The organism is Algoriphagus resistens (assembly GCF_001442615.1).
Taxonomy (GTDB): Bacteria; Bacteroidota; Bacteroidia; order Cytophagales; family Cyclobacteriaceae; genus Algoriphagus; species Algoriphagus resistens.
This window is the reverse complement of the sequence record NZ_LMXN01000003.1, coordinates 403700-461370: the sequence shown is the minus strand read 5'-3', so window position 1 is coordinate 461370 and position 57671 is coordinate 403700. Positions and strand designations below refer to the sequence as shown.

At 43.0% G+C, this 57671-nt stretch carries 40 protein-coding genes and 1 tRNA gene (1 of these 41 cut by a window edge); 20 read left to right on the top strand and 21 right to left on the bottom strand.

The window, feature by feature from the left end; translation table 11 throughout:
• Positions 1–218: 218 nt before the first annotated feature.
• Entirely contained in the window at positions 219–1151 is a 933-nt protein-coding gene (locus AS141_RS08225) for a cyclase family protein (protein ID WP_057937155.1), read from the top strand.
• A gap of 112 nt (positions 1152–1263) precedes the next feature.
• Here the strand turns inward: AS141_RS08225 and AS141_RS08220 are convergent, their stop codons facing one another.
• The 5 genes from AS141_RS08220 to AS141_RS08200 form a co-directional block, all read right to left on the bottom strand.
• Complete coding sequence (locus tag AS141_RS08220) at positions 1264–2673, bottom strand: efflux transporter outer membrane subunit (RefSeq protein WP_057937154.1); 1410 nt, start codon at positions 2671–2673, stop codon at positions 1264–1266.
• 9 nt (positions 2674–2682) lie between these two features.
• Positions 2683–5850: an efflux RND transporter permease subunit gene (locus tag AS141_RS08215; RefSeq protein ID WP_057937153.1), complete on the bottom strand. Its 3168-nt coding sequence runs from the start codon at positions 5848–5850 to the stop codon at positions 2683–2685.
• Between the two features lie 14 nt (positions 5851–5864).
• Positions 5865–6998: an efflux RND transporter periplasmic adaptor subunit gene (locus tag AS141_RS08210; RefSeq protein ID WP_198293511.1), complete on the bottom strand. Its 1134-nt coding sequence runs from the start codon at positions 6996–6998 to the stop codon at positions 5865–5867.
• Between the two features lie 246 nt (positions 6999–7244).
• Complete coding sequence (locus AS141_RS08205) at positions 7245–7832, bottom strand: TetR/AcrR family transcriptional regulator (RefSeq protein ID WP_057937151.1); 588 nt, start codon at positions 7830–7832, stop codon at positions 7245–7247.
• A gap of 118 nt (positions 7833–7950) precedes the next feature.
• A complete protein-coding gene (locus tag AS141_RS08200) occupies positions 7951–8865 on the bottom strand; it encodes a serine hydrolase (protein WP_057937150.1) in 915 nt (304 codons plus the stop codon).
• A gap of 156 nt (positions 8866–9021) precedes the next feature.
• Here AS141_RS08200 and AS141_RS08195 point away from each other — a divergent pair, with 156 nt between their 5' ends.
• Both AS141_RS08195 and AS141_RS08190 read left to right on the top strand, forming a co-directional pair.
• On the top strand, positions 9022–9699 hold the full coding sequence (locus AS141_RS08195; protein ID WP_057937149.1) for a response regulator transcription factor: 678 nt from the start codon (positions 9022–9024) through the stop codon (positions 9697–9699).
• A complete protein-coding gene (locus AS141_RS08190; RefSeq protein WP_057937148.1) occupies positions 9696–10961 on the top strand; it encodes a sensor histidine kinase in 1266 nt (421 codons plus the stop codon). Before AS141_RS08195 ends, AS141_RS08190 begins: the two co-directional genes overlap by 4 nt.
• A gap of 88 nt (positions 10962–11049) precedes the next feature.
• Here the strand turns inward: AS141_RS08190 and AS141_RS08185 are convergent, their stop codons facing one another.
• Positions 11050–12450: a sulfatase-like hydrolase/transferase gene (locus AS141_RS08185; RefSeq protein WP_057937147.1), complete on the bottom strand. Its 1401-nt coding sequence runs from the start codon at positions 12448–12450 to the stop codon at positions 11050–11052.
• Positions 12451–12970: 520 nt separating this feature from the next.
• Between AS141_RS08185 and AS141_RS08180 the strand changes: the two genes are divergently transcribed.
• From AS141_RS08180 to AS141_RS08150, 7 genes are all read left to right on the top strand, one after another.
• The gene (locus AS141_RS08180; RefSeq protein WP_057937146.1) at positions 12971–13417 is read left to right on the top strand and encodes a PepSY-like domain-containing protein; all 447 of its coding nucleotides are present in this window, start codon (positions 12971–12973) and stop codon (positions 13415–13417) included.
• Positions 13418–13465: 48 nt separating this feature from the next.
• Entirely contained in the window at positions 13466–14644 is a 1179-nt protein-coding gene (locus AS141_RS08175) for a porin (protein ID WP_057937145.1), read from the top strand.
• 221 nt (positions 14645–14865) lie between these two features.
• Positions 14866–16452: an ABC-F family ATP-binding cassette domain-containing protein gene (locus AS141_RS08170; RefSeq protein ID WP_057937144.1), complete on the top strand. Its 1587-nt coding sequence runs from the start codon at positions 14866–14868 to the stop codon at positions 16450–16452.
• A gap of 119 nt (positions 16453–16571) precedes the next feature.
• Positions 16572–17471 (top strand): sugar phosphate isomerase/epimerase family protein, encoded by a 900-nt coding sequence (locus AS141_RS08165; protein ID WP_082632226.1) that lies wholly within the window; start codon positions 16572–16574, stop codon positions 17469–17471.
• A gap of 51 nt (positions 17472–17522) precedes the next feature.
• A complete protein-coding gene (locus AS141_RS08160) occupies positions 17523–18101 on the top strand; it encodes a sugar O-acetyltransferase (RefSeq protein WP_057937143.1) in 579 nt (192 codons plus the stop codon).
• 86 nt (positions 18102–18187) lie between these two features.
• The gene (locus tag AS141_RS08155; protein ID WP_057937142.1) at positions 18188–19729 is read left to right on the top strand and encodes a M20/M25/M40 family metallo-hydrolase; all 1542 of its coding nucleotides are present in this window, start codon (positions 18188–18190) and stop codon (positions 19727–19729) included.
• A gap of 247 nt (positions 19730–19976) precedes the next feature.
• Positions 19977–21062 (top strand): serine hydrolase domain-containing protein, encoded by a 1086-nt coding sequence (locus tag AS141_RS08150; RefSeq protein ID WP_057937141.1) that lies wholly within the window; start codon positions 19977–19979, stop codon positions 21060–21062.
• A 19-nt stretch (positions 21063–21081) separates the two neighbouring features.
• Here the strand turns inward: AS141_RS08150 and AS141_RS08145 are convergent, their stop codons facing one another.
• Genes AS141_RS08145 through pnuC form a run of 3 tightly spaced genes read right to left on the bottom strand, consistent with a single transcriptional unit; the run spans position 21082 to position 23750 of the window.
• The gene (locus tag AS141_RS08145) at positions 21082–22608 is read right to left on the bottom strand and encodes an arylsulfatase (RefSeq protein WP_057937246.1); all 1527 of its coding nucleotides are present in this window, start codon (positions 22606–22608) and stop codon (positions 21082–21084) included.
• Between the two features lie 25 nt (positions 22609–22633).
• A complete protein-coding gene (locus AS141_RS08140; RefSeq protein WP_057937140.1) occupies positions 22634–23146 on the bottom strand; it encodes an AAA family ATPase in 513 nt (170 codons plus the stop codon).
• Entirely contained in the window at positions 23139–23750 is a 612-nt protein-coding gene (gene pnuC / locus AS141_RS08135) for a nicotinamide riboside transporter PnuC (RefSeq protein ID WP_057937139.1), read from the bottom strand. The genes AS141_RS08140 and pnuC overlap by 8 nt, the downstream gene beginning before the upstream one ends.
• Before the next feature lie 214 nt (positions 23751–23964).
• Here pnuC and uvrA point away from each other — a divergent pair, with 214 nt between their 5' ends.
• From uvrA to AS141_RS08120, 3 genes are all read left to right on the top strand, one after another.
• Complete coding sequence (gene uvrA, locus AS141_RS08130) at positions 23965–26781, top strand: excinuclease ABC subunit UvrA (RefSeq protein WP_057937138.1); 2817 nt, start codon at positions 23965–23967, stop codon at positions 26779–26781.
• Between the two features lie 166 nt (positions 26782–26947).
• Positions 26948–27478: a hypothetical protein gene (locus AS141_RS08125; protein WP_057937137.1), complete on the top strand. Its 531-nt coding sequence runs from the start codon at positions 26948–26950 to the stop codon at positions 27476–27478.
• 52 nt (positions 27479–27530) lie between these two features.
• Positions 27531–27605: transfer RNA gene (locus AS141_RS08120), tRNA-Val, on the top strand.
• A gap of 70 nt (positions 27606–27675) precedes the next feature.
• Here the strand turns inward: AS141_RS08120 and AS141_RS08115 are convergent.
• The 11 genes from AS141_RS08115 to AS141_RS08065 all read right to left on the bottom strand — a co-directional run bounded on the left by AS141_RS08115 (position 27676) and on the right by AS141_RS08065 (position 43305).
• Complete coding sequence (locus AS141_RS08115; protein ID WP_057937136.1) at positions 27676–28083, bottom strand: nuclear transport factor 2 family protein; 408 nt, start codon at positions 28081–28083, stop codon at positions 27676–27678.
• 60 nt (positions 28084–28143) lie between these two features.
• Positions 28144–28749 carry a Crp/Fnr family transcriptional regulator gene (locus tag AS141_RS08110; RefSeq protein WP_057937135.1) on the bottom strand — a complete coding sequence of 202 codons (606 nt, stop codon included), beginning with the start codon at positions 28747–28749 and terminating at the stop codon, positions 28144–28146.
• Between the two features lie 196 nt (positions 28750–28945).
• Entirely contained in the window at positions 28946–29806 is an 861-nt protein-coding gene (locus AS141_RS08105; protein WP_057937134.1) for a phosphoenolpyruvate hydrolase family protein, read from the bottom strand.
• Between the two features lie 164 nt (positions 29807–29970).
• The gene (locus AS141_RS08100) at positions 29971–31188 is read right to left on the bottom strand and encodes a Tm-1-like ATP-binding domain-containing protein (RefSeq protein WP_057937133.1); all 1218 of its coding nucleotides are present in this window, start codon (positions 31186–31188) and stop codon (positions 29971–29973) included.
• Between the two features lie 203 nt (positions 31189–31391).
• Complete coding sequence (locus AS141_RS08095; protein ID WP_057937132.1) at positions 31392–32351, bottom strand: glycoside hydrolase family 43 protein; 960 nt, start codon at positions 32349–32351, stop codon at positions 31392–31394.
• 127 nt (positions 32352–32478) lie between these two features.
• Positions 32479–33333, bottom strand: a complete 855-nt coding sequence (locus tag AS141_RS08090) for a sugar phosphate isomerase/epimerase family protein (RefSeq protein ID WP_057937131.1) — start codon at positions 33331–33333, stop codon at positions 32479–32481.
• 5 nt (positions 33334–33338) lie between these two features.
• Positions 33339–34454, bottom strand: a complete 1116-nt coding sequence (locus AS141_RS08085; RefSeq protein WP_057937130.1) for a Gfo/Idh/MocA family protein — start codon at positions 34452–34454, stop codon at positions 33339–33341.
• A 63-nt stretch (positions 34455–34517) separates the two neighbouring features.
• Positions 34518–35243: a ThuA domain-containing protein gene (locus AS141_RS08080; RefSeq protein WP_057937129.1), complete on the bottom strand. Its 726-nt coding sequence runs from the start codon at positions 35241–35243 to the stop codon at positions 34518–34520.
• Between the two features lie 88 nt (positions 35244–35331).
• A complete protein-coding gene (locus tag AS141_RS08075; protein ID WP_057937128.1) occupies positions 35332–35886 on the bottom strand; it encodes a plastocyanin/azurin family copper-binding protein in 555 nt (184 codons plus the stop codon).
• A gap of 7 nt (positions 35887–35893) precedes the next feature.
• Positions 35894–38968, bottom strand: a complete 3075-nt coding sequence (locus AS141_RS08070) for a PVC-type heme-binding CxxCH protein (RefSeq protein ID WP_057937245.1) — start codon at positions 38966–38968, stop codon at positions 35894–35896.
• A gap of 263 nt (positions 38969–39231) precedes the next feature.
• On the bottom strand, positions 39232–43305 hold the full coding sequence (locus AS141_RS08065) for a two-component regulator propeller domain-containing protein (protein WP_198293510.1): 4074 nt from the start codon (positions 43303–43305) through the stop codon (positions 39232–39234).
• A gap of 646 nt (positions 43306–43951) precedes the next feature.
• Between AS141_RS08065 and AS141_RS08060 the strand changes: the two genes are divergently transcribed.
• From AS141_RS08060 to AS141_RS08050, 3 genes are read left to right on the top strand one after another with little or no spacing between them, the layout of a single operon-like run.
• Entirely contained in the window at positions 43952–47104 is a 3153-nt protein-coding gene (locus AS141_RS08060) for a SusC/RagA family TonB-linked outer membrane protein (RefSeq protein ID WP_057937126.1), read from the top strand.
• A 16-nt stretch (positions 47105–47120) separates the two neighbouring features.
• Positions 47121–48989 carry a RagB/SusD family nutrient uptake outer membrane protein gene (locus tag AS141_RS08055; RefSeq protein ID WP_057937125.1) on the top strand — a complete coding sequence of 623 codons (1869 nt, stop codon included), beginning with the start codon at positions 47121–47123 and terminating at the stop codon, positions 48987–48989.
• A gap of 24 nt (positions 48990–49013) precedes the next feature.
• On the top strand, positions 49014–49712 hold the full coding sequence (locus tag AS141_RS08050; protein ID WP_057937124.1) for a DUF3823 domain-containing protein: 699 nt from the start codon (positions 49014–49016) through the stop codon (positions 49710–49712).
• A 269-nt stretch (positions 49713–49981) separates the two neighbouring features.
• On the opposite strand, the gene AS141_RS08045 is transcribed toward AS141_RS08050, so the two are convergent.
• Positions 49982–51124: an ATP-binding protein gene (locus AS141_RS08045; RefSeq protein WP_057937123.1), complete on the bottom strand. Its 1143-nt coding sequence runs from the start codon at positions 51122–51124 to the stop codon at positions 49982–49984.
• Between the two features lie 249 nt (positions 51125–51373).
• Between AS141_RS08045 and AS141_RS08040 the strand changes: the two genes are divergently transcribed.
• The 4 genes from AS141_RS08040 to AS141_RS08025 all read left to right on the top strand — a co-directional run.
• Positions 51374–53905, top strand: coding sequence for a M14 family metallopeptidase (locus tag AS141_RS08040; protein ID WP_057937122.1), 2532 nt, complete (start codon positions 51374–51376; stop codon positions 53903–53905).
• 208 nt (positions 53906–54113) lie between these two features.
• Entirely contained in the window at positions 54114–55772 is a 1659-nt protein-coding gene (locus AS141_RS08035) for a carboxylesterase family protein (RefSeq protein ID WP_057937121.1), read from the top strand.
• Between the two features lie 138 nt (positions 55773–55910).
• A complete protein-coding gene (locus tag AS141_RS08030; RefSeq protein WP_057937120.1) occupies positions 55911–57101 on the top strand; it encodes an ATP-binding protein in 1191 nt (396 codons plus the stop codon).
• A gap of 243 nt (positions 57102–57344) precedes the next feature.
• Positions 57345–57671: the start of a M14 family metallopeptidase gene (locus AS141_RS08025; RefSeq protein ID WP_157243412.1), read on the top strand. 1476 nt of this gene lie beyond the right edge of the window; 327 of the gene's 1803 nt are visible here — the first part of the coding sequence; its start codon is at positions 57345–57347; its stop codon lies beyond the right edge, outside the window.

Below are 57671 nucleotides of genomic sequence, written 5' to 3'. Positions count from 1 at the left end.
TGGTTGATCCGTAGCAGAGATTACCAACTGCGGATTTAACCCAATCCTAATTTATATCAGCAGATTACCGTTTTGATCAGTTGGGATCCTAATGATATCGCTCTGAGAAAAATCTCCGGATGGGTTATTCTTAGTAGCATGAAAAAAAAGAATTCATCCTGTATCTTTATGAACCGATTTTTTAATCAAAAGGAATTTGAAAGAGTAAAAAACTACGAATGGACAAAAGAGTAAAATTCGATTTTGAACTCTACTTTACCAACGGCGGCAGCATCAAAGGAGAGGACTTTCGGCTAGATATCGCCGGAGACGATATTTCGGACAAAGAACTTGCAGACTATATCATCAAAGATCTCAGACTGCTCATGGTGGGACAGGCTGTCATTCTGAACAAAGAGATCCTGATGGAACCCCACAAGCGGAAAGCCATCAATCAAAGCAAGGGGAGCGAACTGTTAATTGATCTAAGCCACACCATCGAAAATGGGCTGGTCACCTACAAAGGGCTTCCCGCGCCGCTCATCTGCGACTATCTGAGTAGGGTAGATTCGCAAAAAATCTATGATGAAGGAACAACGTTTCAAATCGGAAAAATAGAAATGGTAACCAACACGGGAACCTATATCGACTGTCCGTTTCACCGCTATGAAAACGGAAAGGACCTTTCTGAGGTCGGACTGGAAGCTTTTACTGACCTTGAGGCGGTGGTCATCCGGGTGCCGCATTCGCAAACCTTAGCAATAACCGAGGAGCACCTGGTAAACTATGAAATCCGAAACCGGGCAGTATTGATCCATACAGGATGGGATGTCCACTGGAATACGGAAAAGTATTATGAAAACCACCCATACCTCACTGAGGGAGCTGCCCACTATTTAAAAGACTGTGCGGTCAAATTGGTGGGCATTGATTCTCACAACATCGACTGCACGGCCGGAAAAACCAGACCCGTTCACTCTGTTCTTTTAGGCTCTGAAATCCTAATTGTGGAACATCTCTGCAACTTAAACCTGCTGCCTGACGATGGGTTTACATTCAGTGCCATCCCCCCAAAATTCAAGGGAGTGGGTACATTTCCCGTCAGAGCAATGGCCAGGTTAAATAACCCAGCTGATCAAGAAGATGGGATCGTTTATCACCAGCTTATCTGATCTCTCCAGGTTCAGCTTATAATTGGAGCTCTTCATATAAAAAACCCGGTTGGAATGGTAATTCATCACCATTTCCAACCGGATTTCTATTCAAATTATTCGCATCTGAGGATCAGCGCCAACCTCCGCCCAGCGCTCTATAAAGATCAATTGAAGCGTAAAGTTTATTACTTTTGACTTCCACGAGATCCAATTGGCTTTGTAGGAGGTTTCCCTGGGCAGTAATTACTTCTAGGTAATTTGCAACGCCATTTTCAAATAAAAGATCCGCATTGTCCACCGCATGCTCAAGAGCCTCCACACGTGAAGAAGCGACTTTCTGCTGTTCAGTGGTCTTTTCTATCCGCACCATGGCATCAGACACTTCCTTTACCGCAGTAAGTACCGTTTCCCTAAAGGTATAAATTTGCTGTTCCCTCTGTACCTTCTCCACTTCCAGATTGGTCTTCAGTCTTCGCCTGTTCAACACTGGTTGTGCCAGGCTTCCTCCCACCACACTAAACACCGATCCGGGTATATTAAACCAGTTGACAGCTTCAAAAGCATTGAGTCCAGTGGAGGCAGTGATCCGAAGTGCAGGATACATCATTGCTTTGGCAACACCTACTCTTCCATTGGCAGCTTGCAACCCCAGTTCAGCCGCTTTCACATCGGGGCGTTCACTTAGGAGATCTGCCGGAACTCCCGCATTAATTACTGTTGGGAGATTTTCCTGAAATACCCCCCTTACAATAGAATCAGGGGCCTCTCCTGTCAATATACTTAGCAGATTTTCTTCCACAGCTATTTCCCCCTCCAGAAAAGGAATCAATTGTTCCGCCTGTTTCATCTGCGCAGTGGCCTGATCTTTTGCAAGCGTGGTAACCAATGCGGAGGTAAACTGAAGATCAATAATTTCCTTAGTTCGCCTGCTGAGCTGTAAGTTTTGCTTTGCCACTTCCAATTGAGCGTCAAGTTTGAGAAGGTTATAGTAGCTTTTGGCTATCGCTGCCACAACTCCTGTCTGTAAAGCTTTGGTAGCCTCACTAGTCTGAAGGTATTCGGAAAGCGCAGTTTGACTTTGCCTCCGCAATTTCCCCCATATATCAGCCTCCCAGCTCAACATGCCTTGAAGCTGGAAATCTTCTAAACTACTCCTTTCCAAAAACGTTTCCGTACTGAGTCCATTCAGGGAATTTTCGGAAAAACGCGAAGAATTGGCTGTCAGCAAAACATCAAATTCAGGGACATTCCGCCACTTTGTTTGTTTAAAGGTTAACTGCGCCACCTCGATATTCTTGCGGGCAATTATGAGGTTGTTGTTTCTTTGCAGCCCTTGATCGATCAATGAAACAAGATTTGAATCGACAAAAAACTCATTCCAGAGCACGTTAGCATCTGTAGAATCGCCCGTCGTTGTTTCATACTCCCTAAATGTCTCGGGGAATACATCCGTGGGTGCGCCTATGTCTTCGGATGCCTTGCACGAGGCCAGCCATCCAATCAACAGGATTGTTGCTATTTTATAATTAAAAGATTTCATTTTGTCCGGTTAATGTGTTACAAGTACTTTTGATTCTTCTGGCTGAAGCTCAGTCGGTTTACTGATGCGCTCATGCAAATGCTGGAAGATGACAAACAATAATGGAATGATCATAAGCCCTAAAATGACTCCTGAAACCATCCCGCCAGCGGCTGCGATACTTATCGAATGATTGCCCAATGCGGACGGACCTTTAGCAAACATCATCGGAATTAGCCCGACAATAAAAGCTAGAGATGTCATCAAAATAGGACGTAGACGAAGCCTCGCCCCTTCCAGCGCCGCATCCATTAAGGTCCTACCTGCCCTTCTGCGCTGCACGGCAAATTCAACGATAAGAATCGAGTTTTTAGCCAACAGACCAATCAACATGACCAGGGCTACCTGTACATATATATTGTTTTCAATACCCGTAAGCCCTATTGCTAAGAAAACTCCCAAGACTCCCGTAGGAATAGAAAATATAACGGCCAGCGGAAGAATGTAACTTTCGTATTGGGCAGAAAGCAAGAAGTAAATGAACAGAAGCGAGAGGAGAAAGATGATCAGCGATTGTCCTCCTGAACCCATTTCTTCCTTGGTCATTCCTGTAAATTCTAATGCATAGCCATTTGGCAACTCTTTGCTAGCCAGCTCCTGGACCGCCTGGAGTGCATCACCGGAACTGAAGCCCGGTGCGGCAACGGCATTGATCCCAATAGAATTAAAGAGATTGTAGCGGGAGACCGTTTCCGGTCCATACACCCGCTCAAGCTTCGCCAGTGTATTTACCGGCACCTTGTCACCTTGGCTGTTTTTCACAAAGATCCCGTCCAGTGAAGATTCATCGACTCTATCCGATTTTTCGGCCTGGACCATCACACGATAGTATTTCCCAAACCTGTTGAAATCTGATGCCTGCATACTTCCAAAATATGCCTGAAGTGTCTGCAGCACCTCGCGGACACTTACCTGTAGCTGGGCAGCTTTCACCTCATCCACTTCAAGATTGTACTGCGGATAATCAGATTTAAATGAAGAAAAAGCAAAACCGATTTCCTCCCGGGCCATGAGCTTACCAATGAATGTGGAGCCTACATCGCTAAACTTTTGCAGTGCTCCTCCAGACCTATCCTGAAGCACTATCTCAAGTCCGTCAACATTACTGAATCCAGGTACAGTGGGAAATGTAAATACAAAGAAGTTTGCCCCCTTTATCTGGGAGAATTTCTGATTTACCTCCGCCATGATAGCATTGATATCACTGATTTCTCCCCGTTCTTCTACCGGTTTGAGAAGAATAAACAAGACTCCTGCAGAAGGACTCGCGGATTCAGTAAGAATATTAAAACCTGACATCACATTGAGTGATGCATGGAAGTCCATATCTCTAAGCACATCCTCTGCCTGCTTCATCACCTCAGTGGTACGCTCCAATGATGCACCGGCAGGCAAATCAAGTGATACCGCTATAAAACCCTGATCCTCGGAAGGAATAAAGCCTGAAGGTGTGGTCCTTATCATTACAACGGTGGTCACTACCACCAAGGCCAGCGCAGCTACGCCTACCCATCTATGGCGGATCAACAAACGGATCCCACCGACATAGTTATTGGTGAGTTTCTCAAAACCTGAATTGAAACCTGCGAAGAACTTCTCTCTAAAGGTTAATTTTTTGCTTCCTGGAATCCCGTGGTGTTTATCCTTAAGAAACAACGCAGCCAATGCCGGACTAAGCGTAAGTGCATTGATCGCTGAAATAATAATGGCGATGGCAAGAGTAAACGCAAATTGCTGGTAGAATACACCGGTGGAGCCTTCCATAAAGCCGACGGGAAGAAACACCGAAGCCATGACCAATGTGATGGAAATAATCGCACCTGTGATTTCACCCATCGCACTCCTTGTGGCCACCTTAGGAGAAAGATGTTCAAGTTCCATTTTGGAATGGACAGCCTCTACAACTACAATTGCATCATCCACTACAATACCAATCGCAAGCACCAGCGCAAACAACGTGAGCAGGTTGATAGAGAAACCGAAAAGCAACATGAAGAAAAATGTACCCAAAATCGCCACAGGCACAGCAATAGCTGGAATCAGTGTCGAACGAAAATCCTGAAGGAATATAAATACTACCAGAAAGACCAGCACAAATGCTTCAATCAATGTCGTTACTACTTGTGAAATTGACTGGTCAAGTGAATCTTTTGTATTGTAAAGAATCAGATATCCTACGCCCTGCGGAAAATCTTTCTCGGCCTTCTTCATCAACTCACTGATAGCAATCTGTATTTCGCTGGAATTAGACCCCGCAATCTGAAACGCAGCTATGTTAACGCCCTGCTTTTCATCAACCCGGGTGTAATTCGTATAGGAATAAGCACCGAACTCTATTCTGGCAACATCCTTCAGCCTAAGCACAGTCCCGTCCGGATTAGCCCTAACGACAAGGTTTTCATAATCTTCAGGCTTATTCAGCTTTCCTTTATATTTTACGACATACTCAAAAGCTACATCGCTGCTTTCCCCAAGTTTACCCGGTGCAGCTTCCAGACTCTTGTCTTGTATGGCTGCCGTGACTTCAGCCGGCGTTAGATTATAGGCAGCCATCTGGCTTGGATTCAGCCAAACTCTCATGGAGTAATCTTTATTCCCACCAAAAATCATTGATTGCCCAACACCCTTAATCCGTTTGATCTCCGGAATAATGTTGATCTGAGCATAGTTTGCTAGAAATGTTTGGTCATAGGTCTCTGGGTCCGTTGAAAACATAGATACTACCATCAACAAACTATTCTGTTGCTTGGACGTCGTAATTCCCGCCTGCACAACTTCGGCAGGCAACTGGCTGGTGGCCTGAGATACGCGGTTCTGCACATTCACTGCCGCCTGATCTGGGTCAGTTCCCAGTTCGAAATATACTTTAATGACCAGCGAACCGTCATTACTGGCCGTAGAACTAATATGACTCATGCCTTCGACGCCATTGATGGATTCCTCTAGTGAGGGTGCTACCGATCTCAGCAGTGTTTCTGCATTGGCACCGGGATACAGTGCTACAACCTGTACTGCAGGTGGGGCAATATCCGGGAATTGCTGAAGAGGTAATTTAAAAACCCCCAGTACTCCCAGAATTACCAATAGGATAGAGATGACAGAGGCCAAAACCGGCCTGTCTATAAATTTTTGAAACATCTGTTTAATTTGTTTTAAGGATTGGCAGGATTTATTTCTGGGTTTTCCGGAGAAATGACCGCACCGTCTTGAAGCGTTTCAAATCCCTTGTAGACGATTCTGTCTCCGGATTTCAGTCCACTGGAGACCAAATAATTATTTCCGGTGGTTCCACTGATTTGAATTGGTTGCCTAACAACACTGTTTTGTTCATCTACAGTAACCACAAAGACTTTATCCTGGATTTCAAAAGTCGATTGCTGAGGAACCAAAATGGCCTCGGCATGTGGATGAGTGATCACTATCCTCCCTGTATTTCCGGACCGGAGCAAACCTTTCTCGTTCGGGAAGGTGGCTCTAAAGGTGATTGTTCCTGTATTTTTGTTAAACTGTCCGTCCACCACATCTACTTTCCCCAACGCTGAATACTTACTCTGGTCTGCAAGTACTAAGGTGACGGGAGGAAGATTTTTGATTTTTTCCGCCAAAGTCTCTCCTTCATATTGAGCAGTAAACCCGATAAAATCAGTCTCTCCCAGAGCAAAATAGACATGCACTTCATGAACATCTGATAATGTAGTGAGCGGACTTTGGTCCGAAGGTCCGATCAGGGATCCCTGTTTCTTAGGCAATCTGCCGATATAGCCGCTAGTCGGAGCGTGAATTTTAGTGTAACTTAAATTGATCCTGGCGGACTCTACCTGTGCTTTTGCCTGCTCCAGATTGGAGAGGGCCATTTGTCGACTGGCTTCAAGCGTTTTCAGCTGAAAGTCTGAGACTACCTTTTTTTCCACTAATGGTGTGTATTTGGCCACTTCAAGTTCGCTATGAATTAGGGCCGCTTCTGCAGCATGTTGATTGGCAATTGCATGATTAAGCGCTTCACGGAAAGGAAGGTCATTAATTTCAAAAATGGTCTTTCCTTTCTCCACATATTCCCCTTCGTCCACTAATACCCGCTCGAGCGTTCCGCTAACCTGAGGCCGCAGTTCAATATCAACGGTACCTTCAATAGTGGCTGGATATTCCAAAGATGTCTCTGCAGATGACCTTTGAATGGAAAATACAGGTAATTGTGGTGGGCTGGTTGCAGCTTGATCGGTAGAATGCGCGGGGCTGCAAGCATATAATAATATAATCGCGCTCAGACTTAAGAATAAATTTCTCATAAGATTAGTTGGTTTAGTAAGTTGAAAATCAAATAGATTGCTGGGTATTTGTAAGTTAGTTGGAAGCATTTTAAACGTCATTAAATAATTTAACATTGTTAAGTCGATAGTCTGTTATTGACTCACACGGGATGAATCAAGTAGTTAATGGAGTTCGTTTTTGATTTGTGTGGAATAGCATGTACTATCCCAAGTTTCTAACAGTATTAAGAAAATTAACGCTGTTAGAAATTGATAAAAAATTTTTTAAATTGTTTTAATAATTCCTACAATAGCATCTTTTAAAATCTGTTTGTTCATCTCTTCAGTAAGTCCTTTCCCTACTAAGTTGATCGACAGCAGACCATGGATTACGGAAAAGAAACTGAAGTATTTCTGCTGACAGATACCGGTATCTCTGTCTTTCTCTGAAAGCAACTTGGTAATTACCGGACAAAATCGCCTAGAAGGCCATTGCGCTTCAGGCACCATTCCGATGCAACAAGTCATTTCTACACCAAACATCACCTGGTAAATTTCCCTGTTGCGAAGACCAAATTCCCAAAAAGCCATCCACATGGCTTCCAATTGTGCTTCTGGATTGTTATGTGCTTCTTGCGCCTCTGCTAATACTTCATCCAGATCCTTAAATCCGATCCGGGTCAATTCATTTAAAATCGCCTCTTTATTTGTAAAATACTCATAAATAATAGGGGCTGTGTATTCAATACGGTCAGCAATTTTTCGCATACTTAGACCAGTCCATCCTTCTTCTTTAACAATCTCAAATGCTGCCTTAAGAATGTTACTTCTGGTTTCTTCCTTTAGTCTCGATATGCGTTCCTTACTTCCCATCGCTTCACTGAATTAAATCACTTAACAGTGTTAGAAAAAATAGGTTCATAAGAATTTGATTTTTTTTAAAAAATTTTCCCCAACCTAAAATCTTACAAAATAACATGCTTCTTTAAAACTAACTTGCTGAATTAAGCACATACTCATAAACCGTCTTGGAGATTCTTGCCAGCTGCTCGGTAGCAGTATCATAATCTTCCAGGTTTTTTGACAAAATCACCAACACATAAGATCTTCCATCAGGTAAATAAACTATTCCTGCATCGTGATGTACACCTGAGATAGAACCAGTTTTGTGAGCGACAGAGACAGTTTCTGGAAGATAAAATGGAATAATGGTATTAAACTTTTGATCCGTTAAGGTGGAAATCATTTCTTCGCATGCTTTGTTTGTTCCTGCTTTATTCTCTGCAATAGCTTTCATGACTATCAATAGATCCTTAGCGTTAGTGGTATTGCTCATGCCCAATTCATAAGCTTTAGTGTCTTCTACTCCACGCAAAACTTCAATCTTGTCAGCCCCCAGTTCACGCATGGTGGCGGTGACATTTTTGGCATCGACCAGTTCAATCAGGACATTTGTAGCCAAATTGCTGCTCACCGTGATCATGCTGTACATCAGGTCTCTTAGCGATTGTCTCGTACCGATTTTACTGTAAATAACATCATCACTGTCATCGCCGATATCCATGCTGTACAAGCTACTGTCGACTATGCTCCTGAACTCATTTTTTAGCAAAATAGAGTCATTGAGATTAAATTTTCCTTGACTTTCCTGTTTGAAAAGCTCAATCATCACCGGTACTTTCATGGTGCTGGCCGCATGAAATTCTTGCTCGGCATTGATCATCAAACTATCCGATGGATCAGAGAGGTTAATATAGGCTACGGCCACATCGCCTTTGATGGAGTCTAGTTGGGATATAATGGTAGAATTTAATTGTTCTGCTTTGGAGACTTTTTCCTGACACGAAGAAAGAAGACCGATAGTCAGACAAGAGATGATTAGGGTAAACAGAAAAGTTGTTTTCATTCTTCTTGGGATATCTTTTGGATGAGGTAAATTCAAAAGCTACCTCAAGATAAAAATTTCTTTTAAAGCCCTTTTGATTTTAACGTTCAAATCTCAGGGATTAGGAAAAAGGTATATTCCCACTTCTTTCCAGATTTGTCCCCTATTTTTGGAATCATGAAAATTCTGTTGATAGAAGATGAACCTGAGCTGGCAGAAGTAATCCGCGATAGCCTTGAAAAAGAGCTTTATCTGGTAGAGCATGCCCCGGATTATGATTCGGCGATGGAAAAAGTTGCCTTGTATGAATATGACTGTATTTTACTGGACATAATGCTTCCGGGGGGAAGTGGGTTAGACATTCTCGAAGAACTTAAAAAAGAATCAATTGACGGAAATGTGATCATTATTTCTGCAAAGGATTCGCTTGATGATAAGCTGAAAGGATTGGGGTTGGGAGCAGATGATTACTTAACCAAACCCTTTCATATTGCAGAATTAAACGCCCGTATCAAGGCAGTTTTCCGAAGAAAAAATTTGAACGGGTCAAACCAGATTTTGACTGGCAATACGGTGTTGGATCTAAACGAGCGGACGTTCACCGTGGATGGCGAACTATTTTCATTGAACAGAAAGGAGTTTGATATTCTTAATTATTTCTTAGTGAACAAAAATCGCCTGATTACAAAAAATGCACTTGCTGAGCATGTATGGGGTGACCATATCGATCAATCTGACAATTTTGATTTCATCTATTATCAAATAAAAAATCTACGCAAAAAACTACAGTCTTCAGATGCCAAGATTGAAATCCAATCTATTTACGGGGTGGGGTATAAATTAGTAGAATTGTGAAGCTTCTCAATCAATCTCTAAAATACCTTTCCATCTCAATCTTCCTGATTGTTACTGTCTGGTCAGCGATATTTTACATCAACATGCTTGATGAAATCCATGACAGTATAGATGATGGTTTAGACAATTATAAACTTCTGATCATTAAAAGGACAGAAGACGATGCCACAGTCCTTCAAAAAACAGATTTTGAAGAAGGAAATTATACTATCCATAAGATAGCTGAAAGTGAGGCGCTCCGCATGCGCGACTACTTCACCGATACCTTGCTCTATATGCAAAACGAAGACGATCTGGAACCTGTGCGCATGCTGACTTCAGCTTTTAAGCATGGCGAAGATTATTATCAACTAACTGTATTCAACTCAACAGTGGAGGAGGACGACCTTATCGAAGATCTTTTCTATTCGATTCTCTGGCTTTATATCATTCTGGTAATCAGCATTATTCTGATTAACAATGTCGTTTTAAGGAAATTATGGACACCGTTTTATTCGCTTCTGAATGAGTTGAAATCCTATCGTATTGACAAAAATGTTCCTTTGCCCACAGTCACAGGAGAAACAAAGGAATTTAAAGAGCTGGAATCAGCGGTAAATGCACTGATTATCCGGGCAAGAGAAACGTTTTACAACCAAAAGAAATTTACAGAAAATGCTTCCCATGAGTTACAGACCCCCTTGGCTATTATTTCTACCAAGTTGGAATTGATGCTGGAAAAAGAAAGTCTTGACCCTGCCAATGCAGAGAATATAGAACAGATTTTACAGACTATTCAGCGCCTGACAAAGCTCAACAAGTCCTTATTGTTGCTATCAAAAATTGAAAACAGGCAATTCAACGAACCTTCATTAGTTGATTTCAGCAAGCTTGTGAATCAGTGTGTTGAAGATCTGGAGGACTTTGCAAATTTCCGAAACATAGAGATCTCAGTGGATAAATCAGCCAACCTTACTTATCTGATGGATGAGAGTCTGGCATCAATTCTAGTTAGTAACCTAATTCGGAATGCTATTTTTCACAATATTCCGAACGGCAAAGTTCATATAATCATAAATGAAAATTCCTTCCAGGTAACTAATACCGGTAAAAAAGAGGAGTTAGATTCAAGTAAAATATTTGACCGCTTCCAAAAAGAAACAAACACTAATTCGGGCACGGGTTTAGGCCTGGCTATTGTTCAGGCCATCTGCAAATTGTATGGGTTTGAAGTAGGTTACAGCTATGATCGTGAGCACTGCTTTGAGGTGAAAATGGGTTGAGGCTGATCAGGGAGAAAGCTAGAAGGTTAGCTACATTTGAGAATCATCCCGTAATATTGCTTAGCTGCACAGTGGCGGGAGATTTTAATTAAAGCTGTGGCATAGAAACATACCAAGAAGTAACTTTTTTAATGAGGCTTTGAGTAAGCCCAGGCTTTTGTTCAGTCAGATTTTTTGTTTCACCTGGGTCTTCTACGATATTGTACAGCTCCGGTCTGCTGCCGTCATAATCACAAAGCAATTTCCAGTTTCCGTCCCGCACAGCGAGATCAGGGAGGTTTTCGATGCCATAGTAGTTCTTGCGGTCAGGAGGTCTACTGTAAAAAATCGGGGCTTGACGGGATCCTCTGGACTTGCCGAGAATTGTCATGGAAACATCTTCTCCATCGGTCAGTTTATCTGCTGATAGTTTTTTTGATCCTGCCAGTTTAAGTAAGGAAGGTGCAAAATCAATGGCGGAAAATACAGATTCCTCATTTCGTGTTCCTTCCACATCTTTATCAATCAATCCTGGTCCCCATACAATCAGAGAAGAGCGAATTCCCCCCTCATAAAGATGTGTTTTGTACCCCTTTAACTCTCCTGCTCTTCCTGCTCCCATTTCCGGACCATTATCCGAACATATCAGAATCAACGTGTTGTCACGTAAATCCTCATTGGATTGGATAAAGTCAACCAACTTTCCCACTTGCTTATCCATCGCTTCCAAAACCGCCAAATACAACCCTCTTTTCCCCTCTTTTTTGGCCAATCCATATTCCTCAAAAGGAGGCCAATAAGGGCTATGTACATCATCTGGCCATACATTTACATAAAAAGGTTTATTGTTTTCTTTTGCTCTACCGATAAAATCTATTGCTGCATCCACGAAGCCTGTGGTAATTTCTGACCGTTGCATCCATGTATGGGGGCCTCCTAATTTTTCGGCATCTTCCCAAATCTTCCCTACTTTACCCGTTTCATCTTTTGTAAGGGGTAGAAGTTTGGCTCCCATCCCTTCGAAATTAGTCAAGGATTCATCAAATCCATAGGCTGAAATCGGTGGGGCATCAGTTACATCCCGCTGCCCTCCCATGTGCCACTTACCAAAGTGACCAGTGGTATAGCCCGTCTGTTGTAGGCTTTTTGCCAGCATAGGAGCAGATGGATCAAGCCAATCAGCCATTCCTCTTGCCCGATTGTTTTTTTCATGATCCAGATAGGAAGTAATATTCCACCGCTGAGGATAAGTACCCGTCGAGATCGCAACCCGTGAGGGTGAACAAATCGGAGAGTTGACATAAAACTGCTCAAAAGAAATCCCCTGCGCAGCCAGCTTGTCGATGTTCGGAGTTTGGGCATCCTTATTTCCAAACGAACTTAAGTCAGCCCATCCCATATCATCAATAAAAATCAAAATGATGTTAGGCTTGTAATCTTTCTTGGTCTGAGAATGCCCTTGTAGATAATAGAAAGAAAATAGGATAAGGAGGATAAGTACTTTTTTCATTAAGCGGGATCGGGATAAAGTCAAGGTAAACTCAAGCTAACGATTAAAGCTGCAGATGAAATCGAGCATGACCGAAACCTCACACACTGGAATGATAATAATGCTTGGGAGATTCCATCTGACCCTTAAAAGACAAATTATAAACAGATGAAATTTAAGGTATTCGTTTTACGGAAGCAACCTGAAACTTAGATCCTGCACCTATTGAATGATGATAGGTATTTACCAATGGGTAATTGCGAGCAACCATCCGTGTTAAGGGGCAGGTGAAAAGAAACCATCGCTGAGATAAAAATATGCAAGGCTAGAAAAACCATCCTAACTGCGCTGATGGATTTTCTTGTGAGATTTTTTTTAAGGCATTCCAGATTCCCAATTGTTTCCAGATTCCCCCTTTTTCTTTGAGGTATAAATTAAAACTATATGCACATGAAATCAAGCATTGCCCATGAGTCACACACTGTGATGATTATAAAGCATGTGAGATTCCATATGCCCTTAAAAAACAAATAATAAACACATGAAAAAACAAATCACATCACTCGCAACTGTTCTTATTTTAATCTCCACAGCGGCTTTTGCCCAGGATATTTATCCAAGCCAAGTACCTTCTGTGGTAGTTAATAGTTTCAAGCAAGCATTTCCAAAAGCCTCAGATATTGACTGGGAAATGGATGGTGAAAATTACAACGTAGAATTTGAAATTGGTTGGGGTACCGATCATGAAATCTGGTATGATGCCGCCGGAAAAATGCTAAAGCATGTTGAAGAAATTTCGAAAGGTGATCTCCCTAAGACCATCTTCTCTACGATCAACACTGATTTCCCTGAGTTAAAAGTAGATGGAGTTAAGAAAATCACCGAGGGCCGCGATGTCAGTTATTCGGTAGAATTGGAAAACTTCACTGAGGAGTGGAAAGTGATCTTCTCCAGTACAGGAGAAGTTCTTCATAAAATCAACGATTAGGCATTTACCTCCCCTACTCCCATCAGCCTCACCATATATCCCTAATCCATGCTTAAGAATATCGCACTTGCCGCTATGTCTCTTTTACTATCCTTTTCATTTGCACGAGCGCAGGAAAAAGAAAAGACCACCTCAGGTTGGTTTGAAAGGATTCACCTGGGAGGTTATATGCAGGTGCGGTATAACGGCTTGTTCCAGACTAACCCGAAACTGGAATGTGAACAATGTGATGAGGCTTGGGGAGGTGATGAAAATTCATTTTCTCTTCGAAGATTACGCTTTAAAATTTATGGACAGATCCACCCACGTGTATTTTTCTATTTTCAACCGGACTTTGCCAAATCGGTGGGGGAATCTAATCATGTTGGAAGACTGAAGGATGCATATTTCGATCTGGGCTTGGACCGAAACAACGAATTCCGTCTTAGGATCGGACAGAGTAAGGTGCCTTTTGGCTACGAAAACATGCAATCCAGTAGCCAGCGCCTGCCTTTGGACAGAGATGACGCGCTCAACAGTGGCCTGAAAGATGAGCGGGATGTGGGGGTATTTTTCTACTGGGCCAACAGCCAGCAGCGAAACATGATGACTGAGCTGAAAAAGGACGGGATGAAGCACTCCGGAGATTTTGGGGTTTTTGCTTTGGGGATTTACAACGGGCAGACAGCAAATCACGAAGACCGAAATGGCAAATTCCATGTGGTATCCCGGTTTTCTTTGCCGATCCAAATAGGGAATCAGGTGATTGAGCCCGGGATCCAGGCATACCGTGGAAGGTATGTTCTGCAGGAAACAAGTCCTGAAATCAAGAGTTATGAGACCAAAGAATACTTGGATGAGCGGGCTGCAGTTTCTTTTGTGCTGTATCCAAGACCTTTCGGAATCCAGGCAGAATATGTGGTCGGGAAAGGCCCAGAATTTAACAAAGAAACACAAAAAACTGAAATTCAGAATCTGCAGGGCGGCTATGTGACATTTTCATACCTAGCCGGAAATCTCATTCCATTTACCAGAATACAATACTACGACGGAGGAAAAAAGCACGAACTGGATGCAAGAAGCTACACGGTAAAAGAGCTGGAATTAGGCTTGGAATGGCAGCCAATGAAGGCTTTTGAACTGGTGGCTATGTACACTTTTTCAAACCGCCGATATGAGGATTTTCAGCTTCAAAATAACCAACAAGCAGGGAGCCTGCTAAGATTACAGGCACAGTTGAATTTTTAATTACATCAATAAATTCTCTTCTCCTATACTTTCCCGCACTAATGACACCCTTTAAATCCTCATTTTTGTGGAAAATCAATTAAATACTAATCCAATAATCTTTATATTTGTAGCCTTAATTCCGCACCTACGCTATGTGAAATATAATTTCTTTCTGATACTGAATACGGCTCTCCTAAGTCTTGGAATAGCCATTTGTTTAATCTTCAAAGAGAGAAATTGTGCTTATTTTACAAAACCTTTCCTATATACATCCCAATAAGGATTTACTGTTTGGAAACTTAAATCTAACGGTAAACAAACATCAAAAAGCGGCATTAATTGGTAATAATGGGGTTGGTAAATCTACCTTGTTACGCATTATTGCAAAGCTGATTGCGCCTGCTCAGGGACAGGTGGTCACAGATGCTACACCGTATTATATTCCACAGTTAATTGGCCAACTCAATCACCTGACAATTGCCGAAGCCCTGGGGCTAGCCCCGAAACTCACCGCATTACGAGAAATTCTTGACGGAAAGGCTACTGAAGCAAATATGTTGGTCCTGGATGACGATTGGACGATCGAGGAAAGATGCTTTGAGGCTCTAAATTATTGGAAACTATCAGAGTTTGAGCTCTCCCAAAAGCTTGAAAACCTCAGTGGCGGTCAAAAAACCAAGGTCTTTCTGGCAGGAATTTTCATTCATCAGCCCGAATTAGTGTTGCTGGATGAACCTAGCAATCACTTGGATATAGAGGCTCGAAAGTTGCTTTACGACTACATTTCCAGCACCTCACATACCCTCCTTGTAGTTAGCCATGATCGGAAATTACTGAATCTTTTGGATACGGTTTGTGAACTTACTCCAAAAGGAATCCGCATGTATGGAGGCAACTTTGATTTCTATACTGCTCAAAAACAAGTGGAGCAAAGTGCCTTGACCCAAGATGTTAAAAGCAAGGAGAAGGCATTGCGTAAGGCTAAACAGAAGGAGCGGGAAACAGTAGAACGCCAGCAAAAGTTGGATGCGCGAGGCAAAAAAAAGCAGGAAAAGGCAGGTATAGCTACCATCATGTTGAATACGCTTCGAAACACAGCAGAAAAAAGCACCTCAAAAATTAAAAATGTCCACACTGAAAAGATTGGGGGAATCTCGCAGGACTTACAGGATTTAAGGAAACAGCTTCCAGCTATTGATAAAATGAAATTTGGTTTCCAAAATTCCTGCATACACAAAGGAAAGGTTCTTATCACTGCCAGAGGATTGAACTTCTCTTATGGAAATGATAATCTCTGGCAAAGTGATCTCAATTTTCAACTTGCCAGTGGGGAAAGAATTGAACTGAAAGGCTCAAATGGTTCTGGCAAAACTACACTGATCAAGCTTCTCTTAGGTGATTTGCAGTCTCAGAAAGGCTCACTTATCCACTCAGATATTCAGGCCATTTACATTGATCAGGATTATTCATTGCTAAACAATCCGTTGAATGTATTCGAGCAGGCAGAGCAATTCAACAACGCTGCCCTGAAGGAGCATGAAATAAAAATTAGATTGAACAGGTTTCTTTTACCTAAGGAAGACTGGGACAAGTCATGTCAGGCATTAAGCGGAGGAGAGCGGATGAGGCTGTCGCTGTGCTGCCTTACCATTAGCAGCCAGTCCCCTGACATGATCATATTGGACGAACCGACAAACAATCTTGATATTCAAAACATTGAAATTCTTACTGCAGCTATCAATGAATATGAGGGAACATTGCTGGTGGTGTCGCACGATGAGCTGTTTTTGGAACAAGTGAATATAGAGCGTACCATCCAGCTCTGAAATTAGGACTACAGGTTTGCTGAAGTTTTCTTTTGAATCGTTTGCCCTAAAATCTGAGTATTAAAAAATCAGCAAAGTCGCTATCTTGAAACCTCAATTCATAACCCAAACCTAAACCTATGCTTACTCGCCGGGATTTTATCAAGCAGTCCGGAATCGCCCTTTCTGCGGCTGGACTTGGTCTTTCCAGTTTCAACTTCCCTGTAAGAACCCCATACAAAATGGGATTACAGCTTTTCACCATCCGGGCTCCTATGGCTGAAGATCCAAAAAAAACACTTAAAAAGGTAGCTGGCTTTGGTTATCAGGACACTGAGACCTATGGATATGATGGGCTTCGTAAAAGCTTCTATGGCATGCCCGCGGCTGATTTTAAAAAGTTGTTGGAAGATAATTCACTCCTAAGCACAAGTGGTCATTATGATTTTATCAACTATTTCAAAGGATCTCATGAGGAGCTTATGCGGTATACGGATCAAAGTATCGAAGGCGCCCATGCGTTAGGACAAAAATACATTACATGGCCGTGGCTCGATCCTGAATCCCGCTCCATTGAAACTTTCAAAGTCCTAGTTGACACGTTGAATACAATCGGCGAACGGGTAACCCAGGCGGGGATTGGTTTTGCCTATCACAACCATGATTTTGAATTCATTGATCATAACGGTGAAAACGGTTACGATATTATTCTCAGAAATACAGATCCCGGGCTGGTTAAACTTCAGATAGATTTATATTGGGTGGTGCGAAATTCCCCTAAAACACCCCATGAATTATTTCTCCAATCCCCAGGACGCTTTGCGATGTGGCACATCAAGGACATGGATAAAATCAACAGAGACTATACAGAGCTGGGCAATGGATCTATTGATTACACCAAAATTCTTGGTGACGCCTCAATTTCAGGGATGGAATATTACTATTTGGAACAGGGTGGAAATTTTGCGCAAGACCCTATCCAAAGTGTCCAGGACAGTGCAGAATATTTCAAGAAAAACCTGATCAATTTATTTGCATAGCTTTCTTGTCATTTTGTTGAAACCTTAACTTCCTCCCAACTATGCATTAGGATGCCCAAGACAGAAAAACAAAAAATGCTCTCAGGAGAATTGTATGATTCCCGTGATCCGGAACTTTTAGAACTATACCATAAAGCAAAAGCGCTTTTACTTGCGTACAATTCCTTGGACTCCAGAAATTTAGAGGAAAGGGCTTCGATTTTGAACAAGCTATTTGCTAGGAAAGGTGAAGGTGTATGGATCGAGGCTCCATTTTTTTGCGACTATGGCGAGCATATTGAAATCGGCGAAAATACTTTTGTGAACACCAATTGCGTCTTTCTTGATGATAATCTTATCAAAATAGGCAAAAACGGTCTGATAGCCCCCCATGTTCAGATCTATACAGCAAGTCATCCTATAAAAGCATCCGAAAGAATCTATCAACAAGAAGGCGGCACGCGCTATCATACTTCCTCTAAACCTGTGATCATCGGGGACAATGTATGGATTGGAGGTGGAGCAGTTATTTTTCCCGGGGTAAAAATTGGGAATAACGTCACTATCGGAGCCGGTTCTATAGTGACCAAAAGCCTCCCAGATGATGTATTAGCCATGGGAAATCCATGCCGGGTAACCCAAAAGCTATAACCGGGAGCATTCATCCCCTCACAAATCCACCAGCGGCATGGAATTGAGAATAGCAAAGCATAATTTTAAGGATAAACAAACCAAATATGAAAAAGAGATACTTAGTAGGCATGGGTCTGATGCTGTTTTTCGGAAGCAACCTTCAGGCACAAGATGCAGTCATTGAAAAAATTATAAAAGAGGAAACGGAAAACTCCCAACTCAAGCAGATCGGTCATGAACTCATGGATGGAATTGGCCCTAGATTGGTAGGTTCTCCCCAAATGAAAAAAGCCCATGACTGGGCAGTAGAAAAATACAAAGGCTGGGGAATTGAGGCCCGCAACGAACAATGGGGAGAATGGAGAGGCTGGGAAAGAGGGATTACACATATTGATATGGTCGCTCCATGGACTAAATCCTTGGCAGGCCAACAACTGGCTTGGAGCCCGGCATCCCCAACAGGCGGAGCCCAGGGTGAGGTAGTTGTGCTTCCTGACTTGGCAGATTCTGTTGCTTTCGCCACATGGTTGCCTTCTGTGAAAGGCAAATACGTGATGATTTCTGCTCCCCAGCTCACCGGTCGCCCTGACTACAACTGGGAGGAGTATGCTACTGAAGAGTCTTTCGAGAAAATGAAAGAAGAACGCGCAAAATCCAATAATGCATGGAACGAACGACTTCAGAAAACTGGTAAAGGGAGAAGAGAATTACCAATCGCACTTGAAAATGCAGGAGCACTTGGAATTATCACTTCATACTGGTCTCAGGGATTCGGAGCAAATAAAATTTTCTCTGCTTTTACCAAAAAAGTGCCTACAGTAGATTTATCATTGGAGGATTATGGTCTACTTTTCAGATTGGCAGAAGGAGGCCAGAAGCCAATGATCAACCTAATTGCACAATCCAAAGAAAATGGAATAGTACCGACTTTCAATACCATTGCTGAAATCAAAGGCTCTGAGAAGCCCGACGAATATGTGATGCTTTCTGCCCACTTTGATTCTTGGGATGGTGGTACAGGTGCTACAGACAACGGCACTGGCACTATCATGATGATGGAAGTAATGCGTGTACTGAAGGAAGTATATCCAAATCCTAAAAGAACTATCCTGGTTGGTCACTGGGGTTCTGAAGAGCAAGGCTTGAACGGTTCAAGAGCTTTTGTAGAAGATCATCCGGAAATGATGCCTAAGATCCAAGCCCTTTTCAATCAGGATAACGGAACAGGCCGGGTAGCTAATGTATCAGGCCAAGGCTTCGTAGATAGCTATGAATACCTAGGCAGATGGATGGGTAAAGTTCCCCGTGATATCACAAAGGATATTGAAACCAATTTCCCAGGAAATCCTGGCGGTGGCGGATCTGACTATGCATCCTTCGTGGCTGCAGGTGTTCCCGCATTCTCTTTGAGCTCATTGAGCTGGTCATACTTCAACTACACCTGGCATACCAACCTGGATACCTATGATAAAATTATTTTTGACGATGTACAAAACAATGTGATCATGGCTGCTATCCTGGTATACATGGCAAGTGAGGAGGATGACATGGTTTCCAGGAAAGTACGTATTCCTATTGGAAGAGACGGCCAACCAACTGAATGGCCAGCAATGCGCTCTCCTACCAGAAAAGGGGGGATGGAATAACTGTCCTATCTATTGTTAAACAAAAAAGCAGTGGAATTCCATTGCTTTTTTGTTTAATATTCTTTAAATCAATAGGTTAGAAAAAAACACATACGTATGATAGTTGAAAAGCAAATAGCCCTAACACTTTTTTAACGTACAAACTAGTGCAATTCTAATTTTCTGCATGGCACGTTTTAATCCCACTTCACTTTTTCTTCCTAATAGTGCAAAAGGTTTTGTAATTTCCTGATAAATCCCTACTGACATGAACAGGTTTCTTGCATTCTTCATTTTGGCCTTTGTATCCATCCAAATTGACGGACTGGCCCAGCAAAAAATCCTCAACGAAGCCATAGAGCGGGCAGAAAAAGAAGGATTCTCAGGGGTAGTCCTAGTAGCGGAAAAAGGCGAGATACTTTTCGAAGAAGCTATGGGGATGCGGACCTATGAGAATCAAATTGTTCTTCACGAGGATGACATCTTCGAGTTGGCGTCCCTTTCCAAGCAATTCACGGCCATGATGATCATGATTTGCAAGGAGAAAGGCCTTCTGGATTTTGACGATCCATTATCCAACTACATAGAAGTACCTTACCCGGGTATTAGCATCCGAAATTTACTTACCCATACCAGCGGGCTCCCAGACTATCAATCCATTATGGATGAACATTGGGACAAAAGTAAAGTGGCTGGAAATCCCGAAATCCTTGAATACCTAAGAGAATATGCTCCGCCAAAATCCTTCGAACCAGGGGCAAAATATGAATACAGTAATACAGGTTACGTTTTATTGGCAAGTGTGGTAGAAAAGGTGACAGGTGAAGACTTTGTGGAACTTTCCAAAGCCTGGATTTTTAATCCGTTGAAAATGAAGAGTACCGGTATTAGGGCACTGGAAGAAAAAGCCGCAGTAATGACATTCGCAGCAGGGCATCTTAAGAATGGTGACGGCCAATTTGTAAATGCCAATACATTCCACTCATCAGATTACACCGTCTGGCTTGGCAATAGAAAAGGCCCCGGAAGAGTCTCCAGCAATGTGAAAGACCTGTACAAATGGGATCAGGCGCTTTACAAAGAAAAACTTGTCTCGAAAAAGACAATAGAAGAAGCTTTCACTCCATTCAAACTAGATGATGGTTTTTTGAGTTACTACGGCTTCGGCTGGGAAATAAAACCTCAAAGTCCCTTCGGTAAAATGGTTATGCATACGGGAGATAACCCAGGGTACAAAACTATAATAGTACGGTACATTGAAGAAAACAAAACCATCATTATTTTGAACAACAATGCTTATCCTGATATGATGAGACTCGTAGAGGCAGCCACACTTTCTCTAGGAAAGTGGTAGTTAGGCCGCTAACCTAAATCTAATCTCCTAAAGCTGGCATTCTGAAAGTGCTCACAGCAGGTGCTTCATGCTCTTTTTTCATTATTTCTTCAAATTTCTCGATCAACTCTGGATGGGCAGCTGCTATATTATTTTGCTCCAGTATATCCCTTGACAGATCATAAAGTTCTATATCCAAGTTATTATCCTTCACTATATTTTGTCGTACGGCTTTCCAATTCCCCATTCTTACAGCCTGCTGACCACCTGATTCCGGGAATTCCCAATAGAGGTACTCATGCTTTTCCTGTTTTTCCCCCAATAACTCAGAAAGAAAACTTTTTCCATCCAGTTTATCTGGAACCGGCACGCCCACTAGTTCACTAAGAGTAGGAAAAATGTCATAAAACACAGAGATGTGATCCGACACACTAGGCTTAATCATCCCTGGCCAACTTACCACCATCGGTACTCTTATACCTCCTTCATATAGGAAGGCCTTGGTTCTGCCAAAGCCATTTGCGAAAGGTGAAGAGCTTTCGAAATACTCAAAATCAACCCCACCGGTGAAGGTAGGTCCATTGTCACTAGTTACTATAACCATGGTATTCTCTTCCAATCCCAACTCCCTCAGTTTTACGATTATTTCACCGATCTGTTGATCTAGCTTAGTGATCATAGCAGCATATGTCGCACGTGGATATTGGTTTGAAAAGTATCCCTGTCCACCATCATACGGTTCTTCTAACCCGAGTTCAGAGATATAGCCCTCTCTGTCCTGACTTGGTATCTGCAAAGGAACATGGGGTAGTGGAGAAGCATAATAAAGGAAAAATGGCCCATCTTTATTTTCCTGGATGAAATTCATGGCCTGCTCATGTATCAGGTCTGGGGCATAATCATTTTGCTCGTATTTGGTGTAGCTCGCTAGATCATTCGGATCATCATGCTCATCCAATTTTGTTGCGGGAACTATAAGTTCATTGTCCAGGATCACCTTCTTTTTGTTTTCCCAAAGATGGGTAGGATAAAGATTATGTGCCTGGCGTTGACAGTTGTATCCATAGAAATAGTCAAATCCCAAATTAGCTGGAATTCCTTCAGTCAAGGGAGCACCCAGTCCCCATTTGCCTACTATGCCCGTTATGTAGCCAGCCTTTTGCAACATCTTACTTATTGTCTCTGTTTCTGCAGGTAAATTTCTCTGCCCTTCGAGGTTTGGGTCTGCAGCTGCCTTGGCATAATCCCAAACATCCCCACGCTCTTTCATCGCATCGTTTCCGCGAATATAGGAATGTCCCATATGCTTCCCAGTAAGCAAAACACATCTGGCAGGCGCACAGACAGGAGCTCCGGAATAATGATTGGTGAAAATCATCCCTGTCTGAGACAATGCATCAATAGCTGGGGTTTTAATTTTCTTTTGACCTTGGTAGCCTACTTCTCCATAACCCAGATCATCGGCAAGAATCAAAATCACATTTGGCTTTGCCCGTTTTTGTTTCTCTGCTTTTTGGCAGGAAAACCCAAGAAGTATAAAGAATAAAAAGAGGTTGGTACGGATCATGGCTTCACTTAAGTAAAGCCTGAAACTAGAGTAATTTAATTGCTTCTTGAAGCCGCTCATCCCTATTTCCGGAAACCAGAAAATGTGGAAAACCGCTATCCTCTGCAAGCTTTTTGTACAAGTCCAAAAAGTATTCACGCATTTCCAGTTCAGGATATTCACGCAAAGGATCAGGCTCCCAAGGCAGGTCAGTAGCTGTCAAAAGTATCAAATCGTATTTCCTTTGCTTGATTTGCTCCAGCACCCACGGATCAGTTTTTCCAAATCTATGCGCTGACCAAATGTGGATAACTCTCAAATCCGTATCACAGAAAAGGTATTTCTCTGCCTTTTCCGCTAGCTTATCTTCCAGATTCACCTGTCCTTTCCCGATTTTAACCATATCCTCGTAGCGATATTCCCGGCCCAAATGCTCCAAATATTCCCTGGCGAATTCCGGGACCCATGGTTCACCAAAATGATTGGCCAAATCAAAGGCCAACGTACTTTTTCCTGTGGATTCCGGACCTAGAATCAATATTCGCTTTGCTTCAGCCATTCTTTCTCGCCGATTGGATCCACGCAATTAAACCCATAATTGCCAAAATAGTGAAGAACAGATATTGAAATGAGGTTAAGATTAAGCCTTTGTAAAAGTACAGCGGTACTGCTACAAGGTCTGTGATAATCCAAAATATCCAGTTTTCTACCTTCTTTTTGGCCATCAGCCACATTCCCACAAAAGCGGATGCTGTCGTAAAAGAATCCCAGTATGGCACATCGCTGTCTGTGAAATTTACCAATACATAAGACAGGACGAAATAGGAAAGTATGAATATTCCTGAAGCTACCACCCAACCGCTGGCTTTCATCCAAGTTACCGGAAGTTCCGTTTTGCCTTCCTGTGGATGCGTCCATACATACCAACCAAAAATGGACATGCTGAAATAATAGGCATTGATTCCCATGTCCGCATAGAGCTTATATTGAAAACAGATCCATACATAGATCAACGTGGAAATTATGCCGGTGGGATAAACCAGAATATTCACTTTCATCGAATAGTACACCGAGGCAACTCCAAAAAATGCCGCAAAAGCTTCCAGCCAAGTCATCTGAGCCAGACCTTCTGCAAAGCCATCAATTAAAAACTGGAAATCCATGCTGCGAAGAAAGGGATAAAAGTTGGAAGGCGGAAAAGTGATACAGTGGAAAAGTTTATGATAAATAGAAAAGGCAGCCTTAATGTCTGAAGTCTAGCAGTAAATGGCTGACGATAGGTAATGACAACATGAAGCGGACAATCTGGAAACAAATAATGACAACCTTTCCAACTTTTTCCAGACTTTGGCTGTTCCTTTTGTAACTTTGCCAGCTATGACTTTGAGCACTTTATCCGCTAAAACAGACATCGATTTTCTCGATCCCAAAGATTTTATAATCATCAAGAATGCAAGGGTTAATAACCTGAAAAGCCTGAGTGTTGCTATTCCCAGAAACAAATTTGTTGTGGTGACAGGGCTTTCCGGCTCAGGAAAATCCTCTCTTGCATTTGATACGCTTTTTGCCGAAGGCCAACGAATGTATGTAGAAAGCCTTAGCTCCTATGCCCGCCAGTTCCTCGGCAGAATGGAAAAACCGGACGTGGAATACATCAAAGGGGTGGCTCCCGCCATTGCCATCCAGCAAAAAGTCAACACAAAAAACCCCCGCTCCACCGTAGGAACCACAACTGAAATCTACGATTATCTCAAGCTGCTTTTTTCCAGAATCGGTAAAACCATATCCCCGATTTCCGGTAAAGAGGTAAAACACCACACCGTCACGGATATTGTGGATTATATCCAGTCTTTTGAAGAAGGTTCCAAAGTCATGATTTCCTGCCCTCTTCAGATCGAGCGGGGAAGAAAAATCAACCAAGAGTTGGAATTGCTGTTACAAAAAGGCTACACCAGGATTTTGGTTGATGATGAGGCTTATTTTGTGGAAGATTTACTTCAGGAGAAAAAGATCCCAAAAGGCGCTTATGAGATTCTGATTGATCGTGTCGCGGTGCATAAGGAAGATGAGGACAATCAATTCAGGATTGCGGATTCAGTGCAGACGGCGCTTTTCGAGGGGCACGGAGATTGCAAAATTACAATTCCAGGGATGGAGACCAAGCGTTTTTCTGATCGCTTCGAACTTGATGGAATGCAATTCGAAATTCCTTCTGTCAACTTCTTCTCGTTCAACAATCCGTTTGGCGCATGTAGAACCTGCGAAGGTTTTGGAAATGTCCTTGGCATCGATCCTGATCTGGTTATTCCGGACAAAAGTCTTTCAGTATATGAAGGTGCGGTCGCTCCTTGGCGCGGGGAATCCTCCAGGTCTTGGGTGGAACCGCTTTTAAAAAAAGGTATTGAGTTTGACTTCCCTATCCACAGAGCTTATGAAGATCTGAATGGTAAAGAAAAAGAACTTCTTTGGACTGGGAACAAGTACTTCAAGGGTTTGGATGAATTTTTTAAAGATCTGGAAACCAAAACCCATAAGATCCAATATCGCGTAATGCTTTCCCGCTTCCGCGGCAGGACCACTTGTCCGGATTGTAAGGGAACCCGCTTACGTAAAGATGCTTCCTATGTGAAAATAGACGGGAAGTCCATCACGGATTTAGTATTAATGCCGATTGACGAAGCTTTGTCATTTTTCAATACCCTTGAACTTCCCTCTCATCAGGCCAAGATCGCCAATCGACTGCTGAAAGAAATCCAGAGTCGATTGGAATACATGGATCAGGTAGGGTTAGGCTATCTTACGTTAAACCGTCTGACTTCCACCCTTTCGGGAGGAGAATTTCAACGCATCAAACTTGCCACCTCGTTGGGATCGGCCTTAGTTGGATCGATGTACATCCTGGATGAACCGAGCATTGGACTTCATCCTAGAGATACAGACCGTCTGGTGGAAGTGCTGAAGTCACTGCGTGACATGGGCAATACCGTGATCGTTGTGGAGCATGAGGAAAAAGTGATGAAAGCTGCCGATCAGATCATCGATATCGGACCGGATGCGGGGGTAAATGGTGGTGAATTGCTTTTCCAGGGATCCATCGAAGACCTTATGGCTTCAGCACAGACTTATACTTCGAAATACCTACGCGGTGAAGAATTGATTTTCAAAAAAGATGGAAACCGAAAATGGAAAGATTCCATCAGGGTAAAGGGTGCCCGGGAGAACAACCTCAAAAACATCTCCGTCCAATTTCCGCTTAATACACTCACTGTCGTAACCGGAGTTTCAGGATCGGGCAAGTCCACCTTGATCAAAAAAGTGCTTTATCCTGCCCTGGGTAAAATGCTGGGAACAGTCATAGATGAAAGTGGAAAATATGACAAAATCGAAGGCGATTATAAATCGATTTCCCAAGTGGAATTTGTAGATCAAAATCCCATCGGTAAGTCTTCCCGTTCCAATCCGGTGACCTATGTGAAAGCCTATGATGCAATCAGAACATTGTTTTCAGAACAACCCGTCTCCAAGCAGCGAGGCTACAAACCTGCATTTTTCTCCTTCAACGTAGATGGTGGACGCTGTGAAAACTGTGCCGGAGAAGGTATAACAACGGTAGAGATGCAGTTTATGGCCGACATTCATCTGACCTGTGAATCCTGCAAAGGAAAGCGTTTCAAGAATGAGATTTTGGATGTCAAATACAAAGAAAAGGACATCTCAGATGTGCTGGACATGACTATAGATGAAGCTCTTGACTTCTTCAAAGGAAAAACCCAGATTATCAATAAACTTCAGCCGCTTCAGGAAGTTGGCTTAGGCTACATCGGCATGGGACAAAGCTCCAACACCCTTTCAGGTGGGGAAGCACAGCGGGTGAAACTGGCTTCTTTCCTTGGCAAAGGTGGTACCAAAGTCGGTGATCGCATTCTCTTTATATTCGATGAGCCGACAACTGGACTTCATTTCCACGACATTAAGAAACTCCTTCATTCCATCAATGCGCTGATCGATCAGGGTCATTCTGTGCTTATCATCGAGCATAATACCGAAGTGATCAAATCGGCAGATTGGGTGATTGATCTGGGGCCGGAAGGTGGAAATAAAGGTGGTTATCTGACTTTCGAAGGAACTCCCGAGGATATGATGAAGGAAGAAGGAAATTATACTGCGAAGTATCTGAGGGAGAGTTTTGTGTAGATGCCCTAGTAACTTTTTCACCTAAGGCACCTACTACTTACCTCTCTAAATTCTTAATTATCCTTAAAGCAAGAGCTCCCTATTTTGGAAAGCTCTGCTTGATGGATATATTTCTATAATTATCTCATGTAATAGGGTTTGTGCATTTCAAACTTAAAAAACCGATATGATCCACCGCTTACTTTTACTTTTCGCCCTGGCAATAATCCCATTACTTTCCCCGGCCCAAAAAAGAGTCGAGGTCAAAGACCCTGAAATCAAGTTCAGTTACCTTCTGCCTGACGGCTGGGAGGTAAAAGATGACGGTTACGTTTATCAGATCCATTCTCCTGAGTTCAATAATGCATACGTTTCTATCACTTATGTTGAGAATGCCCAAGGATCGGAGTATGTCGAATCGCTGGGTACAAAACCTTCCTTTGAAGAGGACTTTGATTTTGAACTCCGTTATATTTTAGCTGAAGAATATCCAAACTTCAAAGTGATTGAAAAGGGAAGTTCTGTGATAGAGGGTGCCCCTGCAAGGTGGGCAAGATTTCGGTCTGGAGCCAATGAGGACAAAGCTGGTGTTTTTTACATGTACCAAAAGCTCAACCAAACATTCAAAATTACAGGTATTTCAGCAAAGGAAGATTTCGAAAAAATCCAGCCTCTTTTTAATTCTATTGTCCAAAGCATAAAATCAAGTAAAATATAGGCAGTAGCTTGGATAGTTCTTCAGCATTTGAATATATTCATAGCCACAATCAGGAATCTTAGCTCAGTTGGTTTAGAGCGCTGCTTTGACAGAGCAGAGGTCATGGGTTCGAATCCCTTAGGTTCCACTTCTTACAAGTCTATAGCCAAAGCTTGTATTTCTATTATTCCGGATTTAGAGAATCTTAGACACGCATTTTATGCTTGGAGATGCGCTTTATTAAAAAAAACATCAACCATATGTTGATCCTGCGGGAAATTGAAAACCTCAACAATCTTATTATCCTCAATCTTCCATAGTAAGCAAGACATTGCATTCAATACCACAGAGCCGTTGGAAGTACTCCAGTTTCTGTGACAATCGATCACATACGTATCATTCACGCCCATTACGATTTGCTCGGCTTTGAAGCCAAATTCGTTGAGCTTTGCCAAGTATTCCATAAGGGCCACAATTCCACTTTTCATCCCGCTAAACGGGTGCTTACCGGGAATATGCCACTTGATATCTACAGACATTACCTGCTTCATCCCTTCGAAATCAGCAGCTGAATAGGCCTTGAAAAAGCTTTCAATCAATTGAACGTTCGGGTGCTTTCCATTCATCTTTTCTAAGTTAAGTTAAACAAAACTACAGCAGCAGAATCCTGAAAAACTTTAACTAGATTAAGTTTTTTGAAATTTCTTTCTCTTATCAAGCTGATTGAAGTACTCTGGAGAAATGCCTAAAAAGGAAGCAATTCTCTTCTGGGATAGGCGCCCTTTGATGGCAGCATATTTCCTGCAAAACAACTCATAACGTTGCTCCGCCGACTGTGACAATTGAGTAATAATGCGATCATTTGCAGCCATACTTGCATTCTCACTGAGTATCCTGAAATAACTTGCAAAGGGCAGGGACTTTGCCAATAATTCATCGAGAGAACTTTTTGATATCCCAAGCAAAATAGAATCCTCAAGGGTCTCAATCCCCATAATTGAAATCGATCCAGTACTAAAACTTTTGAAATCACCTACCCACCAGTCTTCATGGGGAAAATTCAATGTATGTACTTTCCCTGACTCGTCTAGCACTGAACTCTGAAATAAACCGGATACCACAAAGTTTTCAAAAAGACACCTATTTCCCGGTTCAAGGAGAACTGTTTTTCTTCCTATTCTTTTAATGGTAAAATAGCCGTAAATTTCCTCCATTTCAGGATTCTCTACCTTGACATGTTTTTCAATATGAGACCTGAATTTCTTAAAACACTCCTCTGAAGCTTTATCCATAAAACCAATTACCTATTTCAATTACTTGCACAGCCTTAGTCCCACGACTTATGTCCGATTCATTGCAGTCCTGCTCAGAATCTGCTTTCTCAAAAAACAAGTCCTGAGATTTACCGAATTTATCGGGAGCTAGAACTATATCTTAGTATTTATTGGAAATTTCCACGCTACTGGCACATGCCATAGTGAGAAACAGCTACTTTATTGTCAGCTTCTTAAATTCCCTGGTCAGCTTTGTCAATGATTCTTCCACGCCCATTCTTTCCAGTGAAGAAGCTCCAACGAAGCCATGCACATCCGCCTTTTCCAAAATCACACGAACATCCTCAGGCGTGTTGATAGGACCACCATGTGCCAAAAAGAATAAATCAGGATTTACAGTTTTTGCCGCGGCCACAATTTCGTTGGTTCTCTCGATTGCCTCGTCCATACTGCAGCTCGCTCCGGTGACTCCGATGGATCCACCCACTGTTGTCCCTACGTGGGAGATTATTGCATCTGCACCTGCTTCTGCCATCTGACGGGCATCTTCGGGCGAAGCGACATAGACAATGGAAAACAAATCCATCTTATTGGCAATGCGTACCATTTCCACTTCTTTGTCAAAGCCCATCCCAGTCTCTTCGAGCACCTGACGGAAATGCCCATCTACAATGGAATGGGTTGGGAAATTGTTGATCCCAGAAAATCCCATATCCTTTACTTTCAGTAAGTGATGCCACATGCGTCTACGCGGATCTGAACCATGCACACCACAGATGACAGGAATTTCTTCCACCACAGGCAGCACTTCAAATTCCCCGATTTCCATCGCAACAGCATTGGCGTCGCCATAGGCCATCAATCCGGCTGTGGAGCCATGTCCCGACATTCTGAACCGTCCTGAATTGTAAATGATCAGCAGATCTGCTCCGCCTTTTTCAATGAATTTGGCAGAAATACCTGTTCCTGCACCTGCAGCGATGATGGCTTTCTTCTGCGCCAATGTTTCTTTAAGTCTATCTCGTACTTCCTGCCTAGTATAGGGATTCCCCTTTCCTGTCCATGGATTTGGCATAATTTCTATTTTTATAGGTTTATCTTTTCCTTTTTGACTGTGAAGATTTGCAGCGTTTGTCGTAGAGCGTGCGGTAGGTTAATCCATTAGGCAGAACTAAATCCCAAGCCTCAGTCTGTGCCTGCCTATCCGCCGGGTAGATTTCCACAGACCAAAAATAATCTTCATTTCATCAATTCCAGCAATTTCTTTATGGCCTCTCTGGCGAAATCCTGATCATTGATATGAAAAGGCAGGCTGACAAAAGGTATTTCGGATTTCAGGTTTTCCTGAATGGATTTCGAAAGTGCTTGATTAGATTCAGGATCATGAAAAGCATTTCCTTCTGAATCAATCTGGGATAACCCTTTTTCCGGGAAAAGGACAGCAGAGCGTCCAGGTGCCTGGCTAAGCTTATCTGCCAAAATCTTTCCTAGTTGCGTATTCTCCTCTTCATTTGTCCGCATCAAAGTGACAGTCGGCACCCAACTGTATAATTGCCTTTTTTTATATTTTTCCGGAACAGAATCCATAGTCCCAAAGTTGACCATATCCATACAACCCGGCACAACAACCTGCGGAATTCCTATTTTTCCTGCTGCTTCCAATCTATTTGGCCCAGCGCTGCAAACTCCCCCGCTTAGCTCATCTGCCAATTCGGTAGTGGTGATATCCAAAACAGCTACGAAGCAACCTTCCAATGCCAGGCTTTCCAAGGCTTTTCCACCTATGCCATTTGCATGAAACGTCATCACTTCAAATCCCTTTGCCTCTAGCAACTTCGTGCAATACTCCACGCAAGTGCTTGTATTTCCAAACATACTAATTGCTATCCGCCTTGTAGTGGATATAGAGGAACGGGTTTTCACGCGGCACATTGCAACTAATGCCGCTGCTGACTGCCGGATTATGGGTTTGATTATGCTGTTCAATGCCGCCACATCCACTACAGACGGCATCAATAAAATATCCTTGACGCCAATCAGATCCGAAAGGTCTTTACTTGCCAGCGTGGAGATACAGATTTTGGGTATGCCCAAGGGCAAAAGCTGCATAGCTTTCAGTGTGAGGTAAGTCCCACTTCCACCGCCCATTCCGATTACCGCATCAAATTTCTTCTGTCCATGTAGTTTGGTTAAAACCATTGCAGCACCCCGGCCCATGATCTCCATAGCATATCCGCGGTCATTCTTTGCTCGGAGAATAGCTATGTTTTCCGATACAGCCTCACAGATTTCTTTTGCTTCAACAGCACTTGGAAATAAATCTGTTGTTCCTAAAACTCCCACATTCACCGCCAATACTTCCGCACCCTGATCCAATAGACAAGTTCTCAGAAAAGCGAATATCTCAGCTTTCGTGTCAAAGCAGCCAAGCATCAGGATGGTAGGTTTTGGGGCCATTACATTCAATTGTTACTTATTCAGCATTGGTTTATGTCCTCACAAACCTAAACTTAATTTGGTCCATGAATCATCTGTGTCACAGACCATGGTTGGTTTCCACAGCTAGCTGTGGAAAATGGAATACTTCCTACAACACACCTTAGACATTTGATTTTTGGTTGTTTAATATAAAATCTTTCCACCTTCTGTCTTCCGTCTTTTCAATCCACTTCAAGAAATTTAAAGCTCCCTTGCTTTACTTCCAAAACATCAGCTTCCTTTCCGTTTGATTTAAATTCCAGTTCAATCAAGGCAGTTTTTCTCGGCGATACTTCCTCGTCCGAATTGTGGGTATGCAGAACGTAACGGAGTTTTCCTTTGGCATCCACGAAATAATCTCCATGGCCCGAACCGTTGATTCCTGCGTCACCCTTATCGAAGATCGGGCTGGTAGGACTCTTCTTCCAAGGTCCCATCGGGCTTTCACTTACAGCATAGCCGACTGCATAGTCTGGGTTCCGAAAATCATTGGCTGAATAAATGAAGTAATACAAACCTTTATGCTTGATGATTGCTGGTCCTTCAGAAACCGTCCAGTCTACATTTTGGGTGTTTTCCCAAGGTGCTTCAGCATGAAAACAATACGTCAAAGTTTCCTCTTTAATTCCCGAGAAATCATCTTTCAGCTCGGCAACATATAGCCGATTTCCTTCAGTTAAACGTACGTGATACATGTACTTTCTTCCGTCTGTATCTATAAACACATAGGGGTCGATCTGCTTTACCGGAGCTTTTAGATCTTTGATTTCACGCTGAGTGAATGGTCCCAATGGGCTATCGGAAGTTGCGATGGCAATGTGTTCATTGGCTGTGTATGCCATGTAGAATTCCCCGCCATATTCAAACACCTGAGGGGCCCAAAAACCATTGTCACCATAGGCTTCACCTTTTTTCAAGGCAAATCCATCATTCAACGTTGACTTCTTCCAGGATTTCAGATTTTTGGAAAAGTATACCTCAAAGCCTTGATTGCTATCTTTTCCGCTTGTACCATATAGATAATAGACATTGTCATGATAGAAAATCGTTGGGTCTGCGAGTAAGATTGTTTCTTTTTCAGCACTTGGAGAAAAGGGTAGACCAAACCAAAATGCAGTAATCAGAAGGCTTATTAGATTCATTTTAAATGGATTATGGGAAGTAGTAAGATGGCCTGTTAGGCCAGTGCCTTACAAACCGAAAAATTAAAGCGGCCAGTAAGGACACAGGGCAAATTAAGTGGTCTGTGTGACACAGACCTCCATGTTGCTAATTACTGTTGAAATGACTTTTATAGAAGGCCAATCCTTCACTGGCAAGTTCGTCAGCACTATTTGCCAGCGGCCGCCATATGCAAGTTGCTTTTGCCATTTCTTTGGAAACTGCACCGAAAGTCTCAATCACCATAGCTCCTTCGTAACCGATTTCCTCCAAGGCTTCCTTGATCTCATTCCAGGCAAGATTTCCAGTGCCGGGAGTTCCCCGGTCACTTTCATTTCCCTGCACATGGCAAAGCAATCCCTTACCGACTTTTCGGATGGAGTCAGCGATATTTTTCTCTTCGATATTGTTATGAAACGTGTCTAATTGAATCTTTAGAAAAGGAGAATCCACAGCCTTCACAATCTCAAGCGCCTGATCTACTGTATTCACCATATCACTTTCGAATCGGTTGAGTGGTTCCAGTCCCAGGATAATTCCATAGTTCTCTGCCGTTTTTGAGGCTTTTTTTAAGTTATCCACACACCAGTCGAATTCTTGTTTCTTTTGATCAGCAGAAATAGAACGAAGCTTTCCTACTGCCGAATACAGGGGGCCTCCAAACAGAGGACTGCCCATTTTCGCTGCTATCTTGATGGAATCCTCAATGTATTGCAGCCCATTCGCTCGGATTGCTGGATCCTGGCTGGAGATATCCCGATCTGCCCCAAATGCTCCGCTGATGCTGACCTGCAGACCCAGTTCCTCAGTAAGCTTTTTCAACGCATCCCAATCCACCAAATCCTTATCCTCCACAGGCACTTCAATGATATCAAATCCCATCTCCTTCACCTTGTGTACAAGGTCAAAAGAATGGGTATCGAAAGGCGATACCCATAAAAATGTACTTACTCCGAATTTCATTTTGATCAATCAAAAGTTGGAACCTGGATTCTCTCTCCACCTTTCATAGCTGACTCATGTGCACAAATTCCTGCACAGGTATAGTTGGCAGCTACGGCAGCATCTACCGCCGAATCGCGCCCTTCTACGATGGCAGCTACGAATTCCTGTACCAAATGCGGATGGGAACCACCATGTCCAGCCCCTTGCAAGAAAGAAACATGGTTAGGATCGTCAATTGTTTGTCTCTTGGTGAAATGCTTGATCGGCTCGATCAACAATTCGTCAGTGTCTGGCACATCAATTCGACGGGCATTTTCGCCACCATCAAAGATCACATGGCTTTCGTCTTCCAATTGTTCCCATTCAAAAGACATCTTGGTACCATAGACATCGTAAGACTCACGGTATTGGCGTACCACATCAAACAATGAACGTGTCGCTTCGGCGATTACATCGGAATTCTTCAGGGTGAAAGTAGCTGTTTCCATCGCGAAAGGAGAGCCGTAACGGCTGGCTAAATCTTCGCTCAGGCGACCAGAACCATGACAAACTACGGTTTCAGCTTTGGTATTGTTGATTCTCAAGAGAGGAGAAATCGCGTGCGTACCATTCAACATCGGTGGAAAACCTTTCCAGTATTCATCCCAGCCAGGCATGCTCATATCCTGAATATGTGAGCCTCTTACCATCTGGATTCTGCCTAGCTGTCCTGTTTCAGCCAACTTCAATCCATACAAAAATTCACGGGTGTAAAGGGCAGTTTCCATCATCATGTAAACCTTCCCGGACTTTCTTTTAGCTTCTACAATCGCTGCACAATCCTCCTTGGTCATCGCCATAGGAATGGTGCAGGCCGTGTGTTTATTGGCATTCAAAGAAGCCAAAGTCATTCTGGCATGATCTGGGACAGGCGTCACAATATGGATTGCGTCTACATCGTCACGCTTAGGCACATCTTCCCAATTTGTAAAACAAAGATTTCTGTCCAGATTAAACTTGGTAGCCAATTCATCTAAGGTCTTTGGATTTCTTGTGCAAATACCCACAGCCTTAATATTTGGATGCGCTTGATAGATTGGTATAAACTCTTTGCCGAAGCCAAGTCCGACTATAACTACAGTGATTTGTTTTTGACTCATTATCGTATTCTTTAGGTTATAATTTTTACTGTTGAAAAAGATCGGTTTAATAGAAGGAGCTGTTTATTTCGCAGCCCACTTCACCGCGTTACGGATCAAGGTTTGATATGCTTCCAATTCATGAGCAGCAGCATCATGACCCAGCGCGATTCCCACGATCCTGGCATTAGGGTTTTTCACAATAAAAATGGAAGGGAAAGGGTCTGTTTCCGCATTGCTTGCCAGCGCAAGGATCTCGATTCCAGGTCCCGCAGGATCCTCTTTGTAATAATAAAGTTCATCATCCAGGGAAAAATTAGTCGGCATTCCTTTGGTCACTGGGTGCTTTTCAGTCAAATCCACATTGAAATTTCCGTAAGCGTTATGACCTCTGGAGCCTCCACTGACCATGGTTTTGTTATATTCCGGCCAGTCGTTCCAATTGTACCAAAGCGCAGGGTGAGCCAATATAATCCCCTTTCCTGCATCTGCGAATGCAAAAATAGCCTTGCGTGTCGCTTCATCCGGAATTGGCTGGTTATTAGCCAAGAAAAGCACTTCGGTATCATCTAAGTATTGCAAAATAGTGGAAGGGTCGTCAGTATAGGTCACTTCTGCCAAGCCGTCTTTTTCCAAAGTAGCTACGTCCGTGCCCTTGTACCATTTGTCAAAATCATGGGATGACCCTCCGCCTACCATCAGCACTTTAATAGGCTTTTTCGCTGGATTTACTTTTGCTATTAAACTGGATGTCAATCCCAAAATCAGTAGTAGGCTGAGGAAAGGGATGAATGTTTTTTTACGATGCATATTTTGGGTTGGGTATGGGTTGAAAATTTTTGAAGAAACACTGCAAATGAATTGCCTCGTCCCTTTAAGGGGAATAGGCTGCGATCAATTATCCCTCCACTACCATAATTCCATTCATCATTCTCCAGTGACCCGGAAAAGTGCAGGCAAATGGATAATTTCCCGGCTTGGCTGGAGCAGTGAAGGTCAAGGTGTACAATTCCTGCGGGCCGATCATTTTGGTAGCAAAAAGCACCTCAGGAATTTCCGGAATATAGAATTTCTCAGAAGCTTTTGGATCACGGAGCATTGCATCAGCAGCAGCTCCGACCTTATCCAATGTTCCCGGCTCGGCAATCAACAGATTGTGTTGCATTCCATCAAGGTTATCGATTTCCAGGATGACCTGATCTCCGGCTTTCACATTGAACGTATCCAAATCAAATTTCATCATCTCAGGAACGATCTCTATTACAATGGTAGTTACCCGTGCTGCTTCGCTTCGTTCAATTCGGACGTTACCCTTTGGTTGGCTTGTGTTTTCTATACTTGATTTTGCTTCACATAGCGCAATCGCTTCAGGCGATTCTGTCTCTTTTGGAGCATTATACCAATTCCCAAACAGTAACATCGCCGCTATGGGAAATAAGGTTGCTTTAATCATAATATGCTTATTTTAACTCTAATACTACATTTCTCAGGTTGCCTTCAAAGCTGAACTCCTCTTTGTAAGAACCTACATTTCTATCTCCACCGAAATCCCGGCCAGCTCTTACACTTGGTGCAAGCTTACCTGTGAACGCAGCAGTTGCTTTGGCAGCCGCCACAGATTTGCCATCCACCAGGATCTCCATTTTGCCATCTCGGGCCATGGTCGCCTGCACTTCATAGCTTTCGGGCAAACTCTCGCTGGTCACGGCTTCCGAAGATTCTCCGTTTTGCGTTACTACCCAGTGCAATTTGCCCTCTTCGAGGTAGAACGTATATCCGTTTTGGGAATTACCATGTGCGACTATTACTCCAAATGGCTCTTCATCTCTTCTTTGTGAAATCTGAGTAGAAATAGAAATTGCCTTGCCACTGACATCAGGGGAGTACTGGAGTGTACTTCTTCTTCCCAACTCGTATTTTTCATCGGACACTGCGGTCATCAATCGCTTAGTCAGCTCAGTTTTCTCCTTACCGATTGCATCGAGGAAAGCATTTCCTTGCTGGGCTGCTGCCGCAAAAATCGCTTTTTGCAACCAGTCATCTTTGGCATTTTGCTCTTCCAGACTCGCCTGATAAAGCATTGCCCCGGCTTCTGCACTTGCAGGAACTTCAGCTAGTTTCAGGATAGCATACATTCTTACATTCAGATCCTTATCCGCTGTAAGGCCAGCAGTGTGGATCTCTTGGATCGTCTCCTGGTTATTTGGCAGCACAGCAATAGCTGCTTTTCTCACTCCGGCAGCAGGATGCGAAAGCGCAGTGGTGGCTACCTGGATCGCCTCAGCATTATTTTCCGTAAAAGCGCCCAATCCATGAAGTGCCCACAACGCATGAACAGCAGGGCTATTCAAGCCGATTTCATCTACAGATCTATCATTGACAATTTTGAATAGATCTCCAAATACTTTTTGGTTTCCTGACTCCACGAGCAAGCGCTGAGCGGTCATTCTCCAGAACATGTTGTCATTTTTCAGTGCTGCCAGTAAGCCTTTTGAATCATCCATGGTAAGTTTCATCGGCTTATCATTGCTACCCCCTTTATAGACGACACGATAAATTCTACCATGATTTGTATCGCGGAGCTTACTCTGGAAGGCATTTCCCTGCCCATGAGGCTGATCTTCGAAAGGCAACACCATTCTTGAAGGTGCCTGACGCTCCACAAAGACATTATGCTGAATGATGAAATTGTACCAATCTGCTACCCAAACTGCTCCATCAGGCCCGACTTCCGCCTGAACCGGACCAAACCATTCATCTGAACTTGCAAGTAGATTCCATCCGTCTTTCTCTACAAAACCAGCCCCTTGAGGCTCAATGATAGCATTATGCGTCAACCGGATCGTAGGCTCATTGACAAAGGCAATCCTGTTCCAGTATTCCTTCGGAAAATCCCTGGCAGTGTAAAGCCTGAAACCCGCAGCGGAAGTAAATCCACCGACTACATCCACCTGTCTCAGGTTCGGAGTCATGGCATGTGCATCGTAGTGCCCGTCAATTTTCTGGATCGGCTGGATTTCAAATTCAGGAGCGGCTTCACCTTCGGATGCTTTAGGAAATACACGTTGCAAATACTTTGCTGGAATAGAATAGTAGCCTGCGTGGGTATTATTTGCTGTTGACATAAACACATTGTTTTCCTCAGAGAATCCCAGTCCCCAGGTATTGTTGCTGGATCCGGCAAGGTATTCAAAATCTTTCCCGTCAGGATCAAATCGGTAGATCCCCTGTGGAAAGCTCATCCGCTCTCCGTTGATTGTCCCGTTAAACCCAGAATAACCGGTTACACCCCAGATCTTATTGTCAAAACCATATTGAAGATTTGAAGGCCCTGCATGTGTATCGTTTTTGCCCCAGCCAGTCATGATGACTTCTTTTACATCAGCTACATCGTCACCATTGGTGTCTTTCATAAAGACAAAGTCCGGAGCCATAGACACTACAATTCCGCCATTGGCAAAGACCATACTTGTCGGGATATTCAATCCGTCCGCGAAAACAGTGAATTTATCTGCTTTACCATCACCGTCAGTGTCTTCGCAGATTTTGATTCTGTCATTGGCCTGTCCGTCAGTTTCTTTAAATGTATTGGGGTAATCTACCGACTCTACAATCCAAAGCCTTCCTCTCTCGTCCCAGGCCATGGCAATAGGATTTTGGATATCCGGCTCAGCAGCAAAGAGTTCAATCGAGAAACCAACAGGCTTTTGGATCAGTTTTTTGGACTCTTCAGGAGCCAGGGGCTCTTGCATCTTTGGTACTTCATATCGTTTGGTGAAATCAGAAATCGTCTCCTCATAAATCGAAACATCTGGAATATTCAATGCGGTGACATTGGCTTTGACATCGTCGCCAATGGCCCAAAAGACGCCGTTTTTCACCAAATCCAAAAATCCCTCATTTTTCCAGGTTCGCTCATCGTGTCCATAAGCGGTGTAGAATACGCGGCCCTTGCCTACATTTCGCACCCATGTATATGGCTCATGATGTGCTCCCTCTACTCGCTCTGTGAGCACGGTCATATCAGGATTGATGCGCTGATGTACGTAAGTTTCGTCCCAGGTGATAAATGGAGATAGGCCTTTCATGATAGCATGATCTGAAGCAAGGATATCGGAGCTAAATTCTCCTTCTCCGTGGGAGGCAAACTGTCCGCCAATGGTTTCTATGTACCAATCGGAATTTTTAAAACAGCCAGTTGCGGAATGAAGTGGAATTAACCCTTTACCACCTTCCACAAAATTCTTCATCGCTACCTCCTGATCCTTCGAAAGGACATCATGATTGGCATAAATGATTAAGCCATCGTATTTAGAGAGGTTGTCTTTGTTCAGATCCTCCAGATTTTCGGTATAGGTTATATTGATACCGCTTGCAAAAAGAGCCGTAGCAAGCCATGGAGCATACAATCGGGAATTATGGTGCTCGCTTGCATGTCCTAGGAAAAGCACTTCTGCACGTCGTGGTTCTGGGTAAGGATTGGATGCAAAAGCAAGTGAAGTAAAATTGAGACTTAAGAAAAAAGTCGCAAGCAGTAAACATAGAACATTGAAGTTTCCATTTAATCGCATGATTAATTCGGTTTATCAGGGTTTATTAAAAGGATGATGAAGCAAAGTCCTCACTTTGATCCAACTGGCAGTAAAACTACCGATTGGCATACTTATACATTAGTCCCAAAACATCAAAAAATAGCAAATTCCAAGCTTTTTGAAGATTTAGTTTTTTGTAAGGTATTGATTTTCAGTTGGACGGTTTTTTCTGGATGTTTTTTATTCCTAAGAGGGTCAAGTCTCGGCTACAAGACATCAGGTTTTTTCGAAAAGTCCTTTGGCAATTCCCCAAAATGTTTTTGAAAGCATTTCGTAAAATAGGAGGGACTGTTGAAACCGACCATTTCGCTTATTTCAGCAATGCTATGAAGTCCATCGCTGAGCAGTTCAGCTGATTTTTTCAATCGAACTAGGCGGATATAACCATTTGGAGTCAGCTCGGAAATTGCTTTTATTTTGCGTAATAAGCTTGATTGGCTCATGTGCAGCTGCTCTGCAAGTTCCGAGACGCCAAAAAGCTCATTTTCAATGTTTCCCAAAATCGCTTTGTTGATTTTATTCAAGAATTCCTCGTCTGCTTTGGAATGCGCAATGGTATCAGAATTCACCATTGGAAGACTGGCAAAAGCCTTTTTGATCTGATCACGATGCTGAAGCAGGTTTTTTATTTGTAGATACAGGAACTCCAGGGAAAATGGCTTTTCCAGATAAACGTCTGCACCCATTTCAAGCCCAGTGATTTTGGCGTTGATGTTATTTTTGGCCGTTAGAAGTACAACAGGAATGTGACTGGTTGCAAGATCTGACTTGATGCGTTCGCAGAGTTTAAAACCATCCATCTCTGGCATCATCACGTCTGAAATGACCAGATCAATCGGTTCCTTTTTTACAATATCCAGCGCCAAAATACCATTTTCAGCCTTGTGAATTACGTATTTACCTTTCAACTTTTCGCCTAAGAACCTGAGTAACTCCTTATTATCTTCCACCAAAAGTATAGCAGGAAGACTGCTTTTTTTCTTCGATTTCTCCCCTTTACCCGTGTCCTCAACCGTTTTCTCATCAAATTTTACTGCATTCAGCGATTCCAATTCTTCTTCGAAATGAATAGCTTCTTTTTGTTTGATCGGCAGCTCTAAAGCAAATCTGTTGAGTGTCGGGTCGGATTCCAACCTCAGAGAACCATGGTGCATTTCGGCCAAAGACTTGGCCAACGGCAAACCCAGACCGGTTCCCTGCTTGGCTTTCGAAGTATTATTTTCATCGATCTGGAAAAATGGTTCGAAAATTTTCCTGGCCAGATCCGACGGAATCACTGTACCATCGTTAGAAATTTCGATTCTAAAGATTGATGAATTGCCAGGATCATATACTAAGCGGATATGGATCATTGCATCCGCATTTTTGAGGGCATTGATTAGCAGATTGCTAAGGATTTTGATAACAGCTTCTTTATCCACATCTGCAAAAAGTGTGGAGGTGGATTTTTCCAACGTAAAATTCAGTCCGGATTGCACTGCCGTTACCTTGAACCGTGCATACAATTCGTCTAAAATTCCACTGATTTCGGTTTTCAGAAAGCTCAGCTTGAATCCGCGCTGCTCTGTCTTACGAAAGTCAAGGAGTTGATTGCTCAGATCAATTAAGCGATTGGTATTCTTTTCTATAATCAGGAGGTCATTTTTCACCTCAGGATCACAGTTACGATCCTTGCTCAAGATATCTTCGAGCGGTCCTTTGATCAATGTCAGAGGAGTCCGGATTTCATGCGTAATATTTGTGAAAAACTCGATTTTGGCTTCATAAAGCTCTTTTTCCTTTTCTGCCTCTAAAAGATTTAGCTGTACCTGATGACGGTTATTGACGCGGTTTTTATACAAAGAGATTAACCAATAGGCCACCACACCTGCCAGCAAAACATAGAAAATATAAGCTACCGATGTCAGGTAAAATGGGGGTAATATCTCAATTTCCAGTTGAGCTTCTTCGTAATCTTCAGACGATTGAATCTTTGGCGACCTGACCAGAAGCGTATAATTCCCCGGAGGCAGATAAGAATAGGAAATAGTCTGTGTATCAGCCATCTGCTTCCATTCATCTTCCAGCCCATCCATTCTATAGGCGAGATTCCAGCTTTGTGAGTTTGTAAATCCAAGTGAGGCTACCTCAAATGTCAAAGAATTCTGGTCATGCTTCAAGGTGATTTTATCGGTGTAGATGATCGACTTGGCCAAAATACCATCAGTTGGATTAATTGGGATTTCCTCATTAAACAGCTGGATGCCGGTAAAAAGCAGTTCGGGTTGGAAATTCGAACCTTCGATTTTGTCTGGGTGAAAGGAGATCAGTCCTCCCTGTGAGCCAAAGTATAACGTGCCATCTTCGGCTTTATAGCCGGATCTATAATTGAATGGACTGGGAATCAATCCGCTTTTCTCATCATACAACCTTACTGATTCTGTTTTTGGATCAAACTGCAGCAATCCTTTACTGGAAGTAATCCACAGCATACCGTTGTTGTCTTCCAGGATTTTAAAATAGGAGCTGGCAGGGAATCCATTGGCTACCGTGTAGGTTTTGAAGGTCTGGTCCTCGGAAATGAATTTGGCAAAGCCCCCACCGGTAGTCGCTATCCAAATGTTGTTTTTGGAGTCTTCGAACACATCAATGACAGTTTGATGTGGGATGCTTCCAGGCAAATCAGGATCGGGCTCGAATTGGGCTAATTCCCCGGTTTCCGGATTGAAGCGAAATAGTCCATCATTGTACGTTCCCGCCCAGATATTTCCGGCATGATCTTCCAGCAAGGCATAGACAAAGTAGTTTCGAAATTCCTCAAACTTCCTGAAGTTATTCTCCTGTTTTTCATACCTAAAAAGCCCAGAAGGTGTCCCAAGCCAGATTCTGTTCTTGCTATCATTCAGAATGGCAAAAACATCATCTGTGGATAATCCCGCATGGGGAGTCCCTGAATTGAAATTTTGAATTTTCCCGGATTTGGTATCGATGATGTTTACACCTCCTGTGAAAGTCCCCACCCAGACAGAATCACCTTGTCTGGCCAGCCCGTGGATATTCCGGTAAGAAAGCTCCCTGTCTGAATCTCCTACTGGTATCTGCTCAAATTTTCCTGTTTTCGGATCAAAAAGGTTCAGGCTGGCATCTTCAGTTCCAATCCAGATTTTACCATCACCGTTCCCGATGATTTCTCTTACCCGCCTTCCGCTGATCGTATTTGTATTGGTGATCGGATAGTATTTTTCAAATTTCACCGGCTGATTTGGCAGATAATTCACTCCTCCGAAATAACTTCCCACCCAAATGCCTCCTTCCGAATCTTTCCAAAGTGAATATATTGCATTGTTGGCAATGGAGTATGGATCATCCCCATTCTCTTGGAGGTGCTGATATGAATTAGTGACAAAATCATAAATGAAAAGACCGGATTCAGTTCCTATACCAAGTTCATTTTTGCTGAACTGAAACATGTCACGAACAAACAAGGGTGCTCCATTTTCATCACTGACCAGAAGATCCGACACCTTACCAGTGCTTTTCTCCATTTTCTTCACTCCGGAGTTCTTTGTCCCAATCAGGATAAAGTCTCCCCAATCCTGTAACCCGATGATATGGTCCTCTGGAAGTTTCCCCTCCTCATCCAGATACATGGAGAAGGTTTCTGAGTCTTCCTGAAAGCGTCCCACTCCATTTCCCACCAACGAAATCCAGACCACATTCTCCTCATCCACTTTGACGCTAGAGACATCTCCGGCAGGAATACTTCCGGCTTTATTTTTATCATGGGCAAAGAGGGTAAGCTCTTTGCTCACAAAATCAAATCTGAAAACGCCTTGGTTACTGCCGGCAATCCATATATTTCCGCTGTGATCTTCGGCGATGGAAGAAACTATTCCTGCGGGAGCAGTGCCATTTTCAGTTTGATAAGGGAAAAGAGAAAATTTATCCAGTTCCTTATCGAATAAATATATTCCCTCATCGGTTCCCAACCACAAAATCCCGTCACGATCCTCATGGATAACATGCACATAATCATTTCCTAAGATGTCCTCAGGATTTCCTTTTGAATCAGTGGTGTAGTTTTTCCACCGCTGTCCATCAAATCGGTTCAGGCCATATTTGGTGCCAAACCACATAAAACCCTGGCTATCTTGAAAAATAGAAAATACAGAATTATGGGACAGTCCGGAGTTTACATCGTAATTACGGAAATAGTAGCGCTTTTCTTGCGCCAGGCTGGAAATGCTGAAAAGAAGACTTAGGCTGAGAAAACCTGCCAGAAGTAGTTTGGACAAGTTCATGGGATTTTGGGTTATGGAATTGAAATTATCAAAAACCATTTACCTAGATCTCTTTGATTGGAAAATTTACACTCTCGGGAAGATAATTGGAGATTATTTCCCATTCGATGACTGAAAAGTTACAGATTCTTTAACTGCAAAAGGCGTTATCGGAATCGATTTCGGTACTCCCCTTTTTGCAACTAGCTCATTTGATACAAAATGTATGTCTTGGGCTTATTTCGAATATATTTCAGCATATTATACTCATAATTACGAACTAATAAACATAAAATTTGGAGTTCGGGTTAATCTGAGGAATTTATAGATCCTTAAGGCAGTTAATTTTACATTTTTTGAAGTTTTTTTAATACATGCCCATTTAAGGAAAATTTACATTTATAATCTCGGAAAAAGAGCCTTTTCACACAGCAGGGGCAAAAATTCTGAGTGCTTGAATTTTACGATAAACCCTAATTCCCTATGCTAAAAATTCCTACTCCAACCTAGCCGACTGACCGGGCTATCCACCTAGTCTTCTCAGACTAACGCAGTATTTCTCCGCATTTCTTATTTCTATAAAGTGCCTTTTACAAGGCTTCCTGGATGAATATTGTCAAAACCGAAGACCTATTTATTTACATATTTTAACCCAAAATGATTATTTATGAAAAGACTTCTTCTCATGAAATCTTGCCTGCTGCTCTTTATGGTTATACTGGCAGCCACTCCGCTGCTGGCGCAGCAAGGCACAACAATCCGGGGAACTGTCCTGGAAGAATCCTCCGGGGAGCCTTTGCCCGGAGTAAGTATCCTTGAAAAAGGAACTACCAATGGAACCATTACTGATTTGGACGGGACATTCGCAATTACGCTCGCCAGCGACGAGGCGACTCTAAGAATATCCTTTATAGGATTTAAAACACAAGAGATTCTGGTTGGAGTACAGACAGAACTTGATCTTCAGATGGAAAGTGATCTCGGCAGCTTAGATGAGGTAATCGTCGTCGGCTACGGTGAGCAACAAAAAGAAACCATCACAGGTGCTGTAGCGAATGTGACCAGCCGTGATATAGATAAGGTTCCTTCCGCCACTGTTTCCGGCGCATTGGCAGGTAAATTGGCCGGGCTTTCCTTCCGACAGCCAGATGGTCGACCAGGTGCTGGCGCTTGGCTTCAGATACGTAATATGGGTACTCCCCTCTATGTAATCGATGGAATCCAAAAAGATGAAGGGCAGTTTAATAACCTGGCTCCTGGGGACATTGAAAGCATCTCCATTCTGAAAGATGCATCTGCAGCCGTATATGGTTCACGTGCAGCAAATGGCGTGGTGGTAGTGAAAACCAAGCAGGGCAAGCGCGGAGAAACACCAACCATCAACATCAATGGCTATTACGGCTGGCAAAATTGGTCCAGATTCCCTGATGGTGTGGACGCTTATGAGTGGATGCTCGGTAAAGCAGATGCAGATATCAACCAGTTTGGAAATACCAATATCACTGCCGAAGAACTTGAAAAGTGGAACCAAGGTACTGAGTACGGCTATAAATCATTCAACTGGAGAGATTTTATTGTCCAGGGAAATGCCCCGCAAAGCAATTTCAACGCCTCTGTGTCTGGTGGATCTGAGCGAACAAATTACTATCTGTCGGTAACTCGATTTGATCAAAAAGCAGTATTCTCAGATGAATTCGAATTCAACAGAACAAATATCCAGTCCAATATCAATACAGATATTACTGATAAGTTCAGAGTAGGCATGCAGATCAACGGCCGCATCGAAAACCGGAACAATCCAGGCGTACCGGGAGGAGATGATTACTGGCAACCAAGATTTGCGCTATTTAGAAATAGACCTACAGAGCGTCCGTATGCCAATGACAATCCTGAATACCCAGCCAATATCAATAACATCGAAACCAACTGGGCCCTGCTGAATTATGACCGCACAGGTTTTTACACCAACAAATGGCAGGTATTGCAGACCAACTTCACCGCTGAATATGAGATAGTTCCTGATTTGGTTGCGAAGGGATTGTACTCCTACTATCTGGCAGACAACATGCAAAATACTTTCGAATACACCTATGATGTCTATGGATACAATCCAGAAACAGACGAGTATTTCCGATCTGGGGGAAACGACAATCCGTACCGTGGACGTGGGCAGGAGAAGATTATGGAGAATGTATGGCAGCTTTCTCTGACGTATAACAAGACCTTTGGAGAGAAGCATAATTTCTCTGCACTTGCCTTGAACGAGCGGATCGAGCGTACCAGACTTTACAACTTCATCCACTCTGTTCCTACCAATAATTTCTTGGATATCATTCGTTTTGCCGATGCCGACACCTACAATGACGAGCGACAGGAAGAAGCTAGGATAGGATATGTGGGACGTATCAATTACGATTATGCGGGCAAATACCTTTTAGAACTTGCTGGTCGGGCAGATGCTTCCTGGAAATTTTCGCCGGATAACCGTTGGGGCTTCTTCCCATCAGTATCTGCAGGATGGAGAATCTCTGAAGAGCCCTTTATGGATAACTTTGCGGCCAAACTGGATCTGGATGAGCTGAAAGTCAGAGCTTCCTATGGCCAGCTGGGCGATGATAACATCAACATGGGGATTGATCGAAATGATCCAAGGTTTATCACACCATTTGATTACCTGACCGGTTACCGATATGGCTCATCCACAGTTATAGTCGATGGAGAGAATATTCAAGGTTCAGCAAATACCGGCCAGCCAATTGACAACATTTCATGGTTTGTAAGTACAATAGCCGATATAGGATTGGATTTCTCGTTTGGCAGTGGCAAGATCACTGGTGCTGTAGATTATTTCAACAGAAGAAGAACGGGCTTAAGAGGCGTACGAAATGATATTTTCTTGCCTGCGGAATTAGGTTATGGGCTGACGGATGAAAATCTAAATACGGATTCAAACTCGGGAGCAGAGATTGCTGTGAACTGGAACGGCAAAGCCGGAGACTTTGTATTCAGAATCGGTGCAAACGCATCTTACGCACGTAGTAAATTTGTTGAGTCATACAATCCAACTTTTAGCTCATCTTGGGACAGGTATAGAAACTCTGGTGAAGACAGATACAATGGTATCTTCTGGGGATATGAAGTTACCGGACAGTTTGAGTCATTCGAAGCTATCAACGATTATCCGGTTAATATAGATGGGCAAGGGAATAAGACCTTGCTTCCCGGCGATTTCATCTATAAAGATGTAAATAATGATGGCAAGATAGATGGTTATGACGAGCGGCCTATTGGCTATCAGTCTGCTGGTCAACCCAGCTTAAACTTCGGCTTAAATTTTAACTTCCAATACAAAGGATTTGATCTGACTGCTGATTTCTCCGGTGGTGGAATGTACTCCTATAATCAGAACTGGGAAATGCGATGGCCTTACCAAAACGGCGGAAACCTACTGGCATCCATGTATGATGATCGCTATCACAGAGAAGATATCCTCGATATCAACAGCCCTTGGGTAGCAGGCAAAAACCCTCCACTCCGATTCAATACCGGAGGCCATAGTAACTACAATAAGAATTCGACCTGGTGGCTCACAAACGTGAAATATTTGAGAATGAGAACACTGGAGGTAGGCTATACCCTTCCGGAGAAGTTACTGAACAGATGGAAAATGTCCAGAGGAAGAGTATTTGTAAGCAGCTACAACCTGTTTGCAATTGATAATGTGCACCAGTTTGGTATTGATCCTGAAGTAGTAGATCCAAACGGATTACAATATCCTCAGAACAAGGTGGTGAATGTAGGATTCAACGTGTCATTCTAATAAATCCGAACGAACAATGAAAAATTTAAGAAATATATACCTAGTCATTTTCCTGGCATTTGCAGGATGTGATAATGACCAGTTTTTGGATAGAGAGCCCACAGACATCCTTCAAGAAGACCAAGTGTGGGAAAATGAAGACCTGGTATTTTCAGTACTGGCGGATTTGTACAATCGGCTTCCAGACTACCAAGGGCTGGAAAACTGGTGGGAATATGCCAATTTCGATGAAGCTTTTGGCAGCAACGCTGGAGACTATTGGAGACATCAAAACCAAGAATATGGTTATGGTAACTGGGGTATGTGGGATTATACCTACATCCGTGATTTGAACCTGTTTATTCAGAAATGCGAGGCTGCTACAGAAATTTCCGATGAGGCAAAAGCCCGATTCCTTGCAGAAGCTAAATTCATCCGGGCCATGGTGTACTTCGAGCATGTGAAGCGCATGGGCGGGGTTCCATTGATCTTGGAGCCTCTCGAATATGATAACAGTGGAGACCCTTCCTATCTACAGTTTCCGCGCGCCAAAGAGCACGAGATTTATGACTTTGTGATCGCTGAGATGGAAGCTGTGAAAAACGACCTTCCAAACGGAGGCACGAAATCCAGAGCCACTAAAGGCGCGGCACTTGCCCTGGTTTCCAGAGCTGCGCTGTATGCCGGATCGATTGCCAATTATGGGCAGCTGACACCGGAAGTCTCCTTGCCCGGTGGGGAGGTTGGTATTCCAGCCAGCATGGCTGATGGATACTACACAACTGCATTGAATGCCTCAGAAGAAGTAATGGGCTTGGGTACTTATGAATTGTATGATCAGGACCCTGATAAGTCAGAGAACTACACTAATATTTTCCTGAATAAAAGCTCTAATAACGAGGTCATTCTAGCCAAGGATTTCCTGGTTCAGGGAAGGACACATGGCTTCACGATAGAAACTATTCCTCGTTCTCTGCGTGAAGAAAACACTTCAGGGGGAAAAATGAATCCTTCGCTAAATTTAGTTCAGTCCTACGAATTGTTGGACAATACCTTTGCAGAATTGCCAACTAGGGATGAAAATGGAAATCCGATTTACTACGATGATCCAATGGATATTTTTGAAGGTAGAGACCCACGCCTTTTTGGTACAGTGATCGTGCCGGGCGCCACTTTCAGAGGGAAGGAAGTTGATATCTGGGCAGGTTATAAATTAGCAGATGGTTCGGTGATAACCTCTGGCCAGCTGGGTGGACAGGCACAGCTTCCCGGAAGTAATGCTACCGTGCAGGTAGTTGGTTTTGACGGGCCGATAGATCAATTGGAATGGTCAGCGCAGAATGGCTTTTACCTCAGAAAATATGTGGATACTTCTGTAGGATCAGGACAAAGAGGAACTGGCTCATCTGTGTGGCTGGTAAGATTCCGATATGCTGAGATTCTTTTGAATGCTGCTGAAGCGGCATTTGAGTTAGGCGATTTGGAAAAAGCGGCTGAATACATGAATCAAGTACGAAGAAGAGCCGGCTTTCCTATTGATCTGACACCAGGAGAAATTGATTTTGACAGAATCGTACATGAGCGAAAAGTAGAACTTGCTTTTGAAAATCATATCCTTTGGGATAAGAAGCGCTGGAGGTTGGCACACCGTATTTGGAATGGCGTTACTGCAGATTTGACAAACAACCCGGGCAATGCATTGGCTGTAAGCACACGGGTGTTTGGACTGAAGCCTTTTAAGTATTATGAGCCAGGCTCTCCGAATAACGGCAAGTGGATGTTTGAGGAATTTGTACCAGCACCTGTCTTTAATGCTCATAGATTTAGACTGGGAAATTACTATTCACAAATTGATGATGGTATACGAAACAACAATCCGAAAATTGTCCGCAATCCTAATCAATAAGTATTGCTCTTAACTCAACAAAACATGAATTTCAAAAACATACTAGGAATGATGGGAATAGCAGCTTCCCTGGCATCCTGCAGCTTTGACAATTACGACGAGCCCAGCATCCAATTGGATGGCCGGATTGTCTATCAGGGAGAGCCTATCGGCGTAAGTTACAATGATGTATACATTGAACTCTGGGAATCGGGTTGGCAGCGACTTGGCAATATTGGTGTAGCAGTGGATCAGGACGGATCCTATTCATCGCTTCTTTTCAAAGGAGATTATAAAATGATCATTCCTAACAATCAGGGACCTTTCCAGAAGATCATTAACGATCAATCCGGCAATGATACAATTCCTATAAACCTCACCGGTAGCCAAACCATTGATATAGAAGTGATGCCTTATTACATGATCAGGAACGTTTCTATCAACGGCGGAAATGATCAGGTTTCCGCCAGCTTTGACTTAGATCAGATTATCACAGAAGATGGAGCCAGAGCTATTCAAGAAGTATCCCTTTACGTAAGCAAAACAGCTTTTGTGGATAACCGCACCAGCATTGCCACTGCCAATAGAGGTGGGGCTGATCTGGAATCTATGAGTGGAATCTCTCTGGAAGTAAATGTACCCGAAAGGGTTCCGGCTCAAGATTATGCTTATGCGAGAGTAGGTGTAAGAATTGAAGGCGTGGAGGATATGATTTTCTCAGAGATAGTAAAAGTTAATCTATAAGCCTCTTATGGATATGCCGGGGAGTCCAGCCAGTGAGATGGGTTCTGGACAACCCGGCTTTTTGTCTTTTAACCAAGCCAACAAAATTTTTAATACTATACTCCAAAGGGGCCAAACACAAATTTTTTACTTTGGAATAAAAAATATTTTACCATGAAAATCGAAGATCTGATTTACGTATTTCATGGTAAATAATATAGACATCCAGCCATAATAACCATTCTTAGCCTACAGCCTCTGAATTCCTGAAAATTTCATAATTGAACCCACTAACTACGCAAAAACTCTCTCAATCCCATTGCCTTTACCTTCTCGGACAGCGGAAATCCCTGATCTATCCTACAAATCACCACTCCGTTTTCCGCTCCGGAATCTTCCATGGATATCATAAGTCCTTTGGTGAGTTTGGGAGAAAGGGTGTTTTTAATTTCTATAGCAGTTTTGACAACTCCATTTTTTACCAAAAGCAGATCACATTCTGCTCCCTGATGCGTCCTGTAGAAATAATAGTCATACTCCTGCCCAAAGGTTGAGGTAATCTGCTCAATCACAAATCCTTCCAACGAAGCACCTGCTAACACTTGATTAATCAAGGAATCCATGGAAGTCACCCCGGTCAGCGAATGCAGCAAACCCGTATCCCGTATAAAGACTTTCGGAGATTTTACCAGACGCTTTTTGATATTCTGATGAAATGGGGGCAGCACACGTACCATAAAAGATCCCTCTAGGTATTCCAAATACCGATTTACTGTAGGGCGTGTAATTCCCAGGGCTCGTGCGAAACTTTCTCCATTCCAGATCCCTCCCTGCGCATTTGCAAGCATAATCCAAAAGCGCTCCACCAGCCTTGGATCAGTACTCAACCCTATCTGCGCCAGGTCTCTTTCCAGATATGTTTTGATAAAATTCTGTCTCCACAACTGCGACTCTCTCTCACTTCTTGCCAAAAATGACAACGGAAATCCTCCACGAATCCATAGTTTCTCCAACTCATCCCCAGCCACCTCTTCTGCAAAAAAAGGAGTCAGTTCCAAGTATCCAATCCTGCCTGCAAGTGAGTCAGCACTTTTCCGGATCAAATCCGGCGATGCCGAACCCAATAGAATAAACCTGCCCGGCTCACGCTGCTCATCGATCAGACTTCTCAGTTCTGAAAAAAGCTCAGGCATCAATTGAATCTCATCGAGAATCACCGTCTTCTTCGCATGCGCCTTAAGATACAGCTCCGCATCCATCAATTTGGCTCGATCAGAGGCTCTTTCTAGGTCAATGTAAACACTCTCTCTGTCGAGATTCAGGCTTTTGACGAGCGTAGTTTTCCCTACCTGTCTTGGGCCAAGAAGTCCTACAGCAGGGAAAATTGACAGGTATTCCTGAAGCAATGGGAATATAAAGCGATCTTTTACCATGAAAATCGAAAGTATGATTTACGGATTTCATGGTAAATATCAGCAATTAATTCTACATCTCAAACAGATTTTACCATGAAAATCGAAAGTATGATTTACGGATTTCATGGTAAATCCAAAAGCCTGACTACAGAGCAATCTCGATGTAAAGAAAAGCAAGTTATTTTCATTTTACCGCTTTTATCTGATCGGCCATTCCGCTTCTTCTTTTTTCGGCTAAATTGGAACGTCCCAAAAAATTAAAACTCAATGAAAAGATTCTTACTCCTTTGCTTTTTCTTTTGTACCCTTTTCTGGACGGTCCAAGCCCAGATCCAGACCCCTGAGCAGTTTTTAGGCTATAAACCTGGAGATCGGTTCACTCCACACCATCGTATGGTCGATTACTTTGAGCATATCGCGGCGAACAACCCCAATGTCAAACTCATCCAATACGGGGAAACCAATGAAAAACGACCGCTTATTGTCGCAATTCTATCCAGTGCTGAAAACATGGCTGATCTGGAGCAAATCCGCACTGACAATCTTAAAAGGACTGGAATGGTGGACGGAAAGCCTTCGACTTCTGTTCCGATCAACTGGATGTCTTTCAATGTCCATGGAAATGAATCAGTGGGAATGGAAGCCGCGATTTCTTCCTTTTATACCTTGGCAAATCCTGAAAATGCCACCGCTCAGGAATGGCTAAAAAATCAAGTCGTCATCATCGATCCATGCATTAATCCGGATGGCCGTGACCGCTACTCAAACTGGTACAATCAAAAAATGAATACAACCCTTCAGGCCGATTTACAATCTGTGGAACACAATGAACCTTGGCCGGGAGGGCGTGCAAATCACTATTTATTTGATCTGAACCGAGATTGGGCGTGGCAGGTACAAGTGGAGTCCCAGGCAAGAATGAAGCTTTATAATCAATGGATGCCACAGCTACATTTGGATTTTCACGAACAGGGAATTAACAATCCCTTCTACATGGCCCCTGCCGCGGAGCCCCTTCATGAACAACTGAGCCCTTTTCAACATGAGTTTCAGGACATTTTTGGCAGAAATACTGCCAAGTATTTTGATGAGGCCGGAAGGTTTTACTTTACCAAAGAACGCTTCGACTTGCTTTATCCATCTTATGGTGATTCTTATCCGATGTTTAACGGAGCAATTGGTATGACCATAGAGCAAGGGGGAGGAGGCCAAGCCGGGATTGGCGGTTTTGATGCTGTGGGAGACACGGTGACATTAAGCTATAGAATCGAAGGCCACTATACTGCTGCCATGTCTGCAGTAGAGGTCACTAGTGAAAACGCTGAAAAATTGCTTTCTGAATTTGAAAAATTCTTTGATGAAAACTCCTCTTCTCCAAAAGGTCTATACAAAAGCTTTATCATCAAGAGTGAAAGCAATCCTGCTCAGACGGCCAAATTGCTGGAGCTCTTGGACAAAAATGGCATTCGTTACGGCAAAGCAGGATCAAAATCAGGGCTAAAAGGCTTTTCGTATAGAACGGGTAAAAATGAATCTTTCGCCACCACTGACAAAGACATTATCATCAGCGCCCATCAACCGAAATCCGTATTGGCTCAGGTGCTTTTTGAGCCAAATCCTACACTTCACGATAGCATCACTTATGACATCACAAGCTGGGCTATGCCATACGCCTATGGATTGGATGCATTTGCAGTGGAGTCACGGATAGATCCGGTGGGTGAATACACAGTACCTGAGTTCATTTCAAATCATGCGGAAAAAACGCCGGTTGCTTATCTGGTAAATTGGCAAGGAACGCGTGATGTTGCTTTCCTTTCTGCGCTTTTGAAGGAAGGGATCCGCGTAAAATTCAATGAGTTTGATTTTGAGGTCGAAGGAAAAAGCTTTGCGGCAGGATCGCTGATGATCACCAAAGGCGGAAATGAATATGTGCCAAACTTCGATCAAAAAGTGGTGGAAATCGCCAATAAATTTCAAGTGACATTGGCTACTACTATGAGTGGCTATGTTGATAAAGGAAAAGACTTTGGCTCACCAGATGTCCGAGTGATCCAAGCACCAAAAGTGGCCTTAATCGGTGGAGAAGGAACAAACTCATTAAATTACGGAGCTATCTGGCATTTTTTCGAAAAAGACCTAAACTATCCTTTGGTGAATCTGGAGCTGGATAATCTTGCCCACTATGATTTGAGCAAATACAATGTACTTATCATGCCTTCTATGTGGGGTGGGGGACTAAGCGAGCAAGCCCGGAAAAATCTCATGGAATGGGTTCGTGCTGGCGGAAAGCTAATAGCAATTGACGGAGCACTGAACCTCTTTGCCGATAAAGAAGGGTTCGGCTTAAAGACTTTTGATAGTGATGATGAGAAAAAAGCAGCGGAAAAAGTAGCAGATTCCCTGGCCAAGGCCGAACGCCTTGCCCCTTATCAAGAGGCCGAACGGGTGGCAATTTCCGGTGGCGCCGCAGGAGCAATATATGAGGTAAAGATGGATGAAACCCACCCGCTAGGATATGGAACGGGGGGCAAGTATTATAGCCTCAAAAATAACTCAAGCAAATACGCTTTCCTCAGCAATGGTGTAAATGCAGGGATAATCGCAAACAATGATGCCTATAGATCTGGTTACATCGGTTATAAAATCAAATCTACCATGGGAGAATCTATGGCAATAGGCGTAGAGAATGCAGGGCGTGGCGAAATTATCTACTTCGTAGATGATCCGGTTTTCAGAGGTTTCTGGGAAAGTGGAAAACTGATTTTGAGCAACGCAATCTTTATGGTAGGACAGTAAGAAGTATTTAGATTTTGGTACCAAGTATCAAGACCGGCTGCTGAAAAGTGGCCGGTTTTTTTGTATTCTCATTCTATTTTTTCATTTTGAAACAATATTTATCTGCTTAACTAATACTGCGCGGAGAAATACCGATAAAAAGCACCTCTTGCCAAATACTGAAGTATATATTGTTTACCATCAAACTATAAACATTAAACCCAACATCATGAAAACAACCAGACGCGGATTCTTCAAAAAAGTCGGAGCCGGAACTGCCGGACTAGGTCTCGCTGCTTCTTTACCTTTTTCTTCTCATGCCAGTTCTGCTAGCCAAAAAGTCAATAAAGGCCAATTTCTCCAAATTGGTGACGACATTGCTATCGCTGAAACAGATTCAGGTAAAATCAGAGGCTATATTCTCAATGATATTTATACTTTTCTCGGCATTCCCTATGGAGCCGATACTTCCGGCAAAAACAGATTTATGCCTCCGCGGAAACCTGAAAAATGGGAAGGAATCAAGCCAACCATCTGGTGGGGCAATACAGCTCCGCAAATCATGGACAATCGATATGCAAACCCGGATTACTCATTTGCGGATCATTGGAATTACGATGATGTAAGTGAGGATTGTCTGAAGCTGAATGTTTGGACTCCGGCCTTGGACAGTAAAAAGAGACCAGTATTGGTTTGGCTTCATGGAGGTGGGTTTACCAATGGAAACGGCATAGAGCAAGACGGTTACCATGGTGAAAATCTCAGCAAAAAAGGTGATATGGTATTCGTTTCCATCAACCATAGGTTAGGCCCTATCGGCTTCACGGATCTTTCCGGTGTAGGAGGATCAAAGTATGCCCATTCCGGAAATGCAAGCCAGTTGGATATTATAGCTTCACTGGAATGGGTTCGGGATAATATTGCAAACTTCGGTGGTGATCCAGGGAATGTTACAATCATGGGTCAGTCAGGCGGCGGTGCAAAAGTCACCGCAACCATGGCCATGCCTGCGGCAAAAGGATTGGTGCACAAAGGTGTCGCCCTAAGTGGATCCATGCTCCAGGCTTCCGAACAGAAATATTCACAGACCTTAGGAGAATATGTGATGAAGGAAGCGGGCTTGACTCCCGATACAGTGGATAAGCTGCAGGAACTAACCTGGCGTGAATACCTGGATGTAGCTAATAAGGCGTTGGAAAAAATGCGAAAGGATCATCCGCTACCCGGTTTCAGAGGCGGTTTTAGTCCAACAGCCGACGGGGTTACTATTCCGAAAGGTGAGTTTTTTTCTGAAGAAAGTGGATTGGCCTCCGATATTCCACTGTTGATCTGCACTACATTCCACGAGTGGAATCCCACCCGTACTGCACCGGAATTGGAGAAAATTGATTGGGATGGAGTGGCAGAAAAACTAACTCCAAGCTTCGGTGATGCTTCTGAGGGAATTATAGCTGCCTATAGAAAAGACTTCCCAGATGCCTCCCCGGCAGATATTTGGGCGATGGTCTTATCCAATAGAAAAGGGGCAATCAACACCGCGAATGCCAAGTCCAAACAAAAAGCGCCGGTTTACTTGGCTTGGTTTGGCTGGGAGCCAGAATTATACTCCGGTAGAATGAAAGCATTCCACTGCATAGACATCTGTTTTTGGTTTGACAATACCGACAGAATGTACACCCACACCGGCGGAGGAGATCGGCCAAGAAAACTTTCAGAGAAAATGTCTGCTTCACTCCTTGCCTTCATGAAAACAGGCGATCCGAATGCGGGAGCTCTTCCAACGTGGCCTGCATATTCTCCCGAAAACGGGGAAACAATGATTTTAAATGATACGGCAGTTTTAAAAAACAAGCCCGATGCGAATGGCTTGGCAGCATTGCCGGCATAATTCTCTTTAACTTAAATCGAAAGCGCAGCACAACATCGGTCCTGCGCTTTCCTTTTCGCACATTTAAATGTGCATATTTTATAATTAATGCATATTTATTTATGCACTATTTAATATATTTGCACAAATACTTGTGCAATGGAAGAGTTACTGGATATTTCAAATTTACTGCTTGACAATACGAAATTTAATTTCAAGCGGTACCTGTATGAAAAAATAGATTGGGGAGAAAGACTTATAGGAATTAAAGGTGCGAGAGGAACAGGAAAGACAACCTTAGTATTTCAATATCTTAAAGAGAAAAAACGGGAAGGAGCTCAAGTTTCCTATTTCTCATTGGACGAGCTGTTTTTCCTCTCCAATAGCCTGCTAGATACGGTCAAGAGATTTTATCAATCCGGAGGAAAAATCGTTGCATTAGATGAAGTCCACAAATACCCCACATGGTCTAAAGAAATTAAAAATCTCTACGACAGGTATCCCGACCTGCAGATCGTTTTTACAGGATCCTCGATTGTTGATATAAGCAAAGAAGAGGGGGATTTAAGCAGAAGAGCCGTGATGTATGAACTACACGGTTTATCTTATCGCGAATTTCTAAAGTTATACCACGATCAAGATTTGCCTGTAATCACGCTAGATCAAATCCTTGATCCTATCTTAAATATTAGGACATTGTACCCAAAAGAATTCAAACCGCTCCGGTATTTTCCTGACTATCTCAAAACAGGTTACTATCCTTTCTCCGGCTCAAATGAAGAGATGTATTTCAAAAAACTGCGGCAACTCATCCGCACGATAGTAGAATATGACATGGCCGAGATCCGTGGTTTTGATATCAGAAATGGAAAAAAAATACTCCAACTTCTCTACATCATAGCTCAGCAGGTTCCTTTCAAACCCAACGTTTCGGCCTTGGCTGAGAAAACGCAAATCCACCGTAACTCCATGGGCAATTACATGCTATATCTGGCCAAGGCAAGACTCATCGACCTACAGTATCCTGCGGGGATCAGCGTAGCTACGCTACAAAAACCTGAAAAAATATTCTTGAACAACACCAATTATCTCTATGCGCTTAGTGAAGTCAAACCTGAAATCGGTACAGTAAGAGAAACTTTCTTCAATAGCATCATCAAAGTGGGCCATAGAGTCAATTTCTCCAAAACAGTAGATTTTCTGATTGACAATCAATTTAATTTTGAGATTGGAGGAAAAGGAAAATCAACTAAGCAAGCCACAGCAAATAACACTTGGATCGTCAAAGATGATATAGATTACCCCGCAGGACAAAGTCTGCCTATGTGGATTTTCGGGTTTTTATATTGACATTTTAGATTTTTTAATGAAATAATCGCCTCTAACTTGATTTTTGTAGCCGTCATATAATTTCAACTAAATTGAACAATCAACCTACCTATGACTGATTTCTGAAATTACACCAACATTTAATGAAAGTCCAGAATTTCCCCAAACTAGGGTTTCGTACATTTAAATGGATAAATGTCTACTCAACAAAAAATGTCTTCCCGGTTCCGAAGTACTTTCAATATTTGGACAAACCCTTCCCACATGAAAAAATTTCTACAGCTACTTCTTCCCACTGTCATTTTTCTGTGTTCTGCCCTTGCAGGATTAGCTCAGGATATCATGCCACCCCTCCTTCCCTGGGATGGAAAAAGCAAGAAATTGCTGGTGGATAAGTCCAATAAATGGATCACTCCCTTCGAACTTTCTGATGGGACGGAGTCGCCCAACTATGAGGAAACTGTGGCTTGGGTAGAAAAATTAGCGAAAAATTCAGCTTATCTGGAAATCACCCCAATAGGCAAAAGTGAGCAAGGCAGGCCCATCCAACTAGTGATCGCCTCCAAAGATCAAGAATTCACTGCTGAAGAG

Excerpts from the sequence above, each read along its gene's own strand:
- AS141_RS08185 (WP_057937147.1), bottom strand. The coding sequence starts at position 12,450 with ATGAAAAAAGTACTTATCCTCCTTATCCTATTTTCTTTCTATTATCTA.
- AS141_RS08200 (WP_057937150.1), bottom strand. The coding sequence starts at position 8,865 with ATGAAAACAACTTTTCTGTTTACCCTAATCATCTCTTGTCTGACTATC.
- AS141_RS08175 (WP_057937145.1), top strand. The coding sequence starts at position 13,466 with ATGCTTAAGAATATCGCACTTGCCGCTATGTCTCTTTTACTATCCTTT.
- AS141_RS08165 (WP_082632226.1), top strand. The coding sequence starts at position 16,572 with ATGCTTACTCGCCGGGATTTTATCAAGCAGTCCGGAATCGCCCTTTCT.
- AS141_RS08205 (WP_057937151.1), bottom strand. The coding sequence starts at position 7,832 with ATGGGAAGTAAGGAACGCATATCGAGACTAAAGGAAGAAACCAGAAGT.
- AS141_RS08105 (WP_057937134.1), bottom strand. The coding sequence starts at position 29,806 with ATGCCAAATCCATGGACAGGAAAGGGGAATCCCTATACTAGGCAGGAA.
- AS141_RS08050 (WP_057937124.1), top strand. The coding sequence starts at position 49,014 with ATGAATTTCAAAAACATACTAGGAATGATGGGAATAGCAGCTTCCCTG.
- AS141_RS08040 (WP_057937122.1), top strand. The coding sequence starts at position 51,374 with ATGAAAAGATTCTTACTCCTTTGCTTTTTCTTTTGTACCCTTTTCTGG.
- AS141_RS08100 (WP_057937133.1), bottom strand. The coding sequence starts at position 31,188 with ATGGCCCCAAAACCTACCATCCTGATGCTTGGCTGCTTTGACACGAAA.
- AS141_RS08035 (WP_057937121.1), top strand. The coding sequence starts at position 54,114 with ATGAAAACAACCAGACGCGGATTCTTCAAAAAAGTCGGAGCCGGAACT.
- AS141_RS08140 (WP_057937140.1), bottom strand. The coding sequence starts at position 23,146 with ATGGCTGAAGCAAAGCGAATATTGATTCTAGGTCCGGAATCCACAGGA.
- AS141_RS08145 (WP_057937246.1), bottom strand. The coding sequence starts at position 22,608 with ATGATCCGTACCAACCTCTTTTTATTCTTTATACTTCTTGGGTTTTCC.
- AS141_RS08150 (WP_057937141.1), top strand. The coding sequence starts at position 19,977 with ATGAACAGGTTTCTTGCATTCTTCATTTTGGCCTTTGTATCCATCCAA.
- AS141_RS08030 (WP_057937120.1), top strand. The coding sequence starts at position 55,911 with ATGGAAGAGTTACTGGATATTTCAAATTTACTGCTTGACAATACGAAA.
- AS141_RS08155 (WP_057937142.1), top strand. The coding sequence starts at position 18,188 with ATGAAAAAGAGATACTTAGTAGGCATGGGTCTGATGCTGTTTTTCGGA.
- AS141_RS08055 (WP_057937125.1), top strand. The coding sequence starts at position 47,121 with ATGAAAAATTTAAGAAATATATACCTAGTCATTTTCCTGGCATTTGCA.
- AS141_RS08210 (WP_198293511.1), bottom strand. The coding sequence starts at position 6,998 with ATGAGAAATTTATTCTTAAGTCTGAGCGCGATTATATTATTATATGCT.
- AS141_RS08225 (WP_057937155.1), top strand. The coding sequence starts at position 219 with ATGGACAAAAGAGTAAAATTCGATTTTGAACTCTACTTTACCAACGGC.
- AS141_RS08125 (WP_057937137.1), top strand. The coding sequence starts at position 26,948 with ATGATCCACCGCTTACTTTTACTTTTCGCCCTGGCAATAATCCCATTA.
- AS141_RS08110 (WP_057937135.1), bottom strand. The coding sequence starts at position 28,749 with ATGGATAAAGCTTCAGAGGAGTGTTTTAAGAAATTCAGGTCTCATATT.
- AS141_RS08075 (WP_057937128.1), bottom strand. The coding sequence starts at position 35,886 with ATGATTAAAGCAACCTTATTTCCCATAGCGGCGATGTTACTGTTTGGG.
- uvrA (WP_057937138.1), top strand. The coding sequence starts at position 23,965 with ATGACTTTGAGCACTTTATCCGCTAAAACAGACATCGATTTTCTCGAT.
- AS141_RS08060 (WP_057937126.1), top strand. The coding sequence starts at position 43,952 with ATGAAAAGACTTCTTCTCATGAAATCTTGCCTGCTGCTCTTTATGGTT.
- AS141_RS08045 (WP_057937123.1), bottom strand. The coding sequence starts at position 51,124 with ATGGTAAAAGATCGCTTTATATTCCCATTGCTTCAGGAATACCTGTCA.
- AS141_RS08160 (WP_057937143.1), top strand. The coding sequence starts at position 17,523 with ATGCCCAAGACAGAAAAACAAAAAATGCTCTCAGGAGAATTGTATGAT.
- AS141_RS08180 (WP_057937146.1), top strand. The coding sequence starts at position 12,971 with ATGAAAAAACAAATCACATCACTCGCAACTGTTCTTATTTTAATCTCC.
- AS141_RS08080 (WP_057937129.1), bottom strand. The coding sequence starts at position 35,243 with ATGCATCGTAAAAAAACATTCATCCCTTTCCTCAGCCTACTACTGATT.
- pnuC (WP_057937139.1), bottom strand. The coding sequence starts at position 23,750 with ATGGATTTCCAGTTTTTAATTGATGGCTTTGCAGAAGGTCTGGCTCAG.
- AS141_RS08095 (WP_057937132.1), bottom strand. The coding sequence starts at position 32,351 with ATGAATCTAATAAGCCTTCTGATTACTGCATTTTGGTTTGGTCTACCC.
- AS141_RS08065 (WP_198293510.1), bottom strand. The coding sequence starts at position 43,305 with ATGAACTTGTCCAAACTACTTCTGGCAGGTTTTCTCAGCCTAAGTCTT.
- AS141_RS08115 (WP_057937136.1), bottom strand. The coding sequence starts at position 28,083 with ATGAATGGAAAGCACCCGAACGTTCAATTGATTGAAAGCTTTTTCAAG.
- AS141_RS08195 (WP_057937149.1), top strand. The coding sequence starts at position 9,022 with ATGAAAATTCTGTTGATAGAAGATGAACCTGAGCTGGCAGAAGTAATC.
- AS141_RS08085 (WP_057937130.1), bottom strand. The coding sequence starts at position 34,454 with ATGAGTCAAAAACAAATCACTGTAGTTATAGTCGGACTTGGCTTCGGC.
- AS141_RS08215 (WP_057937153.1), bottom strand. The coding sequence starts at position 5,850 with ATGTTTCAAAAATTTATAGACAGGCCGGTTTTGGCCTCTGTCATCTCT.
- AS141_RS08220 (WP_057937154.1), bottom strand. The coding sequence starts at position 2,673 with ATGAAATCTTTTAATTATAAAATAGCAACAATCCTGTTGATTGGATGG.
- AS141_RS08090 (WP_057937131.1), bottom strand. The coding sequence starts at position 33,333 with ATGAAATTCGGAGTAAGTACATTTTTATGGGTATCGCCTTTCGATACC.